General features: G+C 65.0%; 47 protein-coding genes (2 of these 47 only partly in view). 16 read left to right on the forward strand and 31 right to left on the reverse strand.

Features of this window, described 5'->3' with window-relative positions; all coding sequences use genetic code 11:
• The 5 genes from folE to dacB form a co-directional block, all read right to left on the reverse strand.
• Positions 1-173, reverse strand: partial view of a GTP cyclohydrolase I FolE gene (gene folE / locus HMPREF2791_RS04895; RefSeq protein ID WP_070474724.1) — the beginning only. The gene continues 403 nt to the left of window position 1, outside the view; the window shows 173 of its 576 coding nt (coding positions 1-173); its start codon is at positions 171-173; the stop codon falls past the left edge of the window.
• The gene (gene ftsH, locus HMPREF2791_RS04900; protein WP_070474726.1) at positions 166-2,496 is read right to left on the reverse strand and encodes an ATP-dependent zinc metalloprotease FtsH; all 2,331 of its coding nucleotides are present in this window, start codon (positions 2,494-2,496) and stop codon (positions 166-168) included. The genes folE and ftsH overlap by 8 nt, the downstream gene beginning before the upstream one ends.
• Positions 2,497-2,507: 11 nt before the next feature.
• Positions 2,508-3,107 carry a hypoxanthine phosphoribosyltransferase gene (hpt, locus tag HMPREF2791_RS04905; protein WP_070474728.1) on the reverse strand — a complete coding sequence of 200 codons (600 nt, stop codon included), beginning with the start codon at positions 3,105-3,107 and terminating at the stop codon, positions 2,508-2,510.
• 113 nt (positions 3,108-3,220) lie between these two features.
• Entirely contained in the window at positions 3,221-4,105 is an 885-nt protein-coding gene (gene tilS, locus HMPREF2791_RS04910; RefSeq protein ID WP_070844604.1) for a tRNA lysidine(34) synthetase TilS, read from the reverse strand.
• Positions 4,105-5,358, reverse strand: a complete 1,254-nt coding sequence (gene dacB, locus HMPREF2791_RS04915) for a D-alanyl-D-alanine carboxypeptidase/D-alanyl-D-alanine endopeptidase (RefSeq protein ID WP_070844605.1) — start codon at positions 5,356-5,358, stop codon at positions 4,105-4,107. Before dacB ends, tilS begins: the two co-directional genes overlap by 1 nt.
• A 74-nt stretch (positions 5,359-5,432) precedes the next feature.
• Between dacB and HMPREF2791_RS04920 the strand changes: the two genes are divergently transcribed.
• Positions 5,433-5,966 carry an inorganic diphosphatase gene (locus HMPREF2791_RS04920; protein ID WP_070474734.1) on the forward strand — a complete coding sequence of 178 codons (534 nt, stop codon included), beginning with the start codon at positions 5,433-5,435 and terminating at the stop codon, positions 5,964-5,966.
• A gap of 65 nt (positions 5,967-6,031) precedes the next feature.
• Here HMPREF2791_RS04920 and HMPREF2791_RS04925 read toward each other — a convergent pair whose 3' ends face one another.
• The 4 genes from HMPREF2791_RS04925 to HMPREF2791_RS04940 all read right to left on the reverse strand — a co-directional run bounded on the left by HMPREF2791_RS04925 (position 6,032) and on the right by HMPREF2791_RS04940 (position 9,759).
• The gene (locus HMPREF2791_RS04925; RefSeq protein ID WP_141764920.1) at positions 6,032-6,964 is read right to left on the reverse strand and encodes a zinc metalloprotease; all 933 of its coding nucleotides are present in this window, start codon (positions 6,962-6,964) and stop codon (positions 6,032-6,034) included.
• Positions 6,965-7,008: 44 nt separating this feature from the next.
• On the reverse strand, positions 7,009-7,845 hold the full coding sequence (locus tag HMPREF2791_RS04930; RefSeq protein ID WP_070844607.1) for a hypothetical protein: 837 nt from the start codon (positions 7,843-7,845) through the stop codon (positions 7,009-7,011).
• 188 nt (positions 7,846-8,033) lie between these two features.
• On the reverse strand, positions 8,034-8,912 hold the full coding sequence (locus HMPREF2791_RS04935; RefSeq protein ID WP_070844608.1) for a hypothetical protein: 879 nt from the start codon (positions 8,910-8,912) through the stop codon (positions 8,034-8,036).
• A 151-nt stretch (positions 8,913-9,063) separates the two neighbouring features.
• Complete coding sequence (locus tag HMPREF2791_RS04940; RefSeq protein ID WP_246825434.1) at positions 9,064-9,759, reverse strand: hypothetical protein; 696 nt, start codon at positions 9,757-9,759, stop codon at positions 9,064-9,066.
• A gap of 19 nt (positions 9,760-9,778) precedes the next feature.
• On the opposite strand from HMPREF2791_RS04940, the gene HMPREF2791_RS04945 reads away from it, so the two are divergent.
• Both HMPREF2791_RS04945 and HMPREF2791_RS04950 read left to right on the forward strand, forming a co-directional pair.
• Positions 9,779-10,075 carry a rhodanese-like domain-containing protein gene (locus HMPREF2791_RS04945; RefSeq protein ID WP_070844609.1) on the forward strand — a complete coding sequence of 99 codons (297 nt, stop codon included), beginning with the start codon at positions 9,779-9,781 and terminating at the stop codon, positions 10,073-10,075.
• A gap of 56 nt (positions 10,076-10,131) precedes the next feature.
• On the forward strand, positions 10,132-10,569 hold the full coding sequence (locus tag HMPREF2791_RS04950) for a MarR family winged helix-turn-helix transcriptional regulator (protein ID WP_070474739.1): 438 nt from the start codon (positions 10,132-10,134) through the stop codon (positions 10,567-10,569).
• 169 nt (positions 10,570-10,738) lie between these two features.
• Here the strand turns inward: HMPREF2791_RS04950 and HMPREF2791_RS04955 are convergent, their stop codons facing one another.
• Positions 10,739-11,683 (reverse strand): PDDEXK family nuclease, encoded by a 945-nt coding sequence (locus HMPREF2791_RS04955; RefSeq protein WP_070844610.1) that lies wholly within the window; start codon positions 11,681-11,683, stop codon positions 10,739-10,741.
• A 259-nt stretch (positions 11,684-11,942) separates the two neighbouring features.
• On the opposite strand from HMPREF2791_RS04955, the gene HMPREF2791_RS04960 reads away from it, so the two are divergent.
• Positions 11,943-15,752: a Pls/PosA family non-ribosomal peptide synthetase gene (locus HMPREF2791_RS04960; RefSeq protein WP_070844611.1), complete on the forward strand. Its 3,810-nt coding sequence runs from the start codon at positions 11,943-11,945 to the stop codon at positions 15,750-15,752.
• Positions 15,753-15,756: 4 nt separating this feature from the next.
• Here the strand turns inward: HMPREF2791_RS04960 and HMPREF2791_RS04965 are convergent, their stop codons facing one another.
• From HMPREF2791_RS04965 to groL, 15 genes are all read right to left on the reverse strand, one after another.
• Complete coding sequence (locus HMPREF2791_RS04965; RefSeq protein WP_070844612.1) at positions 15,757-16,269, reverse strand: GNAT family N-acetyltransferase; 513 nt, start codon at positions 16,267-16,269, stop codon at positions 15,757-15,759.
• Positions 16,259-16,543 carry a type II toxin-antitoxin system TacA family antitoxin gene (locus tag HMPREF2791_RS04970; protein ID WP_070844613.1) on the reverse strand — a complete coding sequence of 95 codons (285 nt, stop codon included), beginning with the start codon at positions 16,541-16,543 and terminating at the stop codon, positions 16,259-16,261. The genes HMPREF2791_RS04965 and HMPREF2791_RS04970 overlap by 11 nt, the downstream gene beginning before the upstream one ends.
• A gap of 123 nt (positions 16,544-16,666) precedes the next feature.
• Positions 16,667-18,427 (reverse strand): metallophosphoesterase family protein, encoded by a 1,761-nt coding sequence (locus tag HMPREF2791_RS04975; RefSeq protein ID WP_070844614.1) that lies wholly within the window; start codon positions 18,425-18,427, stop codon positions 16,667-16,669.
• Between the two features lie 151 nt (positions 18,428-18,578).
• Positions 18,579-21,704: an LPXTG cell wall anchor domain-containing protein gene (locus HMPREF2791_RS04980; protein ID WP_070844615.1), complete on the reverse strand. Its 3,126-nt coding sequence runs from the start codon at positions 21,702-21,704 to the stop codon at positions 18,579-18,581.
• Positions 21,705-21,728: 24 nt separating this feature from the next.
• Positions 21,729-22,652 (reverse strand): SpaA isopeptide-forming pilin-related protein, encoded by a 924-nt coding sequence (locus tag HMPREF2791_RS04985; protein ID WP_070844616.1) that lies wholly within the window; start codon positions 22,650-22,652, stop codon positions 21,729-21,731.
• Positions 22,652-23,560, reverse strand: coding sequence for a class C sortase (locus HMPREF2791_RS04990; protein ID WP_070844617.1), 909 nt, complete (start codon positions 23,558-23,560; stop codon positions 22,652-22,654). Before HMPREF2791_RS04990 ends, HMPREF2791_RS04985 begins: the two co-directional genes overlap by 1 nt.
• A 171-nt stretch (positions 23,561-23,731) precedes the next feature.
• A complete protein-coding gene (locus tag HMPREF2791_RS04995; protein WP_070844618.1) occupies positions 23,732-25,453 on the reverse strand; it encodes a SpaH/EbpB family LPXTG-anchored major pilin in 1,722 nt (573 codons plus the stop codon).
• Between the two features lie 463 nt (positions 25,454-25,916).
• On the reverse strand, positions 25,917-26,786 hold the full coding sequence (locus HMPREF2791_RS05000) for a class C sortase (RefSeq protein ID WP_070844619.1): 870 nt from the start codon (positions 26,784-26,786) through the stop codon (positions 25,917-25,919).
• Positions 26,767-28,188 carry a hypothetical protein gene (locus HMPREF2791_RS05005; RefSeq protein WP_070844620.1) on the reverse strand — a complete coding sequence of 474 codons (1,422 nt, stop codon included), beginning with the start codon at positions 28,186-28,188 and terminating at the stop codon, positions 26,767-26,769. Before HMPREF2791_RS05005 ends, HMPREF2791_RS05000 begins: the two co-directional genes overlap by 20 nt.
• Before the next feature lie 109 nt (positions 28,189-28,297).
• A complete protein-coding gene (locus HMPREF2791_RS05010) occupies positions 28,298-29,818 on the reverse strand; it encodes a SpaH/EbpB family LPXTG-anchored major pilin (protein ID WP_070844621.1) in 1,521 nt (506 codons plus the stop codon).
• A gap of 106 nt (positions 29,819-29,924) precedes the next feature.
• On the reverse strand, positions 29,925-35,699 hold the full coding sequence (locus tag HMPREF2791_RS05015) for a DUF5979 domain-containing protein (protein WP_070844622.1): 5,775 nt from the start codon (positions 35,697-35,699) through the stop codon (positions 29,925-29,927).
• A 415-nt stretch (positions 35,700-36,114) separates the two neighbouring features.
• Positions 36,115-37,014 (reverse strand): polyphosphate kinase 2, encoded by a 900-nt coding sequence (gene ppk2, locus HMPREF2791_RS05020; protein ID WP_070474746.1) that lies wholly within the window; start codon positions 37,012-37,014, stop codon positions 36,115-36,117.
• A 106-nt stretch (positions 37,015-37,120) separates the two neighbouring features.
• On the reverse strand, positions 37,121-37,267 hold the full coding sequence (locus tag HMPREF2791_RS12030) for a hypothetical protein (protein ID WP_168160607.1): 147 nt from the start codon (positions 37,265-37,267) through the stop codon (positions 37,121-37,123).
• A gap of 45 nt (positions 37,268-37,312) precedes the next feature.
• A complete protein-coding gene (locus HMPREF2791_RS12320; RefSeq protein WP_256365529.1) occupies positions 37,313-37,441 on the reverse strand; it encodes a hypothetical protein in 129 nt (42 codons plus the stop codon).
• Positions 37,442-37,849: 408 nt separating this feature from the next.
• Complete coding sequence (gene groL, locus HMPREF2791_RS05025; RefSeq protein WP_070844623.1) at positions 37,850-39,487, reverse strand: chaperonin GroEL; 1,638 nt, start codon at positions 39,485-39,487, stop codon at positions 37,850-37,852.
• 450 nt (positions 39,488-39,937) lie between these two features.
• Here groL and HMPREF2791_RS05030 point away from each other — a divergent pair, with 450 nt between their 5' ends.
• The 7 genes from HMPREF2791_RS05030 (at position 39,938) to HMPREF2791_RS05060 (ending at position 47,883) form a co-directional block, all read left to right on the forward strand.
• Positions 39,938-41,281 (forward strand): dipeptidase, encoded by a 1,344-nt coding sequence (locus tag HMPREF2791_RS05030; protein ID WP_070474748.1) that lies wholly within the window; start codon positions 39,938-39,940, stop codon positions 41,279-41,281.
• Between the two features lie 167 nt (positions 41,282-41,448).
• Positions 41,449-44,433 carry a Na+/H+ antiporter subunit A gene (locus HMPREF2791_RS05035; protein WP_070474749.1) on the forward strand — a complete coding sequence of 995 codons (2,985 nt, stop codon included), beginning with the start codon at positions 41,449-41,451 and terminating at the stop codon, positions 44,431-44,433.
• A complete protein-coding gene (locus HMPREF2791_RS05040) occupies positions 44,434-44,928 on the forward strand; it encodes a Na(+)/H(+) antiporter subunit C (protein WP_070474750.1) in 495 nt (164 codons plus the stop codon). It begins immediately after the preceding gene.
• Positions 44,918-46,714, forward strand: coding sequence for a Na+/H+ antiporter subunit D (locus HMPREF2791_RS05045; protein WP_070474751.1), 1,797 nt, complete (start codon positions 44,918-44,920; stop codon positions 46,712-46,714). The genes HMPREF2791_RS05040 and HMPREF2791_RS05045 overlap by 11 nt, the downstream gene beginning before the upstream one ends.
• On the forward strand, positions 46,714-47,226 hold the full coding sequence (locus HMPREF2791_RS05050) for a Na+/H+ antiporter subunit E (RefSeq protein ID WP_070474752.1): 513 nt from the start codon (positions 46,714-46,716) through the stop codon (positions 47,224-47,226). The genes HMPREF2791_RS05045 and HMPREF2791_RS05050 overlap by 1 nt, the downstream gene beginning before the upstream one ends.
• A gap of 1 nt (position 47,227) precedes the next feature.
• Positions 47,228-47,506, forward strand: coding sequence for a monovalent cation/H+ antiporter complex subunit F (locus HMPREF2791_RS05055; RefSeq protein ID WP_070474753.1), 279 nt, complete (start codon positions 47,228-47,230; stop codon positions 47,504-47,506).
• Positions 47,503-47,883, forward strand: a complete 381-nt coding sequence (locus HMPREF2791_RS05060; protein WP_070474754.1) for a monovalent cation/H(+) antiporter subunit G — start codon at positions 47,503-47,505, stop codon at positions 47,881-47,883. Before HMPREF2791_RS05055 ends, HMPREF2791_RS05060 begins: the two co-directional genes overlap by 4 nt.
• Here the strand turns inward: HMPREF2791_RS05060 and HMPREF2791_RS05065 are convergent.
• The 3 genes from HMPREF2791_RS05065 to HMPREF2791_RS05075 all read right to left on the reverse strand — a co-directional run bounded on the left by HMPREF2791_RS05065 (position 47,873) and on the right by HMPREF2791_RS05075 (position 50,618).
• Positions 47,873-49,003 (reverse strand): glutamate--cysteine ligase, encoded by a 1,131-nt coding sequence (locus HMPREF2791_RS05065; RefSeq protein WP_070474755.1) that lies wholly within the window; start codon positions 49,001-49,003, stop codon positions 47,873-47,875. The two genes, HMPREF2791_RS05060 and HMPREF2791_RS05065, sit on opposite strands and share 11 nt — an antisense overlap.
• 231 nt (positions 49,004-49,234) lie before the next feature.
• On the reverse strand, positions 49,235-50,335 hold the full coding sequence (locus HMPREF2791_RS05070) for a LytR C-terminal domain-containing protein (protein WP_070844624.1): 1,101 nt from the start codon (positions 50,333-50,335) through the stop codon (positions 49,235-49,237).
• Between the two features lie 58 nt (positions 50,336-50,393).
• Positions 50,394-50,618 (reverse strand): DUF3263 domain-containing protein, encoded by a 225-nt coding sequence (locus HMPREF2791_RS05075; protein WP_070474757.1) that lies wholly within the window; start codon positions 50,616-50,618, stop codon positions 50,394-50,396.
• A 15-nt stretch (positions 50,619-50,633) separates the two neighbouring features.
• Here HMPREF2791_RS05075 and HMPREF2791_RS05080 point away from each other — a divergent pair, with 15 nt between their 5' ends.
• From HMPREF2791_RS05080 to HMPREF2791_RS05100, 5 genes are read left to right on the forward strand one after another with little or no spacing between them, the layout of a single operon-like run.
• Positions 50,634-51,212 (forward strand): peptide deformylase, encoded by a 579-nt coding sequence (locus HMPREF2791_RS05080; RefSeq protein WP_070474758.1) that lies wholly within the window; start codon positions 50,634-50,636, stop codon positions 51,210-51,212.
• An 18-nt stretch (positions 51,213-51,230) separates the two neighbouring features.
• Positions 51,231-52,325, forward strand: coding sequence for a hypothetical protein (locus HMPREF2791_RS05085; protein ID WP_141764921.1), 1,095 nt, complete (start codon positions 51,231-51,233; stop codon positions 52,323-52,325).
• A gap of 2 nt (positions 52,326-52,327) precedes the next feature.
• Positions 52,328-52,924 (forward strand): GNAT family N-acetyltransferase, cg3035/Rv0428c family, encoded by a 597-nt coding sequence (locus tag HMPREF2791_RS05090; protein WP_070474760.1) that lies wholly within the window; start codon positions 52,328-52,330, stop codon positions 52,922-52,924.
• A 5-nt stretch (positions 52,925-52,929) separates the two neighbouring features.
• Positions 52,930-53,721: an exodeoxyribonuclease III gene (locus tag HMPREF2791_RS05095; protein ID WP_070844626.1), complete on the forward strand. Its 792-nt coding sequence runs from the start codon at positions 52,930-52,932 to the stop codon at positions 53,719-53,721.
• Positions 53,718-55,187 carry a phospholipase D-like domain-containing protein gene (locus HMPREF2791_RS05100; protein WP_070844627.1) on the forward strand — a complete coding sequence of 490 codons (1,470 nt, stop codon included), beginning with the start codon at positions 53,718-53,720 and terminating at the stop codon, positions 55,185-55,187. Before HMPREF2791_RS05095 ends, HMPREF2791_RS05100 begins: the two co-directional genes overlap by 4 nt.
• A gap of 194 nt (positions 55,188-55,381) precedes the next feature.
• On the opposite strand, the gene HMPREF2791_RS05105 is transcribed toward HMPREF2791_RS05100, so the two are convergent.
• The 3 genes from HMPREF2791_RS05105 to HMPREF2791_RS05115 form a co-directional block, all read right to left on the reverse strand.
• Positions 55,382-56,293, reverse strand: coding sequence for an endonuclease domain-containing protein (locus tag HMPREF2791_RS05105; protein ID WP_168160608.1), 912 nt, complete (start codon positions 56,291-56,293; stop codon positions 55,382-55,384).
• A 247-nt stretch (positions 56,294-56,540) separates the two neighbouring features.
• A complete protein-coding gene (locus tag HMPREF2791_RS05110; protein ID WP_070844628.1) occupies positions 56,541-57,272 on the reverse strand; it encodes a hypothetical protein in 732 nt (243 codons plus the stop codon).
• On the reverse strand, positions 57,265-57,671 hold the 3' end of the coding sequence (locus tag HMPREF2791_RS05115; RefSeq protein WP_070474765.1) for an ABC transporter ATP-binding protein. Its footprint extends 535 nt past the window's final position; only the last 407 of its 942 coding nucleotides appear in the window; its start codon lies beyond the right edge, outside the window — the gene reads right to left on this strand; its stop codon occupies positions 57,265-57,267. The genes HMPREF2791_RS05110 and HMPREF2791_RS05115 overlap by 8 nt, the downstream gene beginning before the upstream one ends.

Genomic DNA, 57,671 nt, shown 5'->3' on the forward strand with positions numbered 1-57,671 from the left:
TCCAGGTGCACCTTCGGGTCCTCGTGCAAGCCCGCGAAGACCTCCTCGTAGGCGCGCGCGACGCGGGCCGGGGTTTCCACCAGGCCTTCCCGGTCCGGGTCCTCGCCGACCGCGATGAGCAGCTCGCGCACGGCGGCCTCTGCGCGCTCCCGGTCGAAGTTCGCGTTAGTCATCGTCCCTCCTGTGCTTCGGCGCGCGCTCCTCGCGCGGCAACTGGGCGGTCTCCGCATCCGGCGTCGTCTCCGGCTCCGGGCCGCGAGAGGCGTGGTCCGGGCGCTCGTTCTCCGGCAGACGGAATCCGATCTGCTCTGTGTTTTCCGTCGGGTAGTTGCGGGCGCCCGGGTGCTGCTGAGGCTGCTCTTGTTTCGGCGCAGGTGCTCCCTTGTACGTCCAGCCCTCCGGGGGCTTCGGGCCGCCGTACTGCGGCTCGTTGTGTTTCGGCTGCTGCCAGCGGGTGGAACCCTTCTTCGGCGGCTGGTTCTGCTCTGTCTCGCGCTCCTTCCGGCGGCGCTCGCGGGTGGCCTTGGACGCCTCCAGGATGGAGAAACGCTTCGGCGGCTCCTCGCCGCGCTCCTTCGCAATCTCAACCGGGGTCTTCACCGGCTCGCGGTCCGCCTGGCGTCCGAAGCGCACGTCGTGCGCCGGCAGTGCGGGGCGGGTCGGCTCGACGGTGTCGAAGATGGCCTCCAGGTCGCCGCGGCGCAGCGTCTCCTTCTCCAGGAGTTTCGACGCCAGGGTGTCCAGCTCGTCGCGGTAGCGCTCCAGGGTGGCGTAGGCGACCTGGTGCGCTTCGTCGAGAAGCATCTGCATCTCCTCGTCGATCTTCGCGGCCACCGCCGGCGAGTACTCCAGCGAGCCGCCCGAGCCGCGGCCGGAGAAGGGATCGCCCTGCTCCTGGCCGTACTTCACAGGGCCGAGTGCGGAGGTCATGCCGTACTCGGTGACCATCGCGCGGGCGATCTTGGTGGCCTGCTCGATGTCGTTGGACGCGCCCGTGGTCGGCGCGCCGAAGACCAGTTCCTCGGCGGAGCGGCCGCCCATGGCAAAGACCATGCGGGCGAACAGCTCGTCGCGGGTGTACATGCCCTTGTCGTCCTCGTCGGCGGTCATGGCAAACCCGCCGGTGCGGCCGCGGGCGAGGATGGTCACCTTGTACACGCGCTCGATGTCCTTGAGCGCCCAGGCGGCGAGCGTGTGGCCGCCCTCGTGGTAGGCGGTGACCTTCTTCTCGTGCTCGGAGATGACCTTGCTGGAGCGGCGCGGGCCGCCGATGACGCGGTCCGTCGCCTCCTCCAGCGCGTCCGCGGTGATGACGTTGCCGCCGATGCGGGCGGTCAGCAGCGCGGCCTCGTTGAGCACGTTGGCCAAATCTGCGCCGGACATGCCGGCGGTGCGCTTGGCCAAAGCGTCGAGCGAGACGTCGTCCGCAAGCGGCTTGTTCTTGGCGTGCACCTTGAGAATCTGCGCTCGGCCAGCGATGTCCGGGTTGGTCACCGGGATCTGGCGGTCGAAGCGGCCCGGGCGCAGGAGCGCCGGGTCCAGGATGTCCGGGCGGTTCGTCGCCGCAATGAGGATGACGCCCTCGCGGCCGGAGAAGCCGTCCATCTCCACCAGCAGCTGGTTCAGGGTCTGCTCGCGCTCGTCGTGGCCGCCGCCCATGCCGGAGCCGCGCTGGCGGCCCACCGCGTCAATCTCGTCGACGAAGATGATGCACGGGCTGTTCTCGCGCGCCTGCTTGAACAGGTCGCGCACACGCGAGGCGCCCACACCGACGAACATCTCCACGAAGTCGGAACCGGAGATGGTGTAGAACGGCACACCCGCCTCGCCGGCCACGGCGCGGGCGAGCAGCGTCTTACCGGTGCCGGGCGGGCCGTAGAGCAGCACGCCGCGCGGAATCTTCGCGCCGAGCTCCTCGTACACGGTCGGGTCGGTGAGGAAGTCCACCACCTCGTGCAGCTCGTCCACCGCCTCGTCGGCGCCGGCGACGTCCGCGAACGTATTGGTCGGGTTGTCCTTGGTCAGCTGCTTCGCCTTCGAGCCGCCGATGCCGAACGGCCCACCGCCGCCCGCCTGCATGCGGTACATGAAGTAGAAGATCAGGCCGAACACCAGGATCATCGGCAGCATGAAGCCGAGCATGGACATCAGGAAGGATTCCTGCGTCACGTTCGTCTCGTACTTGTCCGCGCCGGACTCGCGCACCGCGCCGAAGATCTCCGGGGTCGTGCGTGCCGGGTACTGCGAGGAGATTGCCTCGACGCCCTCGCGCTCGTCCACGGTGATCGGCTCGCGCAGGTCGATGCGCACGCGCTGCTCGCGGTCGTCGATCTGCACTTCTTCCGCGTTGTGGTTCTGCAGCTGCTCAATGGCAACAGAGGTATCCACACGCTGGTAGGCGCGAGAATCGTCCCCGATCAGCGTGAGCAGATACAGGACGATCAGCGCGATGGCGCCAATGATGCCCCACCGCAAAACCTTTTTATTTTTGCTCATAAACCTTTGTTCTAGTCAGCGTCTGAGTACACGCGCGGGTGCAGCGTGCCCACATACGGCAGGTCCCTGTAACGCTCCGCGTAATCCAGGCCGTAGCCGATGACAAACTCGTTGGGGATGTCGAAGCCGATGTCCAGTAGGTCAATCTTGGCCGTCTGCACCTCCGGCTTGCGCAGAAGAGTAACGACTTCGAGGCTCTTCGGGTTCCGGTTACGCAGATTGCGCAGCAGCCAGGACAGGGTCAGGCCAGAATCGATGATGTCTTCCACCACGAGCACGTCGCGGCCGGCGATCTCCTTGTCCAGGTCCTTCAAGATGCGCACCACGCCGGAGCTGGTGGTGGAGTTGCCGTAGGAAGACACGGCCATGAACTCCATCTCCGCCGGGATGGTCAGCTTGCGCGCGAAGTCGGTGAGGAAGAACACCGCGCCCTTGAGCACGCACACCAGGATCAGGTCCTCTTCCGAGTCGCGGTACTTCTCCGAGACCATGTCCGCCAGCTCCTGGATGCGTTCCTGGAGTACGTCTTCCGGGATGAGAATCGCCTCGACGTCATCGCCGTAGCGGTTCGCTGGGACGTTGAAGTCCTTGGTGTCGTGCAACTCGGTCATGGGCTGGCCCTTCCCTTTCGCGGTTCTAGCGCTTCAGTTTGCGTTTACGTGCGCGTAACTTCCACATCTTGCCACCTGCCAGGCTGTAGGTACAACCATCTGCGGGGTTCGGGTCAGTGCATAGCCAGCTGTCCACCCTCGCGCACCACCGCACGCCCGCCCGCGACAGCCACGGGCCCTTGCCCGTGCCAATCGACAACCAAGGCTTCCACCGCGTCGAGCTGGTCCCCTTGCAGCGGCACGCCTTGTCCCAGAAGCCACGCTGCTAATCGACGCCTCCGGACCGGCCCCGCATCGTCTGCCAACTCCGCACAGGAGGTCGTCGGCGCGAGGTCGGTCAGCGACGCAATGAGGGCTTGGTCCGCCGCGATCCGGTCTGCCGTTGCCGCGAGCGCGGGGACGGCGTCGCCGCCGAGCAGCTCGCTGAGCAGGGGCAGCACCTGATTGCGCATTGCCACGCGGCGGAAGGCCGGGTCGGCGTTCATGGGGTCGTGCCACGGATCGAGACGGAGCTCCTCGCAAGCCCCGACGGTGTCCGCGCGGCGGATGCCCAGAAACGGCCGGACGATGCGACCGTTGCGCGGAGCCATGCCGGACGGGTTGCCGCGCAGCGCACCGAGCAGGAGCGTTTCCGCCTGGTCGTCGGCGGTGTGGCCGACCCAGACGTCGGCCCCGTATGCCAGCAGGGCCTCGTACCTGGCGCTTCGTGCGGCCGCCTCCAGGTTGCCCCCGTCAACCTCGACGCGGACGACTTCGGCTGCGAGGCCGAAGGCTTTGACTGTCTGTATCGCCCGCTCGGCCACCTCCGCCGACCCGTCCTGGATCCCGTGGTCCACCACCACGCAGCGCACGTCCTTCTTCTCTGCCGCTGCCGCGGCGGCTAAGGCGAGCGAGTCGGGCCCGCCGGACAGGCCGATGATGGCGGGGGCGCCGAAGGGGCGGAGTGCTCGTCGACAGGCAAGGAAGTGCGGCGAGCGGCGCGGCCAGAACGGCTCCATCAGAATTCGCGCAGGGCGGAGGTGAACTCGTCCATGGCGCGGCGCGCGGCGAGGACGTCGGCGTCGTTGCAGATCAGGGCGAACGTGTAGACATTGCCGTTCACGCTGGTCACAGTGCCGGCAAGCGACGCGGTACCGTCGAGCGTGCCCGTTTTCGCGCGCACCCAGCCGCGGCCGGCGAGGTCGCCGTAGCGGTCCAGGAGCGTGCCTTCGCCGGCAGCCACGGGCAGCGTGGCAAGCAGGGGGCGCAGCGCGGGCTGGGCGGTGGCGTCGTACAGCAACGCGTCCAAAAGCTTCGGCGCGATGAGGTTGTCCGCGGACAGCCCGGAGTTGTCGCGCAGCACGAGCCCGGCGGTGTTGAAGCCGCGCTCCTCCAGCACGCTCAGGGTCGCGCCCGGCGCGTCCGTGGTGCCACGCGCCAGTGCCACCTCGCGGCCGATGGCCTCGGCGTAGACGTTGTCGGAGTTTTTCATCATCAGCTCGAGCCGCTCCACCAGCGTCGGCGATTCCACCGCGGCGACAACCTCGCCGTCGCCGTGGCCTTCACCGACGTTCTGCGCGCCGACGCGGTTCGCCAGCGCTTGCGCCACCTCGAGCGCCGGGGTGTGGGAGCGGGCCACGTCGCCGGAAGTTTCGCCGTTTATGCGCCCGCCGGAAAGCATCGCCGGCTGCAGCGGCGCGACGAACCCGCCGTCGATGTCCAGCGGATCCCAGCCCGGCATCAGCTCCGGCATGCCGTCCCACGCGGAGGTGTCGATGAGCACCGTGTCGGCCTGGCCCACCTGCTCTGCGAGCTCGTCGAGTGCTTCGGCATCCAGCCACACGTCGCCGGCGGCCTTGATCACCACTTCCCCCGGGTTTGCCCCGCGCACCACCTCGGTGGTGATACGGTCCTGCGCGCCCAGGCTGAGCAGCGCCGCCGACGCGGTGAGCACCTTCGTCACACTCGCCGGCTTCAGTGCCTCGTCGGAGGCGCGGTCGAACACCGCGTCGCCGCTGCTGGACTGCGTGACGTGGCCGTGGAACACGCCCAGGTCAGGGTTGTCGGCAAGTGTTGCCAGGGTGGTTCGCAGCGAAGCGTCGTCGATAGGCGAAGGCACCGCCGGCTCCAACGCGGACGGGGCCGACTGCAGCTGGTACGGCGGCGCGTGCGTGATCTCCGAGAGCTGCTCGTGCGCCGCGATGCCGAAGCCTGCGACACCGCCGACCGCAGCGAGCGCGACGGCGCCTGCGACCCAAGTCCATACCTTCATCGGCCAAAATGGTAGCCGAAGTATGATGGCGTGCGGACATTCACCAATTTCAGGCACCGAACAAAGGAGAAGTAATGGCTATCGAGGTCATCATCGAGATCCCCAAGGGCTCCCGCAACAAGTACGAGGTCGACCACGAGACCGGCAAGGTCTTCCTGGACCGCTACCTGTTCACCCCGATGGCGTACCCGGCGGACTACGGCTTCATCGACAACACGCTCGCGGACGACGGCGACCCGCTCGACGCGCTTGTGATCACCCCGGAGCCCGTCTTCCCGGGCGTCACCGTGATCGCGCGCCCGATCGGCGTGTTCAAGATGACCGACGAGGCCGGCGGCGACGACAAGCTGCTCTGCGTCATCGACGACGTGCGCTACGAGTCCTACCAGGACATCTCCGACGTCTCCGACTTTGTCAAGGACGAGATCGAGCACTTCTTCGTGCACTACAAGGACCTCGAGCCGAACAAGGAAGTCACCGGTTCCGGCTGGGGCGACAAGGCCGAGGCGGAGAAGATTCTTCAGGCCGCGCTCGACGAGTTCGAGCGCGTCGGCGACAACTCCCGCAAGAGCCTCGAGGAAGAGAAGGAAGCCAAGACCGCCAACTAATTTGCTTATCGACGGCTAAAGCCGGGCCCGCATTCGTGCGCTGGCCCGGCTTCTGTTTTGCGCTGCTAGAACCAGCTGCGCATGAACGCGAACCCGAGGCCGATTGCGGAGATCGCGGCCGCGGCCACCGGCAGGATGAGCGCCAGCGGCGAGACGTGCTTCGGACGCTCGGGGGTGGGCTCCGGCGCGATCGTGGTGTCGATCACGGTCGTGCGCCGCTCGGTGGGTGTTTCGCTTGTCGACGGCTGCGCTTCCGGCTCCCTCGTCACCGTCGTCCGGATCGGTGTCGGGGCAACCTCGATGGTCGTGGAGTTGCGCTCGCCGACCCACTCGTAGACGTTGCCGTTGTTCGCCGGGGTTGGCGTCGGGGTGGAGGTGGCGGAGCTCGTCGATAGGCGAACTGCTCGCAGGTTGTTCGCCTGGATGAGCACCTGCGTATCCAGCGGCTGCGGGGTCTTGGCCACCTTACCGCGGTTAGAGCCGTCCTTCATCAGCGCGCCGTCGCAGGAGTGTGCCAGGCCCATGGCGTGGCCGAGTTCGTGCGCGATGGTCATGACCAGGCTCTCGTAGTAGCCGTTGCGCAGAATGTCCGGGTTGAGCAGCAGCTCCATGTTGTTCACGTTGCCCTGCACGCGACCAACCACGTAACCGCCGAGGTTCGCTTCGCGCACCGTGACCACCTTGTAGCCCGGGTGATCCACGTACTCGAAGCGCATCAAGCCGCCGGTGGCGCTGGCCCACTGGTCGGTTGCCTGAGTGATGTACGGCTTGTACTTCGCCGGCGCGAAGATGCGCAGCACGCCGTTGTCGACGGCGTTTTCGTTGCTACTCAGCAGATAGTTGCCGATGTTCGGGATCGGCTGGCCCATGTTCGCCGCTGCGGTGGCGGCGCGGCACTCCCGGCCGACTGGGTCAACTGCGGCCTGGGCCGGGGTGGCGACGGTGCCTGCCACGACGGCGGCGGCACAGCACGCTGCAATCAGATGTCTATAATTCACCAACCCAGAGAACACCATTCTCCAAGCTGGCGCAAACCTGCGGGCTAAATCAGGCGGCGGCGCGCGAAAGCGAAGAAGCTGGCACCCAGTGCGCTAGCCAGCGCGAGCGCGAACAGCGCACGGACGACAGTGTTGGAGCCGGTCTCCGCCCCCAGGCCGCGGGCAGGCGCGGCGTACGGCGCCGCGACCTGGTTATCAGCTACAGCTTCGACAGCCTCGCCCGCAGCACGCGCCGCCTCGAGCCCCTGGCGTCCAATCTCACCCGCATTGGCCCGGACCATCGCCTCGGAGTCGGCGGTTTCCTCCGGGGTGACATCCGCATTGACTCGGGTGATGTCGGCAACGAAGGTGTGGCCGTCCTTGTTCAGGAAGAACGTCTCGCCGTTCAGCGTGAGCACCGGCGGGAACTTCACCAGACCGTGGGCAACCGGATCCTCGCTGGCAGGGTTCACATCCTCAGCCCCGAGCGGCTCTTCCGCCGCGTCATCGGGGGACGGAGCCGGGACGGCGGGGGCCTCTGCGGAAGTTGCGACAGACGTCTCGGCGGCGTCGGCGACCTCCGGATCGGTCGGCACCGGCTCGCCGGTCGGCTGATCTGCGGGCTGGCCCTGGATCACGCCCGACTCGATCAGCCCGGCGACTGCGGCATCTGCAACAGCGACCGCACGCTCCTGCTGGCCGCTGTCCAGCTGCGCGAACGGCTGCGCCGCCTCCTGGAGCGTGCGCACGTAGTGGGACCCTTCCTCATTGAGGAAGTACTGCCCACCGCGTACGTCAGCGGTTTCAGTCGGCAGGTCCTGCGCAGTCGCGGCAACCGGAACTGCGAGCAGGGCTGCGGCTGCGGCGGTAGCGACGGCGGCGGCGCGGGTGGTGCGGTGCATGACGGTCTCCTAAGAGGCTCGGGGAAGCTCGAGGAGTAGAACCTCAAGCATTGGTTGAGAGTTTACACACGTTGCCCTCAATTTTCACTCCAGCAACACGGGTTTCTTACCGGTAGATGCAGGTGAGGCCCGGCTACGATCCAGCAACCGGGCCTCTGGGGGGCAGACTAAGTTGCCCAGACCGAAATCTAGACCAGGAAGCGGCGGCCGGCCGCGAAGACAGCTGCACCCAGAACAGATGCAATCACCAGTGCAAACAGGGCGCGTGCGACAGTGTTCGAGCCAGTCTCAGCCTCGACACCACGGTTCGCGGCCGCGGCAACCTGCTGCGCGGCGATCTCGTCAGCGTGCTCAGCGCGGAGCTGGTCAGACTTCGCCTTCTCCTCCGGAGTCGGCTGCTGGTTCACGCGATCCGAGGACCCAACGAGAGTCTCGCCATCCCGGTTCAGGAAGTAGGTCACGCCAGCAATAACGACCGGGACGCCGATCGCAGCGGCAGCGATGCCCGCGATCGCACCCGGGGAAAGCTCAGTCTGCACCTCGCCGCCAGCCTCGACGTCACCTTCGACGTCAGCGCCGGCGCCGGCCTCGCCCTCAACGTCAGCCTCGCCCTCCGGCTGCGGCTCGGCCACCACGGTGCCACCAACCTCGTCGGCCGGTTCCACCGTGAGGGTTTTGCCCGGGCCCTGCGGCTGCTCCGGAGCCGGAACCTCGACAGTGCCCTCAACCGCGCCGTCGACGCCGTCGACGAGCGAGATCACGACGTCGTCCTTGGAACCATCCGGGTAGCTGATCTTCAGCTCCCCCTTTTCGGTAGCACTGACCACCGGCACGTTGTCAGCGCCAGCCGGCAGCTCGGTCTGGATGATCTCGCCGTTGACCAGCTGGAAGTAGTTGCCGTTACCGTCGGTGAACACCTTCGGCATCTCGGACTCCAAAACCTTGGTCAGCTGCTTGTACACAGCAGTGGTGTCGGTTTCGGTCTGGGCGCCGGCGGCCGGGGTCACGGAAATTGCGATCGCGCCGGCCATTGCGGCTGCGGCCAGCGTACGGATGGTGCGCTTCATTGGGGCTCCTATCGGAAAGTCTAAACCTCAGGTCGAAGGTTACGCCACAACAGTAAACGCATTTCACACAAGCCTCAAGTAAAACTTTAGACTTTTTGGAAAGCAACTGTAAATGCGCAGTCCAACGCCAATAAAAACGCAAAAATCTTGGCTACCGCGGCTCGAAGGCCATCTCAACTTCGTCGCCGGTCGCCGTTCCGGCCAGCTGCCACCCCACCACCGCGTTGCGCACACTGTCCGCCAGCAGGTTCGCCGGCTGGATGCAGGAAATGGTCAGCAGCCGTCCCGGCATCGGCCCCGTGCCCCAGATTTCCGCGTTGCCCGCCAGCGCACCTTTGTCCGGGTCGTGCAGGTCGGTCGCGGTGTACTTCAACCAGTCGTCGCCCGATGCCTCCGTGCGGACGAACAGCGTGTCGCCCGTGGCTACGGTGTGGCGTTCGGCTTTACCGTCGTAAAGCTTGTTAAACACAGCATCCACCCCCGCACCTGTATGCCCCGCCACGACCACGATGTCGCCAGCATCCGTGCCCGGCAGCTCGTACGGGTAGTCCTCCCCCGTCAACGCGCAGGCTTTATCCATGCTCTTCGGGTCGATCTTGCCGTCCACCACGCGACAATCCCCCTGCTCAAACCCGGCGCGCAGCCCCAGCACCGGCACCACCATTTCCACCGGGCGCCCCTGCGCGATCGAGGCAGCAGCTTGTCGACGAGGCTCCGCCGACACCGACGTCTCCTGCTCTGGCGCTGGGGAGTCCGAAGGTTCGTCGTGAAGCAATGCCTTGAAACCTGCGCGCACCACAAGGAACAGAATCAGCAGGGCGGCAATGCGGCGGACGTGGTACTTCACGGCAGTTATCATACGAGCCATGAAGGAAGTTTCCGTAGATAAAGTCCCCGCAGGCGCGCAGCTCATCGATGTCCGCGAGCCCGACGAGTACAGCGCCGTGCGCGCCGAAGGTGCCATGAACATCCCCCTGTCCGAGTTCGTCGCACGCACCGACGAAATCGACCCGGAGCGCGACATCTACCTGATCTGCAAATCCGGCGGCCGCAGCGCGCAGGCCGGCGAATACCTGGAGCAGGCCCGCGGCTGGGACAACGTCATCAACGTCGCCGGCGGCACCACCGCCTGGGTCGAACAAGGGCTGCCCCACCAGAATTAGTGCAGTAATTAGGCGTTCCCAATCGTTGGGCGCGGAAACGTAGTTATGATGAGGGCATGTCCGCCCTCCCCGAACTGCCATCCGCACTGGTCAAGTCCCCCCACTTCCAGGTCGAACGCGTGCGCAGACACACCAAAGACGAGGTGGAGCGCACCCTGGCCAAACACACCGCCACCATGCGTGAGTACTGGATCCTCACGTGCGTGAACGGCGAACCGATGAGCCAGCGTCAGCTGTCCGAACTGCTCGGCATCGACGCCTCCGACATGGTCCGCCTCATCGACAACCTGGAAAACAACAACTGGGTCACCCGCGAACGCGACCCGAAGGACCGCCGCCGCCAGATCGTCGCCGCCACCAAAAAGGGCACAAAGGCGCTGGCCAAACTCGCCGCAGACGTGGCCGAGGCGGAAGACCGCGCACTCGAGGCGTCTTCCGACAAGCAGTTGAAGAGCCTGCGCAAGCTCTCCCAGGCCCTCGCGGCGGAGGAATAGGGCGCGGGATCGCGTTTCCGCCGCTTCTTTTCCGCCACTCCCGCCGCTCGTTTTCCGCGGATCCAGCTAGTAGGACCCAGCTATCTCGCTCTGAGAAGCGATTAGCTGGGTCCTACTAGCTGGATTTGGCGCGCGGGCCGGGCGGGCTCCCGGCGCGCTGGCCGTGCGGTCACGCGCGCGGCCGGTACGGCGTCGCCGGCACCGAAACCGCGCCGCGCATGTCCGCTCTCGCCTTGGCCGCGTAGAGGCGGCGGATGCACCCGGCTTCGTCGAAGATGATCTCGATGGGAAACAGGTGCAGCACCTCGTAGCCCTGCTCTTTCAGCCAGTTTTCCCGCCTGGTCATCTTCATCACCTCTTCGTGCGGCATGTCCTCGAACTTCATGTACCCGTCGATCTCGATGATGAGGGTGCCCCACAGCAGGTCAACCCGGAAACGCCTGCTCACCCACATCTGCTCCTGCGGCTGAATCCCCAGCTCGATGAGGATGACTCGGAACAGCGACTCGTACGCCGATTCCGACTTCATCGAGCTGAGCTCGAGCGCCCGGCGCGCCAGCCCCACCCCTTTCTTCCCCGCCAACCGGTTGATCGTGGCCGCCAGCTCGAGCTGAATCGACTCCTGACCAAACGGCGTCTGCTCGCGATACAGGCTGTCCATCGCCGCAACCGCGTCGCGCACTCCGTGGAACCGGGCGATGTCGACGGCGGTGCGATGTGCCGTCGTCAGGCGAATGCTCCCGTCGCCACCTGCGGGATCGAAGGCTTCGTGCTCGAGGATGTCAATGTCTGGGACCGGGATGTTGCGGTAGATCACCCCGTCGGGCCATTGGCTTTTCGACGGCGGCCGGCCCCCTCGCTGCGCCAACTCCACAATCTCCGGGTTCTGGATCAGCACCCCGAGGCCGAGCGCCCTCGCCGCGGACCGGCCGATCAGCACGGCCTTGTGCGCGCTCACGCCGATTGCGTAGCACCGCAGGAATTCCTGCTCGTAGCGCTTCAGCCCTGCCCACTTGGTGGCAGGGACAAACTTTGTCGCAGAAAGCTGCACGCACTCTTGGTGTTCGGCGTCCCCGCGCGCCACAAGCAACGCGGCCAATTTCGCTTGATCCATCAGTCCCCCATTTTCTTGTTGTCTCCCCCGAGACCGGCCTTGACAGTAGCAGCGAGTGCGAAACCGCGCAGCGCTTCCGCGGATCCAGCTACAAGGATCCGGCTAATCGGCCCCTGGGGGCGAAAAACGAGGTGCGACTAGCTGGATCCGGCCGGGGGGGCAGCCGCCGGGAACCGCAACACCAACAACGTGGGCGAACGCAAATAGTTGGTATTTCCCATGATTTGCGGATTTATAGCGCGCTATTAGCCTTATCCGCATGTCTCAGGCCGACAATCCGCTTCTCCGCAGCCACCTCGCCCCGCCCGAACGCACACTTATCGACGTCCTGACGGCCACCGCCGCCGAGTACCCCGATGCCGCCGCCATCGATGACGGCGGCGCCAACTCCGCGGACGACGGTGTGCTCACCTACGCCGAATTGGTGGAGGAAATCGAGCGCCGTGCCGCCGAGATGCGCACAATGGGCGTGCGTGATGGGGGTCGCGTGGGGATCCGGATGACGTCGGGAAGCAGGGAGCTCTACCTTGCGATCCTGTCCACGATGCGCGCGGGCTGCGCGTACGTGCCGGTGGACGCGGACGACCCGGACGAGCGCGCGGAGACCGTCTTCGGCGAGGCGGACGTGGACGCGATCTGGACCGACGACGGCCTGCGGGTACTCAAGCCTGCGCAGCCGACCCCGCTCGGCGAGGTCACCCCGGACCACGACTGCTGGATCATTTTCACCTCCGGCTCCACCGGAAAACCAAAGGGTGTGGCGGTGACGCACCGTTCTGCGGCCGCGTTCGTGGACGCGGAGGCGCGCCTGTTCTGCCAGGACAACCCGCTCGGCCCGGACGACCGCGTGCTGGCTGGCCTGTCAGTGGCCTTCGACGCGTCGTGCGAGGAGATGTGGCTGGCCTGGGGCCACGGCGCGTGCCTGGTGCCGGCGCCGCGCGCGCTGGTGCGTTCGGGCCAAGACTTGGGCCCGTGGCTGATCCGCCGCGACATCACGGTCGTGTCCACCGTGCCGACCCTGGCCGGACTGTGGCCGAAGGAGGCGCTGGACAACATCCGCCTGCTCATCGTGGGCGGCGAGGCCTGCTCGCAGGAGTTGACCGACCGCCTGGCTGCCGGCCGCGAGATGTGGAACACCTACGGCCCCACCGAGGCGACCGTGGTGGCCAGCGCGAAGCAGCTGTTCCCGGGCGAGGCGGTGACCATCGGTTGGCCGCTGGACGGCTGGGATCTCGCCATCGCAAGCGACGGCGAGGGTGAACAGGGAGAGCTCATCATCGGCGGCGTTGGCCTGGCGCGCTACCTAGATCCGGAGAAGGACGCGGAGAAGTACGCGCCCATGGGCGACTGGGAGCGCGCCTACCGCACCGGCGACCACGTCAAGCTCACCGATAACGGCCTGGCGTTCATCGGCCGCGCCGACGACCAGGTCAAAATCGGCGGGCGCCGCATCGAGCTGGGCGAGGTGGAGGCCAACGTCGCAGCACTCGAGGGCGTGTACAACTCGGCCGTGGCGGTGCAGACCCTGCCGTCGGGCGACAAGGTGCTGGTGGGCTACGTCTCCCCCAACGAGGGCACTGAGCTGGACGTGCCGCAGATGCGCGAGCGTCTCGCCGAGGCCATGCCGGCAGCACTGGTGCCGCGCCTGCACGTGATGGATGAGCTGCCGATCCGCACCTCCGGCAAGGTGGACAAGAAGGCCCTGCCGTGGCCGCTGCCCGCCAGCGTGGACGCGGTCGGGCTGACCGAGACGGAAGCCTGGGTGGCCCAGCAGTGGGTCGAGGTCCTCGGCCTGGACGTGCCGGGCCGTGACGCGGACTTCTTCGAGCTCGGCGGCTCCTCGCTCGCGGCCGCCGCGCTGATCACGCGCCTGCGCGAGCGCGTGCCCACGATCGCGGTGCGCGACCTCTACGACCACCCCAGGTTGGAGACGCTTGCGTCGCTTATCGACGAGCTCACGCTCTCCAACCGCACCGCCAAGCGCGAACGCGAGGTGGAGCCCGTCGGCGCCGGCACCCGCGTGGCGCAGACTGCGCTGATGGTGCCGGTGATGACATTGAAGGCCGCCACGGCGGTGACCTGGGTAGCCATCGCTGCGAACCTGCTGGGCTTGACCGAGCTGAGCTGGTCCTGGCTGGCTGCGGCGTTTGTGGTGCTGTGCACCCCGTTCGGGCGCATCCCCGTCGGCGCGCTGGGTGCCCGCCTGATCCGCGGCCGTATTAAGCCCGGCGTGTACGCACGCGGCGGCGCGCAGCACGTGCGGCTGTGGGCGGCCGAGCGGTGGCTGGCCGCCTCGGGCGCGTTGAACATCTCCAGCGCGAACGCGGCGAAGGTCACCGCGCGCATGTTGGGCGCAACGATCGGCAAAGGTGTGGACATGCACGCCTTCGCGCCGGTGACGGGCCTGCTTTCCATCGGCGAAGGCTCCGCAATCGAGCCAGAGGTGGACCTGTCGGGCGTGTGGCTCGACGGCGACGAACTGCATGTCGGCGAGGTCCGCATCGGCGCGGAGGCACGCGTGGGCGCGCGCTCCACGCTCATGCCCGGCACCGAGATCCGCAACGGCGCGCACGTGGAGGCCGGTTCCACCGTCACCGGCCGCAAGCCGGTGAAGAAGCGCTCGCGCTGGGCGGGCTCGCCGGCCCGCAAGGTGGGTCGTTCCAAGCACCGCTTCCCCGAGAAGCGCCCGCCGCGCCGCCCGCTGTGGGCGCTTGGTTACGGCTTGACCTCGCTGTTCCTCGCACTGCTGCCGGCTTTGGCCGCTGTCGCCGGTGCCGCCGCGACGGTGGGGCTGGCGCGCTTGGCCAACACCTCGTCGGTGTGGGGCCTGCTCGTATTCGCCCCGGTCGGCGGTCTGGTCTACATCGGAGCTGGTTTGGGGTTGACGTGGCTGGCCGTGAGGGTGGCGTCGATAGGCGTGAAGCCCGGCGTCTTCCCGGTACGCAGCGTGCATGGCTGGGCGCTGTGGACCGTGACCAGGCTTATGGACGACGCCCGCACCCGCTACTTCCCCATCTACGCGGGCCTGGCTACCCCGGTGTGGCTGCGCTCGCTGGGCGCGCAGATCGGCGAGCGTGCCGAGGTGTCCACCGCCGTGATGGTGCCGAAGCTGACCGAGGTACGCGACGGGGCATTCCTTGCCGACGACACCATGGTCGGCACCTACGAACTCGGCGACGGCTGGATCCGCACCGACCACACCGTGGTGGGCAAACGTTCCTTCGTGGGCAACTCCGGCATGGTCGCACCCGGCCGCAAGTTGGCGAAACAGTCGCTGGTGGCCGTGCTGTCCGCGTCCCCGAAGAAGTCCAAGGCGGGCTCCAACTGGTGGGGCTCGCCACCGGAGCGCATGCGCCGCGTCGAGGTCGAGGCCGCCGGCGAGGCAACCTACAAGCCGTCCGCGTCGCTGATGCGCAAGCGCGGCGTGGTGGAGACGCTGCGCCTGCTCGCGCCCATGACCCAGGCCGTGCTGGCTGCAGTATTCGCCGCGGGAGTGGTCACGCTGCTGGAGCGCTTCGGCTTCTGGACGTACCTCCTCGGCGGCCTGGTCTGGATGGCCGTGGGTGTGCTGGCCGTGCTGTCCGCCGTGGTGGCGAAGTGGGTGCTAGTCGGGCGCCACAAGGCTGGCGAGCACCCGCTGTACTCCTGGTTCGTGTGGCTCAACGAGCTGCAGGACCAGTTTGTCGAGGTCGTCGCCGCGCCCTGGTTCTTCAACTGGGCCTCCGGTTCCGGCGAGATGAACCTGGTGCTGCGCGCGCTGGGCGTGCGCGTGGGCCGCGGCGCGTGGATCGAGTCCTACTGGTTCCCGGAGACCGACCTGTGCGTAGTCGGCCGCGGCGCGTCGGTCGGCCCGGGCACAGTGGTGCAGACGCACCTGTTCCAAGACCGCGTGATGTCCCTGGACACGGTGTCCATCCAGGATTCGGCCACCTTGGCCGCGCACTCGGTGTCCCTGCCGGGGTCCGCGATCGGCGCCGGCGCGACGGTGGGCCCGGGCTCGCTGGTCATGCGTGGCGACGAGGTGCCGGCCATGACCGTGTGGCAGGGCAACCCCGTGGAGCCGCAGTAGGGGTTTACGGCGCTACGATCTGTGCAATCCCCTTCATTGGGAGTAGCAGATGCAGCGGCTCCCCCGGTATTTCGTGAAAATCGGCGTGGCGGAGGTAGAAATCCTTCGCCTGTTGATCCAACGCGTGGACCACGACCGCCGCCGCCCCAACCGCCGCGGCAGCCGTGAAACATCGCGCTAAAGCATCGCGCAGCAACGCTCTGCCAACGCCTTTGCCCTGCGCATTCACGTCCACAGCCAGTCGAGCAAGAATTATCACAGGAATCGGATCCGGCCGGCCTTTTGCGAAGTTTCCCGGCGCGGCCTCCTTTTCCAATCCCCCGGTGCAGATCGCGTAGTATCCGGCGACCCGCTCGTTCCACGTCGACACATAGACAGCGCAGTTTTTCACACGCTGGTTTTGTAGTGCATACCGGTGAAACCACAAGTCCAAAGAAGCGGTTCCACACCGAAACGACGCCCGATCATCGCTTTTCACCAATTGCCGTGGTGGCTGAAGGACACGGTCAGCCGCCAAAGCTGAATTCCTTCCCGAATGGGCTTTCCCCCGCAAACAGCTCAGCCAATTTCCTAAAGTCTGCTGGCCGCTCTAGAAGTTTCTCTACGTGCGAGAAGTTCTCTTCACTCAGAACGAACCAGCGCTGATCAGCGAGCACCATTTCAGCTCGCTCAACCGCGCTCTCCAACACAAACTCCGAAACGGACTTATTGGTCGCCTCTGCGGCCTGCCTGAGCCGATCGTCTTGCAGTGCCGTGGTCCGAAGGTTCAATCGGCGATCTTTCACAGTCACTTTAACTCCCCTCTCAATAGCGTACGCACATTGTACATACGCCAAGCCTCCACGCAACCGTCTCGGCTTTTCACGAGCAACCGGTCATCATCGTCCAACGCAGATGCGACTCGTAGGTCAGCGCTACCGGAGTCCCGCGATCGAGGCCGGAAGCAATCCGCGCAGCTGGTCGCCGAACTGAGAGGCGATGAACGCGAAGGCCCCGCCAAGCGCCGCGACGATGCCGATGACCAAGGCGGCTGTCGCGCCAGCAGAGGAACCCTCCATGGGCTCTGCCGGGGGCTGCACCGGAGGCGTCGATAGGCGGTGCTGCTTGGCAAAGTCCTGGTACTTGATCATCTTCGCCTCGCCGTCTGGGTTGGCCAGGCCGTGGCCGTCCTTGAAGTCCCAGGCCTCTACACGGATGCGGTCGTCGTAGACCTTCACGCGCAGGCCGGTGGCGGCGTCCTCATCCACAATCTCCTCGTCGTGGTCGCCGTCCGGCAGGTATTCGTTCAGGATCGCGCCCGTGTTGACGACGGGGAAGCCGATGGCGCCTTGCGGGGTGCCGTCGTAACGCCTAGTGCCCCACCAGTTGTTCTGCTTCAGCGAAGAGTGCGAGTGGCTGGTAAACGCCACCACGTCGTTGTACTTGGACAGCACGTCCGAGATGGCCTGCTCGTCCTCGAAATCGTTCTGGTACCAGGCGGAATGGCTCATGGATACCGTCCCCGGCAGCAGCGGGTGCGTGAACACCAGCGCGGTCACGCCCTGCTTATCCCAGTGCGCGAGGCGCTCGTCCAACCACTGCAGCTGCTCGGCGGAGATGCGCTGGAACGGCTCCTTGCCGCCGCGGTCGACGTCCGAGTAGTACTCCGTGTTGATGGAGATCAGCGGAGTGCCGTCCACCACCACCTCGTTCCACGGCCTCTCCTGCCCGGAGTATTTGAGGAAGCGCTGCATGTGCACCTCCGAGGTTTCCTCGCCGTACATCTCGTGGTTGCCGATGGTCCACAGCTCCACGCCCGAATCATGCGGCGCCTCCTTGCGCGCGGCGAGGAACTTGTCCCATTGTTCCTGGCTACCGTTGTCCACCAGGTCGCCGTTGATCACCAGCGCGCTGGCTTTCTCCGGCATGGCGTTGAGGCGGCGGATGGCCAGCTTGTAATCCTCCGGATCGTCCTGCGGATCGGAGATCACGTCAATGACGGTGTTCGGCTCCTCCGCTACCTGGGTAAACGGCGCGCGCACCGCGACGTTGTCCACGGCCCACCAGTAGTCGTCGTTGCCGCCGAGGTAGCTAAACGCCACCTGCATTGTTGTCGCGCCTTCCGGCACGTCGAGCTCGAAGTACTCGTGGGAGGAGTAGCGGTCGCTCGTTAGCTTATCGACGACCTCCGGTTCCCCACCATCGAATCCCACCGCAACCAGTGCGGTTTGGCCCTTCTTGCCCTGCCGGTAGTGCTGGTCGAACTCGAGGGCGACTTTGCTCTGGCCGCTCACGTCGATCGGCTCGGTGGTCATGCGCGCGTCCATGGAGTCACGCTCGGAAAGACGCTGCTGCTTCGAATCGATGATGGCGAACTGGTCGTGCCCCTGGGTGAAAAAGTGGCGCTCGTCGGTACCGGAGGCCCAAGTCCAATGGCGCAAATCCGAGATGGTCCACCCGTTCCAGCGGGCCTCGCCCGAGGTCACGCCATCGACGTGTTGCGACCAGCCCTCCGGCAGGTCGTGCGTGAAGTGGGCCGGGTTGTCCACCCCGTCGAAGCTCTGGAAGTACAGGTACGGACGGGAGGATTCGGGGAACGCCTCCGGTTGGGCGGCGATAGCGGGAACGGCTGTGGTGGCGGCTGTGGCGGTGACAACGGCAGCAGTGGTGGCGGCGAGTGCGCGGCGGGACATCATGCGTCAAAAATTAGCGCCGCCTGAGAGATCCCGCAGCGCGAGCTCGGGACGGGCCGGTGCTGAATGCGGTCTAACACGTAAAATGGCCCGGCTCAATCGGTGACGATCGAGCCGGGCCCTTCTGGCGTGCGGTTAGAGCGCGGTCTGGTGCTTAGGCTGCGACCTTGCGCCTGCCCATCAACGCACCCGCCGCGATGAGGGTTCCGCCGAGCAAGATCGGGAGCTGAACACCCGCGCCACCAGTCTTCGGCATGTTGCCCTGGCGGACGTTGGCGACCTCGAGATATGCCGTCTGTTTATCGGAGACTACGTTCCACACGCCCTGGGTCGATATATCCGAGACCCATTTCCCGTTCGATTGGTACTCAACCGCGACGCCCTGATCCTGAATTGATCCTCGGAACCGAACAGGCGCAGTGAGCAGCGAGTACACAACGCCATCCTGGGTCGGTGCCTTCACCTCGACCAGGTCGTACTCCTTGCCCGGCTCGAGCACTGTCTCAAGGGTGTACGTGCCGGTGTCGGTGCCGGTTTCGAGGGTCCACGTCTGCGGGGCTTCGCCTTCGACCGCGGTAACCTCACGGACCTCAAACTCCGCTTCCGACAGCGTGATGTCGCGATTTTCCAAGTCGACCTTCTTCACCTCGAGACCGAAGTTCGGCTGATCGGCCTTCGTATTGGCAACCACACACACGACGGTTGCAACGTGGGAACCACTGGTATTCACCGGAACCCTGAAGCCAGTCGCACCCGTATTCTGAACCTCCAGCTGAGATTCTTTACCGTTGAGGTTTTGAGTACACACGGCGTTTTTCTCATCTCGCTGATACAGCTTGTACCCCTCTTGCTGGTGCTCTGTGATCGTGGCCGTCGCCGGCCTATCTGTGACTAGGTTCCACGAAGCCTGCGGCTTGTCTGCTCCTTCCTCCGTGGCGGTGGTCTTGGAGTCTGCATAGACCAAGTCACCGTTTCCAGTGTCGATGATCCGGTTATTCGCCATGACCGAGAACTCCCAGCCATCAGCACCGTCGGTCAGCACACCACCGTTGGCGTCAACGATCTGCTTTTGGACGATGATCTTGCCTTCGCAGAACTGGTTGATTTCGCTCGCGATCTGCTTGAGCTGATCAGCGAGTTGAGAATACTGCTCGACTCGGACGGTGTCTCCCGGCCCGGAGATATCCTCACCCATTTGTTTTACCGTACGGGTACCGTAGGTCCACAGTGATTTATCGTTCGTCACTGTCTTGCGGCTGGTACTGACAATGTCGATCAGACGGTTATTAGATTTGACATTGTTTTTATAGTACGCATTCACTGCTTCTTCGAGATTGACGATTAAGTCCCACGAATCAGAACTCTGAGTCTTTCGATAAGCCGCGCGCTGCCAGTTTGGGTAATCGGTGTATACACTTTTAAGCTCGATGAGATAGTTACCGTGCCTTCCGCCTTGCTCATAAGCACGGGTGCTCAACAGATTTTTTAGCACGTATTCCTGGGTGACTACATTGCCCTTAGCCAGCGTTAGATCGACCATGATTGGTACAACCCTGGTTCCCTTTTTCTTCAACTCGTTCGCGGCGAGAATTGCCTGGTTCAGAGACCTCTCCTGAACAAACGCTCCAGAGTTTCTCAGCGGGGCACCCGTTGGACTGCCACCCATGTTCTGCCACCCCGTGTCGTCGTACGTGGGCATACCGTCTGTGATGAAGTAAACGATGTCGTAGCCTTGATTCTGGACTTGCTTCAAGCCGGCTTCCCAGTTTGTCGCATTGCCAGCATTGCTTGTGGTCCACTCGTTAATTGCGTTAGTGATCTGCGGGTTCACTACACCATTCACTGATACATCCACAGCTTGCTTCGTGGTTCCTTTAGCGCCGGCCCTTGATGCAAAGTTGTAGATACCGACTTTCGTCCCAGGGGCACCAACAAGAGCTTTAACCATCTCATTCGCTGCGTTGCGGCTCGCTTCAAAACCATCAACATCGGCGTTCTGCAATGAGCGGGATTGGTCCGCCACGATGGCAATCTTCAAACCACACTTCTTAGGCATCTCAGGGTTCGGGTACTGTTTCTCAACCCAGTCCGCACCATCAGGCGGGGACACCTTTACCGGCTCCTTAGGCTCAACCAGGGAGGTACCGTAAATCGTCGCGACTGCATCGACGCTCGGCGGATTGTCACTGAAGCCGGAAGTCATGGTGAACTTCGCGCCGTCCGGCACCTGAACCGAATCGACTCGCTGCCCGTTCTTAACCGGGTAGACCTCAAACTCGACGTAGTCACGCGAGATGCTCACAACGCGGCGCTCGAACGAAACACCCGTTTCAGTTTTGTCGAGGTGAAAGCTGTATGCCTCGGAAGCCAGGATGCTGTTCGGTGCGCTGATACGCACGACTGCCTTGGAGAACGTCGAGTTCCCATCCACTGTTGCCGTGGTCTCGTACGGCGACTCGCCGGTAGTCGTGGCGGGGTTCAGACGGATACCGCCGCGGCCCTCCATGTCGAAACGCTTGGTCTCGTCGTCAAGTGGCACCGATGACGTCGAAGCCGGAGGCTGCTCGTTCGTCGTCGGGCCCGCCGGGGACGAAGGCTCTGCCGGGTCATCCGTCGGTACAGCTGTTGGATCCGTCGGTTCAGTGGTACCGTCCGCCGGCTCGGTGGGGTCGGTCGTCGGGATCGACGCTTCGGAAGTCGGCTCCTCCTCGCAAGATACTGCCTCTACGTCAGCGGTGACCGTGTAGTACTTCGCGTTGGACTGTGTGGTCGGCAAAACGAGATCAACATCGCCCGAGCTAGTGCCAACCGCAATCGGATTGCCGAGGTCGTAGGTCACATCGGTCTTGGTCACCGTTTTGGTAGTTGCGAGTTCGGAGTAGTTCGGGAACGGAGATTCCGCGAAGGTAGTCAGCTTTTTAGTGCCCTTGTCCTGGAGCGGCGCAGCGGAATCTGCTCGATTCGGGTCAAAGCTACCGCTGGACAGGTTCGCTGAAAAACTGTGAACTTTCTCGCCGGAATTCAAACCAGAAACTGTAATGCGCATGTGCCTCGTGGCGTAGCTTGTCGGCTTTCCCTCCACCGTGAGGGTCCGCGTCTCAATCGACGTCGTGCACTGCTCAGCTGATGCCGTCGGAGCCCCAGTCTCCAGCGCGTCCACCGGGTACGAGCCCAGACCCGCGGCAAGTGCCACCGAGGCAACCACGGCAGCGACGCCACGGACGGAGCGACGCGCGCGCGAGCTAGCAGTTCGCGCTGCAGGCTTCAAAATGTTTCGCATAATCGTTTTCCTCAATCCGCTGTCTTACCGTGATTGCTCTTCGTCTTTGCTGCGTCGAGCCATGAAGAACCCGACCAGAATCAGTAGGCCGCCCAGGCCCGCCGCCCACAGGACATTCGCGCCGGTGTAGGCCAGGTCGCCGCTGCGTTCCTTATCCGCCGGCGGCTGCGTCACCGTGGTGACGGAACCGTTCGGCTGGGTGGTCACGTACGTCGAGGGCCGCGTGGTGATCACCGTGGTCGAGCCGTTCGGCATGGTGGAGGTGGTCGTGGACTCGACCGGGGTGGATTCCGTGGTGCGCTCTGTGGAGGTCTCGGTGGTTTTCTCCGTGGTGTTCTCGGTCGTGCGCTCAGTCGTCGTCGACGTCGATGGCGACGGTGTCGGGGTAGAGGATGGCGGCTCGCCGCCCTCGCTGCCGTCCCACTTGGTCACCACCACGTTCTCGTACTTGAACTGGGTGCCACGCACGTCACCGAGCGGGAGGATGATCAGCTGCGGGCTGGACACGTGATATTCGTGCCCGTCGTTCGGGGCGTTTTCCTCCAGCAGGTAAAGCCCGGGCTTCAGGTTGTCGAAGCCGGCTTCGCCCTTCTCGCTCGTCTGCGCGGTGGCGATGCTCGTGAGGCCTTTGGCTTTAACATCGTCAAGCGATAGTTGCTTGGCACCCGCGCGCCCTTCATCGGTGGTGACATCCACGCCCTTGACCAACGACAACTTGAACGTCGCGCCGGCGATGGCCGGCGGCTTCTCCCCTGCCGGGACATCGTCGTACGGGTTCGTCGCCGCTTTCTTCACCATCAACGAGATCGGCTGGGTGGTGTCCACGCTCGCCGCCGGGATGTCGCGGTCGTTGCCGCTGATCACCTTCGCATCCGCAGCAGGGCCGAAAAACCCGCACGCGAGGACTGACGCCGCACCGAGCGCCGCCACAAACTTCGAAGTGCGCATTAGGACAGAACCTCTCTAGTTATGGCGTCCTTGCGGTCGCTTTTCTTCTTCTCGCGGATGATCCACCAGATCAGCGCCAGCAGGACAATGAGCGCCACGGCGCCAAGCACCCACATCCACCACTGGATGGTGGATGTGGACTCGTCGAGCACCTTGGCCTCGTCTTCATCCAGCGGCACGCGCTCCGCGTGCACCAGCAGACGGTGGGTGTTAATGCCGTACGGGGTGCAGGTCACCAGCGTGAGCAGGTCACGGCCGGCCTCCGCGCGTAGGCTGTCGGTCTCATCCGGCAGCACGACCTGCGTCTCGTACACCTGGTACTTCAGGCGCTTGCCAAAGGTGGAGATGTAGATGGCGTCGCCTTCCTTGACGTCCACGAGGTCGTCGAAAAGCGTCGCGGTGGTAAGCCCGGTGTGGCCGGTGATCACCGAGTGGAACCCCTCGCCGCCCGTGGGCAGCGCGGAGCCGTACAGGTGGCCGAGGCCCTTTTGCAGTGTGTTGTCGCTGGTGCCGTGGAAGACCGGCAGGCGAACGTCGATGGACGGAATCGCTAACTGCGACATCGCGGACACACCCGCGAGGTGACGCTCGTACTCCTTGTACTCCGCGTTGTCCTCGCTGATGCGCGCCAGCCACGGATCCAGGATCGGGCCATCGGTGTGCGTGCGGTTGTACTCCACCGCCGCGTCGTGCGCGCGGTTCACCTGCTCCGGCGGCACAACCTGCAGTTTCTCTTCATACTGTTTGGCCACCTGCTCCTGCACATGGTTGTTCCACTGCGTGGAAATCACCGGGTACATCAGCACCAGCAGCCCAACGAGAATGATGAGGACCGGCAGGCCGACGCGCTGGAAAAAAGACTTCTGCGCCGGCTGTTGCCGGTGCTTCGCCTTCACTGCAGTAGTCACCTGTCGTGTCCTCTCTTTGGGGCCATCGCCTATCGACGACCTCCGGTTTCAAACTGGGGCAGGAACTTTTCGCCCTCCTGCCGGCGGGCGTGCGCGCCCCGGCTGTTTCGTCGAGGCGCCTCCCGGCCTAGCGCTTGTTAGCAGCCACTAGACCAAGGTCCGCGCTTTCGCTTATGCGGACTGGGAGTTGCGACGTGCCGCGTAGACACCGCCGCCGATGATGGCCAGACCAGCCAAGGCCATGATCAGCACACCCATGCCACCGGTGTTCGGCAGGAACGGGACGCTGTTCTTGAGGTTGTTCACCGCAACGCCGTTCGCAATCTTGTCGCCAGCAGCCTCGAAGTTTGCGGACTTCGCGTTGGTGGTGGTGAGGAAGTTCGCCGGCTGACCGCCGTTCTTCGTCTCGCGCGTCAGCTCGAGCGGGTAGACAGCATCCTTGTCGAAGGTGTATCCGGCCGGTGCGGCGGTCTCACGCAGGCAGTACTTGCCCGGGTCCTCGACCACAGCGTCGTCGGCGTAGTCAGTAACGTGGAGGCCCTCGAAGGTGAGGGTGCCGTTCTCGTCGGTTTCGCCATTGGCGATTGCGTCGCCGTCAATTGCGGTGCCTTCAGCGTTGCACTTGCCCACCTCGAACTTCGCTCCCTCGAGCGCGGTGCGCTTGCCGTCTTCCTCACCGGTCTTGAACACCTGGATGTTGCCGAAGTAGGAAACGACCTTGTCGTTCGGGGTCTCGTTCGGCGGGGTGTCGCCCGGCGGGGTGTTCGGCGGGGTCTCCGGCGGAACCTCGGAGAAGTTGCTGTCGTCGGTGGAGTGACGGAAGTACTCGCGAACAGAGTTCTCCACTTCCTGGTCGGTGTTCGCACCTTCGAGCAGGTCGGCGGTCACCGTGGCGATCACGCGGTCACCCGGCTTGAGCACGGACGGCTTCACGCCGACGAAGAAGCCAGCATTCGCGCCAGCGGCGAGGTTGCCGGCGACGGAGTTGTAGCCCTCATCCGCGCCAACAGCGAAATCGGTGCCCTTGGTCAGGTCCTTCTCGGCACCGTCGACGCTGATGACCTTAACGGTCAGGTTCTCGTAGTCCGGCTTGATCTCGGTGTTGTTGTACGCATCGCGCAGGCCGAACCAGTCGAGCTTCTTGCCCTCCTGGGCGGACGGAACGATACCGGTGAGGGTGTAGGTAACCTGATCCTCATTGAGGACGTGCTTGTCCTCGTCTTCAACAGCCTTCTCAACGCGCGCGAAGGAGTTCTTCGGGTACACATTGACGTTGGAGATCCAGCCGTCACCAGCCGGGTTGGTCATCGGCAGGAACACGATGAACGGGTCGGCCGGGACGAGAGTCTCGGTACCGTTCGACTCGTAGCCAGCCTCGGCCGGGCGTGCATTCTCCCACTCGGTCTCGGTGACGAGGTATGCGCCAGCAGGCAGGTTAGAGAAGGTTGCCTGGCCGTTGCCGTCGGTAGCGATCTCCTGAGCGGGGAACTCGCCGTCCTTGGTGATCTCCGGCTTTTCAGCGACGCCAGCCTTGTTGTACTCCTGGGTCAGCTTCGCCAGACGGTTAAACTCCGCCTGATCGCGGATGTTGCCCTCGAGCTTCTCCACCTTAAACTTCGCACCCTCAAGCGCTTCGCCGGAAACCGCACCATCTTCTTCACCGGTGCCGATACGCAGCTCGGTCGGGTTGTAGCGCTTGTTCACAACCAAGGAGAAGTTGTCACCCTCCGGGATGGTGCTGGATGCGGCAAGCTGCTCGGCAGCACGCGGCGTCGGCGCAGCGGTGTTAGTGGTCTGCGCCAGCGCGTCCTGCGCGGCGATGCCGGCGGAGCCGGCGAAGGTGAGGCCGGCGGCGATTGCAATCGCGGCGGTCTTCTTGATGGCAATTGCCATGGGAAATCCTTTCGGAAGTTCGGAGTTCGCTGGGCCCGTTTTTGGTCAGCGAGAAGAGGATTTTCAGTGGCCGGGAGGGCTTTACGCCCCCGTTGAATAGCCTCTGGGCCCAGCTTGGGCGCCACTGGTAAAAATATCGACAATCGCAAGTCTTGTAAAGTGCTTTTGCCCGCGGTTTCCCAGGTTCTCAGCAGGCTATTAGCGTTTTTCATCCAGCCGAGGCCAGTTTATTCACTTCAATCCCGTGGAAAATGTCCATGACCAGCGGTCACGCAGTTTTAATTAGTTGCCATTTATACGGCGTGTGTTTCTGGCCACTTTTCGTCACACCCCTCTTGCGGTGTTCTCAGCAAAAGGTTCATCTCCGCTGGGTTCCGACATCGAACCAGGTCAAAGTGGAAATCGTCCGGGTGCCCCCGACGGGCGCGCGGCTAGCCGGAGGTGCGTCGTAAAGCAAAGGCTCCTAGTCGGCGACCATCACATCCGCCTCGCGGCGTCGCTTCTTCCGCCGGTCCCGCCAGCGTTTCCACAGGATCAGCAGGAGCACCAGCAGGATCAGCACGAGCACCGCGATCATCCACCAGGACCACACGAAGGCATCCACGGCCGGCTCCGGGGTGTCCGGGTCCAGGGGCGCGCGCTCGGCGTGCACCAGCAGACGGTCCGTGTTCAGCCCGTACGGGGTGCAGGTGATCAGCGTGATCTTGTCTTTGCCGGGCTCGTAGGTCACGGCGTCGTAATCGTCGGGCTTGACCACCTCGCGCGAGGTCATGCGGTAGCGCAGGCGCTGCCCCATCACGTCGATGAAGATGTCGTCGCCGGGCTTGAGCATGGGCAGCTGATCGAACATCGCCGCGTTGACCATGCCAGTGTGCGCGGAAATCACCGCGTTCGTGCCGTTGCCGCCGACGGGCAGGGTGGAGCCGTACATGTGGCCGGCGCCGTCGTAAAGCACGTCCGGCCTGGTGGTGTGGTACACGGGCAGGTCCACGTTGATGCGGGGGATGCGCACGCGCGCCATCACGTGGTAGCTCTCCGGCAGGGTCAGCTGGGACATGTAGTCGTCGAAGCCCGGGTCGTCGTCGCGCGGTACACGTGCGTGCGGCCCCTTCGCCAACAAACGCTGGTTGTACTGGTGTGCCAGTTCCAGCTGCTGCGCCTTGGCGTCGTCGCTAAGCTCCTGCACCGCCCCCGCATATTCCTCGTTTTGCTGGATCTGCCGGTACTGCGCGGACAGCGTGGACGCGATCGGGTACAGCAGCAGCAGCGCCCCCAGGATCAGCACGATCCAAGAGACGGCGTTGCTGCGGCGCTTACTCCTCTTCGTTGTCATTGCGCCTACGCAAGAAGAGTCCGAGGAGGATCAGCAGCACGGCGAGCCCGGTGATGCCGATGACGCTCGCGCCGGTGGACGCGAGGTCGCCGACGCGCTCGCCTATCGACGGTGTCCCGTCCCCCTCACCTCTTTTCACCACTGTCTCAGTCACAGTGGCCGGGGAACCGTCCGCCCGCGTGGTCTCGCGGGTGACCACCTCGGTGACGGAGGCGTCGGACGGCATGGCACTGGTTGGGGTTCGGGTCTCGGTTTCGGTCTCGGTGCTTCGCTGGTCGTCGTCGGTGACGGTGGTGGTTGCCGCGGCAGCGTCGAAGCACTTTCTTCGCTCCACCACGTTGATGTGGTTGACGTGCTCGACCGTGACGGGCGCGCGGGTGGCGTCCATGCCGTCTGCAGTCAACGTGGCGGTGGTGGCGAGGTCCCCGAGCGTGGCATCACGCACCGGGCCGCTGCCCCAGGGCTTCTTATCGTTCGCCTTCGCCGGCACCCAGGTTTCCACCGTGGTGGCGGGGTCCGCCGACTTCGCGCGGGCGAGCTTAGCCAGGCCCGCGCTGGTGAGCGTGAAGGTCGCCTCGTCGTTGCCCTGCTGCTGCTCGTCGTAATCCTCGCCGCGTTTCAGCTCGGTGCTCTTGCCCGCGCCGTGGATGGTCAGGCGCGGGGCTTGGAGCTTGTTTACCGGCTGCTCCTTGCGCGCCGTGCCCGGCACCTGCTTGGAGGGTGTCGCCGCCGCTGCATCGAAGCGCAGCACCTGGTCGCCCTGCGCCACCACGCTGCGGGGGCCGCCGTTGTCCCACTGCACGGTGTGGCCCCGCGAGAACTCCAAGGTCAGCACGTACTGGTTCAGCGTGCCGTCCGTGGAGAGGTTGGGCACGGTGGAGACAAAGTCGTACTCCACATACGTCCCAGGCGCTGCGGCTTCCTTCCATTCCAGCGTGTTGCACGCCGTCAGCGGGTCCACGCTGATCCCCAGCTCCTGCGCCTTCGGTGCCACCACCTGCGCCGGCTTGTCCGGGGTCACCGCCACCACGAACGGGGCGTAGGACACGCGCGCGTCCTGCGTGTCCGGGTTGTCCGCCACCCGCACTAGGTACACGCCGGTGCTGAGGCCCGTGAAGGTGGCGGTGCCTTCCTTCGACGCTTTGGTGTCCACCTTGCGCAGGCGGTCGGGGTGGTCGCGTGTGATCGCCGGGATGTCCAGGGATTGGAGGTTGTCGGGGGTGGGCCGAAGGTCGTCGATAAGCAACAGCTCCACATCGCGGTCCCCGATGCGCGCGAACCAGTCCGCGCCGACGCTTTCGCGGAGATCGACCCGCAGGTCGGCGGCGGAAGCGGTGGGCGCGCAAGCAAGGAAGGCAGCGGCGAGCGCGGCGGCGAGCCTGGGTGCCGTGCGTGAGTGCATGGTGTCCTTCCTTGTCATAGTGAGAGCTTGTACGGATGGTGAATGGCGGATGGTGAAAATGCGCCACTTTGGGGCATCTTCACCATTTGCGATTCACCATCTGCGCGCCTTAGGCGTTGCGGCGGCTCAGCTGGTACGCAGCGCCGCCGCCGAACAGCACGAGACCCAGCGCCAGGATGTAGAGCATGGTGCGCTCACCGGTCGCAGGCAGGCGGCCCCAGATGTTGTCCTTCACGTCGTTGACCGCGACGGTGTACACGGGGCGGGTGGTGTCGGTGCCCTCCGTGGTGCGGGTGAGCAGCTGCGGGTCCGGGTTGAGCAGGTAGCCGGCCGGGGCCTTGGTCTCAACTGCGCAGTACTGCACGGTCGGGTTGAGCTGCATGCCAAAGCCGGACGCCACGGCGGCCTTCGCGGAGGCAACGTCGCCGCCCTGGGCGGTGAAGGAGGTCTCGATCTTGGTGCCGTCTGCGGTTGCGGTGCCCTTGATCGCCGTGGCGTCCTTGGCCACCTTGTAGCCGTCGCCCTCCGGTGCGCAGGGGTAGATCTCGAACTCGGCGCCGTTGCCGGTCTTTTCGTCCTCCACCGCATTGCCGTTGAGGGTCTTGGTCACCTCGACGTTGGCGTACTGCGTGGTGGTGTCGTTGGTGTCCTGGTCGCCGTCCTTGGTGGTCTCCGGCTTGGTCGAAATCGGCTCGTCGCGGTTGGGCACGTAGACGTTGGCGGTGTTGTTGATCTTGCCGTTTGCCGGGATCGCGTTGACCTTGGCCTTGAACACCACCTGGGCAGTCAGGCCCGGGTTCTCGCCGCGCAGGGTCTCCAGGCGCTGCAGGCCGGCCTCGGTGAACTCGACGGTGAGGTTCTGGCCGTCGTTGGTGATGGTGTAGTCGCCGGACTGCAGGGCAGCGTCCACCCCGTCCTTGGCGCCGATGAGGGAAACGGCAGCAGAGTCGGCGACGTAGGTCAGTTCTTTCTGCAGGTCATCGGTGATTCGGAAGCGGCTGATGGTGCGGGTGCCGTCCTGCAGCACATCGCCGGCCGGGACCGGTGCCTTGACGGTGTAGGTGATTTCGTCGCCGACGTTTGCGTTCGCGTCGTCAGCGGCCTTGGTCGGGTCCAGCTTCTGGTTCTTCGGGGAGATGGTCGGGGTGTAGGTGAGGGAACCGTCCTCCTGCGTCAGCGGCAGGGTGACCAGGAAGGGGGCGGCGACGGTGTAGTTGCCGTTGGTCTTTTCGGTGACCTTGTAGATGCCCACCTTGAGGTTGTCGAACTTGGCGATGCCGTCAGCACCGGTCTTTTTGTTCTGGGCGGTGAACGTGTCGTCCAGCGTCGCTTCATCGGCGCCTGCGTTGACGATATCGCCGGCTTCCTTCCAGCCGGCGGCGGTGTTCAGCCCGTTTTTCATCTGCACGCGCTCGATGGTGAATTCGGTGCCCGCGACATCGCCGGTGGCGTTACCCGGGTCGCCTTCCTGCTTGTGGATGGTCAGGCTCGCCGTCTTGTTCACGTCAACGGCCTGGTTGTTCTGGGCGACCGCGACAGGCGCGAGGTCCGGGGCGACGGCGAGCGGGGTGGCGGTTGCGAACGCGGCCGCGGCTGCGAGCGCGAAGGTCTTCTTTGTCAGGTTCGACATGGTTGCAGTTCCTTTTCTGGAGGGGTGTGTGTGGAGTTGGTTTTGGGAATTACATGTGCCGGTTTAGGAGAGCCCGTACACCGTCCGCTTGTAGCGGGCGAATTTTCTACATCTCAACGAGCTCACCGCCTTCCGCGCGCTCGTCGCGGCGGCTCACCCGCCAGGCGCCCCAGCCGAACAGCGCCAGGCCGAGCAGCAGGAACAGGACGAGGGTCTGCTCACCGGTTTCGGGGAGCAACATGCTTATCGACGCCGAAGGTTTCAACGCCCCCTGCGCATCGTTCGCCGTCACCGTCTGGGTCGCCCCGCCGGCGTTCGCGGTGGCGGAGACCGTCACGGCGGCGTCGCCTTCAGACGGGTAGCGCCACGTCTCGTTGGCGCCCGCCGGGATGGAAACGTTGAAGGTGCACGAGAACTCTTCGCCGGCGGCCAGCTCGGTGGTCGGGCAGATGCTTGGCGGGACGACACCGTCGTCGCCGATGCGCACGACCGACGTGCCGCGGGTGACGTCGAGGCCGGCGAGCGAGGGGTCCGTCACCGTGAAGTCCTTCAGCGGGAATTCGCCGGTGTTGGTCACGGTGTAGGTCATCCGCATGGACGCCGCGTCGTGGCGCAGCAGCGTGGTGCCGAAGGCGTCGCCGGTCAGCTGGCCGAGCGGGGTGCCGTCGATACGCTTCTGTGCTCTCAGGCCTGGGAAGGTGTTCTTCGCGGTGAGCGACCAACGGTCGCCGGAGCGGGCGAGGTCCTTCGGGTCGGAGACCGGCTGTGCGGTGAACACCACCGAGTCGGTGTCGCCTTCAAGCGGGGTGACCAATTCACCGTTGGACACCACCTGGAACACCGATGCTGCGTCCGGGTTGCCGTCGTCGAGCTCGTCCACGGCGCAGTCGCTGTCGACCGGAACGTCCGCGATGGTGTGGGTTTCGCCGGCGCGCAGCTGGAACTTTTCGCCGTGACCCGAGCACGACTGGTGGAACGTGAACGTGCCGGAGTTCGGCCCGGCGGCGGTCTTGGTGAACGCGACGTCGTAGTGGGCGCGCGGATGGTAGATGTCCGCGCCGACGGTCAGGACGGTCTCCGCGGACGGCAAGTTCGCTGCGGTGGCGAAGGTGTGCGAGTACACCTTGTCCGAGTCGCTCACCTCGTCCGCGGCGAGGTTGGACAGGGATCCGGTTGGCAACGAGGGCGAGCCGCTCCCCCACGTGGCGTACTGCGCCAGCGGGGTACGCGCACCATTTGTCACCTCGAGCTCGCCGCGTGCGGCGAGCGCCGGGCTGCCGGTGAGGTCGAGCGTGCAGTTCGCGCCCACTGGCAGGTCCACGACCTGTCCGCCCGCCGGGGCTTCAAAGGTGCGGGGCATCTCCGAGCCTGACAGGGCGGTCAGCGGGAACTGACTGGTCACCGAGGTCTTCGCGGGGTCGTCGCAACGCAGCTGCGCGGTGTAGCCCGCCTCATCCGCGCCGGCGAAGTAACCGGAATTGAACACCGCCAGGCGCACCGGGGTGGTGCGTCGCTCCACCTTGTTCACAAAGTGGAGGTCCGCCGGTGCGGTCTCGCCCGGATTGGGGGCGTAGCCGCGCACAATCTTCTGCTCCGGGGCGATGGTCAGCGCCTCCGGCACGTTTTCCGCATCCTGCTCGTTGAACGTGCACAGCGACCCGGCGGGCACCTTCGCCTCGCCGGAGACAAACGCGCCGTCGGTGAAGTCACCCTTGCGGATGCTCGCCGGGATGACGTAGCCGTCTTCCGGGCGCAGCTTCTCCGGGATGAAGGAGGTCTCGCCCACCGAGCTGGTCTGATAGCCGATCGCCTTGCACTGCAGCGTGAAGTTGAAGGTGTAGTCCTCTGGGATTTCGTCGAGGTTGCCCGCCGCGCCGGCGAGGTCCTTGCTCAGACGCACCGCGGAGGTTTCGTACTCGTAGTGGTTGTCCAGGCGGACATGGTTGTTGGCCGGGTCGTCCACGGTGAGGAATACCGGCGAGGTGGTCGTGCCGTTGTCCAGCTTCTGGTCCGGGTACGCGTTGCCGCCTTCGCGGTCCACAACCCAGTCCACAAAGGCCGGGCGCAGGAACGCCTTCAGGTCGTCCTGGCCGTCGTTCATCGCTAGGGCGAGGGAGCCGAACTTATCGCCGGTGAGTTGGCAGTCGGCGCCGACCGGGACGCCGTCGAAAAGCGCAGTGCCCTCACCCTTGATGGACTTCTGCTGCTCTTGCAGCACCGCGGTGTCGCCCGTCTCGGGGTCGCGGCACACGAGGGTGAACGCGTGGTTGTACAGCGCGTCCTGCAGGTCCTTCCCGGCATTCGCGTACTGGGTGCGGATGCTGTCGGTGGGAAGGATCGCTTCCTTGTCCAGCTGGATCTGGGTGACTCGGCGGGAGTATGTGTTGATGAACAGCAGCGTCGTGCCGCCGTCGCCGACGACGAAGTCGGCCGTGCGGCCGGCCACCGGCGCGCCGTCCACAGTCACGGACTTGTCCAACGTGATGCCCACCGCGGTGGAGGTTTCCCCTTCGGTGGCGGTGCAGCTGGAACCGACCGCAGCCTTCGTGCCGCCGGGCTCTTGGCCCTGCTGCACCGTGGTGGACAGACGCGGGCCTTCGGTGCCGTCCGGGTTGGTGCACGTCAACGTCACGGGGAACACGCGGTTGGTCTTGATGTCGCGGCGGGGCTTGGAGATCAGGTTGTCCGGGTCGTTGAACCGCACTTCCTTGGTCCCCTGCACCGGTGCCTGGATCAGGTCGTACTCGTGGTGCACATCCATGGTGGACTGCTTGCCGATGGTGAACTGCCCGTTGGCGCCCACGTCCTTGCTCCCGCCAGTGTCAGCGGCATACAGGTACTCGGAGGTGTTGCTGATCGGGTACTGCCGCCCGTCCTTCGTGGTGCGGGTCGCGCTGTCGCCGCGTTCCGCGAGCGTGCATTGCGTGCCCTGCGGCACCTGCCCGGCGGTGAACTCGGCGCTTCCGCCGGGGGCAAGGTCGAAGGTGTCGCTGAAGCCGTTGTCGCAGGTGAGCTCATAGCTTAACGACGATGGCGCCAGCGTCGCCCGACCACCAGTGCGCAAATTGACCGTCAGTCCATTGCCCGCCGGCGTGAACGTGTTGGTCACCGTGGCGGTGGTGGTGTCCTGGGAAATCGTTGGAGTGACGTTCTGCACGTCCGTGCTGAACAGGATGCCGCCCGCGACCTGCGGGGTGTCCTCCGTGAAGGTGCAGGTGTTGCCGTATGGCACGCCCATGTTGCCGCCGAGGTCGTTTGCCGCGGCGTCGTCCGCCTGGAGCGTGACGGTGCCGTTCGCCGCGACGGTTGCGCGGCCGGTGAGCTCGACGGAACGGGACTGCCCAGCCACACCGGTGGCCACGTTGCGCGTCCCGCAGCGGAACGAGAACGCGTACGTGCTGGGAAGTCTGCCGGTGACGGTGGAGTTGACCACCTTGTTCAACTGCACCTTGCCCAGCTTCGGGTCGAAGGTGTTGATCACCGTGACCAGGTTGCGGTCTGTGCCGGAGACCTGCCGGATGGTGTGGACCGCCTTGTCTTTCGCTTGCGCGTTGGTCAGCGTGGTCACTTGGTCGCTGGCGCTGGACGCGCTGACCTGCGCACCGATGAACTTGGTGTTCGCGGTTCCGCCCGGTTCGTCTTCCCACACCTTGCACGCGGCGTTGGCCGGCACGCCCTCGACAACCGCTTCACCGTCGGAGCCGGTTAGTGTGACGGTCCCCTCCTTCGCGGGGCGGCCAGCAACCTCGCACTTGTAGTGCACCGTGTAGGACAGCTTGGACACATCCGCATCGCCAGCGGCGAGACCGTTGACCTGGTTCCGGATGTGCAGGGGGAACGTGAGGTAGGCGTAGCTCGTGGTGAAGTGAAGCTCAGGCGTGACGTCCTCGTGGAGCGTGAAGTAGTACTCCGCGCCCGACGGGTTCAGCGGCGCGCCGGCGAGCTGGGCATCGCGGCCGGTGAACTCGATGGTCTTTCGCTGCTCCTCGGTGAGGTCCGTCAGCGGCGTGATCGAGCAATCCCGCTCCACCGGGATGTTGTCCAGGGTGACGGAGTTGGACGGCTTCGCCTGGGTCAGATCCAGCGTGAATTCTCGGCTGATGTTGGTCCCGGCGCACGTCAGGTTGAAGCGGTAGGTCCCGCCAACCTTGCCGTCTGTGACCGGGTCTCCGACGATCGTCTTGCTGAAGACGAGCTTGCCCGGCGTGTACGTGTAGGAGTTGTTGGCGTTTGCCGAGCCGATAGCCGTGGGAGCAGCCGCCGTGGTTGGCAGCTGGACCGTCACCGGTGCCGAAGCGGACGGCGCAGCCGTGCCGTTCCACGACAGGGTGAGTTTCGTTCCGGCAGGCGGCGCCGGGACCTTCTCCGTGATGGTGCAGGTGCTGCCCTGGGGCAGGTTGTCCACGCTGGCGGAGCGCCCCTTTTCCACAACAACGTCGTCTTCGAGCTTGACGTCGGGGTAGGCAGCTTTGAACCCTTCGGGCACGGTGCACTTGTAGTGCAGCGTGTACTTCTGCAAGCTGTTTTCCGCGAAGTTCGCGGCGTTGCCATCCACCGTCTTTGCCAGGTTGAGCTTGGCGGGTTTGAACCTGGATTCCCAAGTGACCGAGCAGTTAGGGACACGGGTTTCGGCCGCGGGGATCAGCAGCGTCGACGTGCCGGTCTGGGCGTTTTCCGTCAGCGTGTAGCCCGTAGGCACCGCCCCCTTGCGGATGTGGTAGGTTTCGCTGTTCGTTCCGCCCGAGGTGAGGGTGCACTTCCACACTGGGTCGTAGCGGACGAACGCGCGGTCCGCCGGGTTAAGCGTGGAGGTGTAGCCCAGCTGGTCCAGCGGAACGCCGTTGGAGCCGATGCGGCGAAGCGCCGTGGTGGAGCCGCCCGCCGGGGTCGACAGCGTCGTCCGGTTGGAGCCGTCCTGCAGAAACGCCGAGTAGCTGGCGGTCCGTTCCGTGGGGTCCGCCACCTTCTCAAACGCATCCTGCACCTTGGCGGAGCCGTCTTTGTCGAAGGCGATGCGGCTCAGCGCGATGCCGATAGCCACGCCCTGCGTTCCGGCACTGTTGGAACCCATGCTGACCTGCAGCGTCTTCGGGTTGTCCACGCTCACCACCCACGTGCCGTAGGTGCCGGTGGCCTGGGAGAAACAGACAAAACCGCGGTCGCGACCGTCGGACATACTGCCCCAGTTTTGTGGTTCTGGTCCAGGACCGAACTGCGAGTTTCTGCCGCCGGTGCACGCATCCTTCGCGTTCAGCGGGGTGAGACGGATCGGCTGGCCCACGGTCCCGCCGTCGACGCTGATCATTTCGCCGACACCGCCGGCACCGGTGGACTCGCCGTCCACCACCGCAAAGCGATACGACGCGAGCGGATCGACAACACCGTTTCGCTTCACCACAATGTTCGACAAAGTGAAACGGGCAAAGGGGCTACCCGACCCTTCCATCTGCAAGATGTCCTGCGACGTCGAGCTCGGATAACGCTCAAAGAAACCCGTGCCGGCTTTCGCAAATGCTGTGCCAGACCAGCTGGGGTTGGAATTCGCGGTGAACTGGGTGCTGGTGTTTCTCGTTTCAATGCCGAGGTTGAAGGTGATGGTGTAATCGCCCACCCTCTTCGTCTTTGCGCCCGGTGTGGTCAAGTCCGACACATCCAGCCAGCACATTTGGTTGGCCCATGTCTCGGCAACTCCCGTGCCTCTGCGGAACGAGCAGTCCCCGAAGTTCACGCCGTCGCTCGACGCAGTTTGCGCTTCTGCCTGCTGCACTCCCGGGGACACGACGCCCGCGACAAGCAAGATCGCGGCGAGGAACAGCGCTGCCCACACAGCCGCGGCGCCATGCTGGCGGCGGCTGGAAGCGGGGTGGCCAGTCTGAGACATGCATCCTCGGATCATTGTGAACTTTTCAATAACGCCATGGATGCTACGCGGGAAACGTGAAGATGAAAACACGGAGAAATCAGCATTTTAAAAGTTGGACACGCCGGCTCTTCACAGCCCTCTCCCAGCCCCTCGGCTGGGCAGCTCATTTCCGCACGTTAAGAGATTATGCAACTCACGTCAGAGCTCTGCCTTGAGGGGACGACCCCCTTCGCACGCGTCCCATCGCCCACGTGTTTTCCGTCACCACCCGCTGAACACCCCAAAGATTTCGAGTTCCACCTTTCGAAGATCAGCCCAATTTCCATGGTTTTCGAAATCCGCTCTTCGAAACCTTTGGGCAGCCGCCCCCCACGGATAGACAGCAAAACGCCCGGCTGACGGAATCAGCCGAGCGTCGAAAAGCGATAAGCCCCTAGTCCCCGATCTGGTCGCGGCCACGCTTCACAATCAGCGGATCCGGCTCGCCAACGACGTCGTGGTCCTTGTTCGTGTATTCGAACTTGGACAAGATGTAGCGCATCGCATTGAGGCGGGCGCGCTTCTTGTCGTTGGACTTAATGGTGATCCACGGCGACTCGTCCGTATCCGTGTAGCGGAACTGCTCTTCCTTGGCGCGGGTGTAGTCCTCCCACTTATCCAGGGACGCTAGGTCCATCGGCGAGAGCTTCCACTGGCGCACCGGGTCCACCTGACGGATAGCGAAGCGGGTGCGCTGCTCCTTCTGGGTCACGGAGAACCAGAACTTGGTCAAGGAGATGCCGGAGCCGAGGATCATGTTCTCCAGCATCGGCACCTCGCGCAGGAACTCGGCGTGCTGGGATTCGGTGCAGAAGCCCATGACGCGCTCGACGCCAGAGCGGTTGTACCAAGAGCGGTCAAAGAAGACGATCTCGCCGGCCGACGGGAAGTGCTGGATGTAGCGCTGGAAGTACCAAGAGGTGGACTCGCGCGGCGACGGTTTCTCCAGCGCCACGGTGCGCGCACCACGCGGGTTGAGGTGCTCATTAAAGCGCTTGATGGTGCCGCCCTTGCCGGCTGCGTCGCGGCCCTCGAAGAGGATGATGTGTCGCTGGCCGGTGTCCTTGGTCCAGTTCTGCCACTTCAGCAGCTCAATCTGCAGGGCGCGCTTTTCCTTCTCGTAATCGTCGCGGGACAGACGCTCGTCGTAGGGGTAGTTCTCGCGCCACGTCTGGATGGCGGTGCCGTCCGGCATGAGCAGGACCGGATCGTCCTCGTCGGTGTCGTCCACTACCCAGCCCTCGGTCTGGGCGAGGTCGATCATCGGCAGTTCGTCGTCTTTATTGTCAGCCATGTCTTCCAGTCTATTCGGCGCGGGCACGGTATGCCGGAGAAGTATCCGGATATGCAAAAAAGGCCCCGCCGCTTTGCGACGAGACCTTCGGCTATGCGCGTTACAGTTACGCGATCAGGCCGATCAGCTCAGCGATGTTGCCAGCAAGGCCACCGAGGTTCTTGAGCAGGTCGAGCAGAGCGCCCGGAACCTGGGTGACACCGTTGTCGCCGTTACCGGAGGAAAGTGCAACCCAGTTGTTCAATGCTTCCATGATGATTCTCCTTTAAAGAAAGTTTGTGTCGAGTGAGGTGAAGGCTTACTTGGAGACCTTGTCAGCGAAGTCCTTGATGGTCTTCGGGGTCTTCTGGAACAGGTCCACCAGGTTGGTGGAGAAGGTCTTGAAGGTCTTCAGCTGCTTCTGGATGGCCTTGAGATCGAAAGGCATTGATTTCCCCTTTTCGATAGGTGCCAGTGTGTGTCTGGCAAAACTTGACAGGTACTGACACCCAACGGGCGTCACAGGAGGAATTTTGCCACATCAACCAGCTACGTCAAGCGCTTTCTGAAAACTAGATTTGCGCCACACAGGAAGCTTCAAGCTGGCAGACGTTCACCGAAACGTAACCTTTTCGCGACTGAGCCGATAACCTGCTTCGACCGAAAATCGAAAGTTAACACCAATTGAATATCCCGCCGAACGTGTAACTCAACCGGTTTCACGGACGATCTGTACACGCCAAAAATTCCTCCCCTCCGTGACTTTTTACACCATTCCGGGGGTGCGCCAGAGGGGCGTCGATAGGCAAGAAAAAAGCGCGCCCCGAAGGACGCGCTTTCACACCTTAAGGCTGATTTACATCATGCCCATGGCTTCCGGGTCCATGCCCGGGTTCGCACCAGCCGGCTCCGGCTTGTCGGCCACGACAGCCTCGGTGGTGAGGAACAGCGCGGCGATGGACGCGGCGTTCTGGAGCGCAGAACGGGTCACCTTGGCCGGGTCGGCGATGCCGCTGGCCAGCATGTCCACGTACTCGCCGGTGGCGGCGTTGAGGCCCTCACCGTCCGGGAGGTTGGCAACCTTGTCGGCCACCACACCCGGCTCCAGGCCAGCGTTCAGCGCGATCTGCTTCAGCGGGGCGGACAGGGCCTCGCGGACGATCTTCACGCCGGTGGCCTCGTCGCCTTCCAGACCGAGGTCGTCGGTGAGCTCGTTGGCGGCCTGCAGCAGGGCCACGCCGCCGCCGGCGACGATGCCCTCCTCAACAGCAGCCTTCGCGTTGCGCACAGCATCCTCGATGCGCAGCTTCTGCTCCTTCAGCTCCACCTCGGTGGCGGCGCCGACCTTGATCACCGCAACGCCGCCGGCCAGCTTGGCCAGGCGCTCCTGCAGCTTCTCGCGGTCGTACTCGGAGTCGGAGTTGTCGATCTCGGCGCGGATCTGCTTCACGCGGCCGTCGATCTGCGCCTGCTCGCCAGCACCCTGGACGATGGTGGTCTCGTCCTTGGTCACGACAACCTTGCGGGCCTGGCCGAGCAGCTCGATGCCGGCGGTCTCCAGCGACAGGCCGACCTCCTCGGAGATGACCTGGCCGCCGGTGAGGATGGCAAGGTCCTGCAGCATCGCCTTACGACGGTCACCGAAGCCCGGCGCCTTCACAGCCACAGACTTGAAGGTGCCGCGGATCTTGTTCACCACGAGGGTGGACAGGGCCTCGCCCTCAACGTCCTCGGCGATGATCAGCAGCGGCTTGCCGGACTGCATGACCTGCTCCAGCACCGGCACGAGCTCCTTGACGTTGGAGATCTTGCCGGAGACCAGCAGGATGTACGGATCCTCCAGCACAGCCTCGCCGCGCTCCATGTCGGTGGCGAAGTATGCGGAGATGAAGCCCTTGTCAAAGCGCATGCCCTCGGTGACCTCGAGGTCCACGCCGAAGGTGTTGGACTCCTCAACCGTGATCACGGATTCCTTGTTCACGGCACCGTTGCCCACGGCGTACATCGCCTCGGCAATCTTCTTGCCGATCTCCGGGTCGGACGCGGAGATACCGGCGGTGGAAGCGATCTCCTCCTGGGTCTCAACTTCCTTGGCCTGGTCCAGCAGGTACTTCGACACCTTGTCGGTGGCGGCCTGGATGCCGCGCTTGATGCCCATCGGGTTGGAGCCAGCCGCAACGTTGCGCAGGCCCTCGCGCACGAGCGCCTGAGCGAGCACGGTAGCGGTGGTGGTGCCGTCGCCAGCGACGTCGTCAGTCTTCTTCGCAACTTCCTTGACCAGCTCGGCGCCGATCTTCTCGTACGGGTCCTCGAGGTCGATCTCCTTGGCGATGGTCACGCCGTCGTTGGTGATCGTCGGGGCACCCCAAGACTTCTCCAGCACCACGTTGCGGCCCTTCGGGCCCAGCGTGACCTTCACGGCGTCAGCCAGGGTGTTCAGGCCGTTTTCGAGGCTGCGGCGCGCTTCCTCGTCGAATGCAATCATCTTTGCCATGCGAGTGTGTCACTCCTTATATATAGGCGTTCATGGACGATCACTCAGGTCGTCGGTGCAAGCAGGCGCCCGCGACGGCACGGCTGACGAGTGGTCTCAGCCTCACCCGCTCTGTTCGATTTATCTGGCACTCGGTTTGCGTGAGTGCCAGCCATATTTTTAGCACTCGACGGGGGTGAGTGCAAGGAACGCAAGGGCGCGTGGTTGTGCCGGGGCGAGGATGCTTACCGGTTCGAGGATGCTTACCGGTTCCAGGATGCTTACTGCAGGATGCTTACTTCTCGAGTAGCGCGGGCTGGCACGCCGAGGGTTACTCGAACAATAAGCATCCTGGGGTAAGCATCTAGCCGGGTAAGCATCCTGCAGCCGAAGTCCGGCCAAACACCGCCCCCCCCAACACCGCCCCCAATACCGCCAAACCGGCCCCGCCAACGCTGCTAGCGTGGTGCCATGACTACGCAGAACTACACACCCCAACGCGACCGCATCTTCAACGACCTGTCCAAGCTCGTCTCTTTCAACTCGGTGCACTCCACGCCTGAGCTGGCGGACCAGCACGAGGACGCTTGCGCCTGGACGGTCAAGGCCCTGGAGGATCTGGGGCTGGACGTGACTCGCTACCCCACTGTGGATGACGCGGACACGATCGTCGCAAAGCGTGAGCCCAAAAACGGCGCGCCGACGGTGCTGTTGTACTCCCACTACGATGTCGTCCCCGCGAACAACCCGGACGCCTGGACGAACAGCCCGTTCGAGCTGACCGAGCGAAACGGACGCTGGTACGGCCGCGGCGCCGCAGACTGCAAGGGCAACCTGGCCATGCACCTGGAGGCGCTGCGCCTGCTGGAGGAAAACGGCGGCACTGACCTAGGCCTGAAGGTTGTGGTCGAGGGCTCCGAGGAGCTCGGCGGCAAGGACGGCCTGGGCAAGCTCATCGTGGAAAAGCCGGAGGTCTTCGAGGCGGACGCGATCCTCATCGCCGACTCCGGCAACGTGGCAGTGGGCGTGCCCACGCTGACCACCTCGCTGCGCGGCGGCGCGCAGGTGAAGGTCACGGTGGAGACGCTGGCGAACCAGGTCCACTCCGGCAGCTACGGCGGCGGCGCCCCGGACGCCGCGCACGCGCTCGTGGTCATTGCGAACTCGCTTTTCGACGAACACGGCCGCACCACGATCGACGGCGTGGACACCACCACGAAGTGGGACGGCGACGCATACGACCGCGAGTCCTTCCGCAAGGACGCCACCGTGCTCGAGGGCGTGCAGCTGCTCGGCACCGCGGACGATGAGCCGGCCGACCTGGTGTGGGCCCGCCCGGCAGTGACCATGATCGGGTTCACCTCCACCCCGGTTGCTGAGGCGATGAACGCGGTGAACGCCCGCGCGGAGGCCCAGTTCAACCTGCGCGTGCCGGCCGGCCAGAGCGCCGCCGAGATCGCGCAGAAGATGGAGGAGCACATCAAGTCCCACACCCCGTGGGGTGCCAAGGTCGAGGTTGAGGTCAGCGGCGTCAACGAGCCCTTTGCGACGGATCCGTCGGCAGGTGCTGTGGCCGCACTCGGTGAGTGCCTCAAGGAGGCCTACGGCGCAGACAAGCTGTCTGTGGTCGGCTCCGGCGGCTCGATCCCGCTGACCATCACGCTGCAGAACACCTTCCCGGATGCGGAGATCGCGCTCTACGGCGTGGAGGAGCCGATGTGCGGCATCCACGGCGTGGACGAATCCGTGGATCCGACGGAGATCGAGCGCATCGCGGTGGCGGAGGCCGCTTTCTTGCAGCGTTTCGGCAAGTAGCACTAAAAATCGCTACAGTTAATTGCCAACGGCCGCGCCACCGGTGTTGACGCGTAGATACCCAGTTACGGCTGGAGTGAGTATTTTCTGTGTGAACTCAATGAGCTCCCCCGCTTAAGGCGCGGTGTGCCCTGCACGCACACGACCAGAGGAGGGCTGCGCACCTCGTGCTGATATTGCTCATCGCGCTCACCGCCGCCACGCTGGCCGCCCCTGTGCTCATCCGCACGGTGGGCCGCGCCGCGTTCGGGCTTCTTGCGCTCGTACCGTTGGGCGGGTTCATCTGGGTGGCGCGCCTATTCGCTACCGGTATGTTCCGCGACGGCGGCGAGGTCAAAGCGGTATTCACGTGGATGCCGTCGACGAACCTCAACCTCGAGTTCCGCCTGGACGCCCTCGCTGGCCTGTTCAGCCTGATCATCCTGGGCGTCGGCGCGTTGGTGCTGTTGTATTGCTGGGGCTACTTCGACTCCAACCCGCGGCGCCTGGCCAAGTTCGGCTTCGAGCTGACGTTCTTCGCCACGGTCATGTACGGCCTGGTCATCGCCGACAACTTCCTGCTCATGTACGTGTTCTGGGAGTTGACGTCGGTGCTGTCGTACATGCTTGTCTCCTACTACGGCGAGCGCGCATCTTCTCGACGGGCCGCCATGCAGGCGCTGATGGTGACCACCCTCGGCGGGCTGGCCATGCTGGTGGGCATCAACCTGCTCGGCTTCAAGGCGCAGATCTGGAAGCTGTCGGACATCCCCCAAATCACCGACATCGAAAACACCCCGGCGATCTCCACCGCCATCGTGCTGATCATGCTGGGCGCGCTGACCAAGTCCGCCCAGTCGCCCTGGCACTTCTGGCTGCCCGGCGCGATGGCCGCGCCCACCCCGGTGTCCGCCTACCTGCACTCCGCGGCGATGGTGAAGGCCGGTATCTACCTGGTGGCGCGTCTGGCGCCGGACCTGTCAGCGGTGAACACCTGGCACCTGGTGGTGCTGTCCACCGGCGGGTTCACCATGCTGCTAGGCGGCTGGATGGCGCTGAAGCAGCGGGACCTGAAGCTGATCTTGGCGTACGGCACAGTCAGCCAGCTGGGCTTTATCACCACCGTCATTGGCGTGGGCTCGCGCGAGGCCACCATGGCCGGGTTGGCCATCACGTTCGCGCACTCGCTGTTCAAGGCCACGCTGTTCATGATCGTCGGCGCGATCGACCACACCACCGGCACCCGCGACATCCACGAGCTGTCCGGGCTGGGCCGAAAGCAGCCGCTTTTGGCCACGCTGGCGATCATCTCCGCGGCCTCCATGGCGGGTATCCCGCCGCTGTTCGGATTCGTGGCCAAGGAAACTGCGCTGGATGCCATCCTGCACGAGGAGCTGCTCACCGGCATGCCGGGCAATATCACCCTGGTGGCGTTGGTGGCCGGCTCGATCCTCACCATGGCCTACTCGCTGTACTTCGTTTACGGCGCGTTTGCCACCAAGGGCCAGCCGTGGGCAGACGGCCTGTCCCCGGCAGTGCGCGACATGCACTCCCCCGGCCCGAAGCTGTGGCTTTCCCCTGCTGTGCTCACCGCCTGCACGGTGGGCTTCGGTGTGGTGCCGGCCGGGTTGTCGTCGCCGATCAACGAGTACCTCAACGTGCGCTTCCCGGATGTTGAAGGCTCGGAGCTTGCGCTGTGGCACGGGTTCACGGTGCCGCTGGCGCTGTCCGGCGTGATCATTTTCGCCGGCGCCATCATGTTCTGGCAACGCTCCGTGGTGGCCAAGGCGCAGTTCGAGCGTCCCGCGCTTGGCGACGCCAACGCGGTCTGGGACATCATCATGGACACGCTGCGCCGCTGGTCGCTGAAGCTGACCGCGTCCACGCAGCGCGGCTCGCTGACCATCAACCTGGCCGTCATCTTCACCTTCCTGGCCGTGGTGCCGCTGGCCGCGCTGATCCTGGGGGACTCCAACAACATCCGCATGCAGGTGTGGGACAACGTCTGGCAGGGCCTGGCCGTCACCGTCATGGCAGGGTTGGCACTGTTCGCCGCCGTGCAGCGCAACCGCCTCTCCGGAGTGATCATGGTGGGTCTGACCGGCTACTTCATGGCGCTGATCTTCGTCCTGCACGGCGCGCCAGACCTCGCGCTGACGCAGGCACTGGTGGAAACCATCGTGATGGTGGTGTTCATGCTCGTGCTGCGAAAGATGCCCACGGACACCGAGCAGCGCAACGAGGACAACCGCCTGCGTGCCTGGCTGTCCATCGGCGTCGGCGTGTCTGTGGTCACGGTGGCGATGACGGCCATGTCCGCGCGGATCGCGGACCCGATCTCCAAGTACATGCCGGAGTTGGCCTACGAGATCGGGCACGGCCGCAACACTGTCAACGTGCTGCTGGTGGACCTGCGCGCTGTTGACACCTACGGCGAGACGCTGGTGCTGGTTGTCGCTGCCACAGGTATTGCCAGCCTGATCTTCGGCACCTTCCGCTTCGACCCCGAGTCGCGCCGGCCCACTCTGTCCACCACCAAGCCGCGCTGGCTCGCATCCGGCGTGGAGACGGAGACCGCGCAGAACCGCTCCATCTTGGTGGACGTGGTCACGCGTCTGCTCTTCCCGTCGATGATGCTGCTGTCCGCCTACTTCTTCTTCTCCGGCCACAACGCCCCGGGCGGCGGCTTCGCCGGCGGCCTCGTCGCGGCACTTGCGCTGACGTTGCGGTACTTGGCCGGAGGACGTCGAGAGGCAGAAGAAACGCTCCCGGTGCACCCGGGCAAGGTGCTGGGCATCGGCATCATGTTCACCACCGCGGCCGCGGTCGCCCCGATGTTCTTCGGGATGCCGCCGCTGACCTCCTCGTACGCCGAGTTCGACGTGCCGCTCATCGGCGATGTCACGGTGCCGTCGGCGCTGATCTTCGACGCGGGCGTCTACGTCATCGTCGTCGGGCTGATCATGCACGTGCTGGCCTCCATGGGCGCCTACCTGGACCGCGAAGAGGACACCAGAAAGCAACGCGCCCGCGACCGCGCGCGCGAGCTGCAGGCCAAGAACGAACGGCGGCGCAGGCTCATGGCCAGGGACCGCAAGGCGCGTTACGACGAGCGCAGTGCGGTGATGGCCAGCGGGTCGTCGATAAGCAAACGCAGAAAGAGAGGCGAGTAAATGGAAGCGAACCTGTTCCTTCTCATCGGCTCCGGCGTGCTGATCGCGTGCGGCGTGTACCTGATGCTGGACAAATCCATGACCCGCATGATCATGGGTGTCACCCTGATCGGCAACGGCGCCAACCTGCTGCTTCTGCAGTCCGGCGGGCCCGCCGGAAGCCCACCGATCATCGGGCGCGACTCCAAAGTGGCCGCCGACAGCGCGGACCCGCTGGCGCAGGCGATGATCCTGACCGCCATCGTGATCTCCATGGCCATGGTCGGGTTCATGCTCGCGCTGGCGTACCGCCAATACCGCTACCGCACCGACGACATCGTCGAGCGAGACGAGGAGGATCGCGCAATCGCCGCGCGGCCGAAGTCCGCCTCCCCGGACCGCGACAAATCCGACGACGCGCAAACCGGCAAGGCCAGCCCCTCCGGCGACGCCTTCGGCCCCAAGCCGTTCGAGGACCCGGTGAAGGAAGTCAAGGGAGGCCACGATGCGAGCTAGCTTCATGGCCTTCGCCGACTGGGTGCTGCCCGCCATGCCGTACCTGACGGTGATGCCGATCATCCTGCCCGCGTTCGCCGCCGGGCTCATCGCACTGTTCCGCGGCGTGAACCTGCAGCGCTTCATCGCCCTGGGCACCCTGGCGGCGCTGACAGTGATCGCCGCGGTGATGATCATCGTCGCCGACACTCACGGCATCCAGACTGTGCAGATGGGCGGCTGGGAAGCACCGGTGGGCATCACCATGGTGGCGGACCGGCTGAGCTCGATCATGCTGTTCGTCTCATCCATCGTGCTGTTCGCGGTGATGTGGTACGGCATCTCGCAGGGGCTTCGCGACGGCGACGACGACGATCCCGTCGCCGTCTTCCTGCCCACCTACATGCTGTTGAGCATGGGCGTGAACCTGTCCTTCCTCGCCGGCGACCTGTTCAACCTCTACGTCGGCTTCGAAGTGTTCCTGGTGGCCTCCTACGTGCTGCTCACCCTGGGTGCGTCCCCGCAGCGCGTGCGCGCCGGCATCGGCTACGTCATGGTTTCTATGGCGTCCTCGATGGTTTTCTTGTTCGCGCTCGCGCTGGTGTACGCCTCGGTGGGCACCGTGAACATGGCGCAGGCCGGTATCCGCATGGAGGAGCTGCCGTCCGGCACCCGCGCCGCCATCTTCGCCACCTTCATCGTGGCTTTTGGCATCAAGGCCGCGATCTTCCCGCTCGACGCCTGGCTGCCGGACTCCTACCCCACCGCCGCCTCCATCGTCACCGCCGTGTTCGCGGGCCTTCTGACCAAAGTGGGCGTGTACGCCATCATCCGCGTGCGCTCCACGGTATTCACCGACGGCGCCCTGGATTCCACGCTGATGGTCATCGCGCTGCTCACCATGATTGTGGGCGTGATGGGCGCGATTGCCCAGAACGACATCAAGCGATTGATGTCCTTTACCCTGGTCAGCCACATCGGCTACATGATCTTCGGCATCGCCCTCGGCTCCGTCGCAGGTCTGTCCGGCGCCATCTTCTACGCGGTGCACCACATTCTGGTGCAGACCTCCTTGTTCCTGGTGGTGGGCCTGGTGGAACGCCAGGCGGGTTCCGCGCAGCTGCGCCGTTTGGGCTCGCTGCTCTACACCGCGCCCGTGATTGCGCTGTTGTACCTCATCCCCGCACTCAACCTGGGCGGCATCCCGCCGTTTTCCGGCTTCCTGGGCAAGGTCATGCTCATCCAGGCCGGCGCGGAGGACGGCTCCTGGCTGGCGTGGGTGCTCATCGGCGGCGCGGTGGTCACCTCGCTGTTGACCCTGTACGCCATGATGACCGTCTGGTCCAAGGGCTTCCTGCGCGACCGCGCGGACGCACCCGAAGGCGACGTCGTTCTGGCGCGCCCGGCAAACCTTGCCGCGCGCGAAGAAACGGTCGCTTCGGGCGACCGCGACGACGTCGGCCGCGTCCCCGCCGGCATGTTTTTGTCGACCGCGTTTTTGGTGCTTGCGTCGACAGGCATCACGTTTTTGGCCGGCCCGATCTCCAACATCACGGACCGCGCTGCCCAATCCGCCCAGGACCTGTCCATCTACCGAAGCGCCGTGCTTATCGACGACCCTTCGGCCCCCACCCGCGACCTTGACGCCTTCCTCGAACAGACCGGCGCCGGCGGCGGTCGGGACTCCCTGGAGCACCGGGACTCCTCCCGCCCCGCCGGGCCCACCAGCACCGGCGTGACCACCGAAATGGTGCCCGAGCCCGCGGACGCCGAGTCCAACAAGGAGCCGAATGAGGTGAGCCGCTGATGTTTACCGGTATCGCCCACCGCTTCCGCCCGCTGACCGTCGTCTGGCTGACCTTCATGTGGATCCTGCTGATGGGCCAGCTCAGCTGGGGCAACCTCATCGCGGGGCTGGGCCTAGGACTGCTCATCGTGCTAGCGCTGCCCCTGCCACCCGTTCCCCGCAGCGGCAACCGGGTGGACTGGCTGAAGCTCGTCGCCTTCATGGTGGAGTGGTTCTTCGACCTGCTGGTGGCCTCCGCGAAGGTGGCGTGGTTGTCCCTGCGCCGCGCGCCGCAGCCTCGAAACGCCGTGCTGCGGGTGCCTATGCGCCTGAGCAACGAACTGGTGCTGTACCTAGCCACCTGCGCCTACAACCTGCAGCCAGGCGGCACCGTCACCGATCTCGACCTAGCCAACCGCGAATGGACCATCCACGTCCTCGACGCCGACAACGACGCCGCCATCGAACGCGAAATCGCCAACGTGCAGAAACTGGAGCGCCAAATGATCGCCATCTTCGAAGGAGGCCGCTGACATGCACAGCACCGCCTACACCGTCTGCCTCACCGTGGCCGCCGTGTTCCTGGTGGCCGGGTTTTTCATCTTTGCCTGGCGCGCCATCGTCGGGCCCGACTCCATGGACCGCATGCTGGCCAACGACGGCATCACCGCCTCCCTCCAGTGCGCCCTGGCCCTCTACATCTGCTGGACGCTGGACACCACGGTGGTCAACGTGATGATCGTCATCGCCCTGCTCGGCTTCATCGCCACCCTGTCCGTGGCACGCTTCCGCAAGAGGGACGGTTCCCTATGATTGCCGACATCATCTCACTGCTGTTCATCCTCCCCGGCGCGTTCATGGTCTTCTCCGCCGCCGTGGGCACCGCCCGGTTCAACTCCACCCTGGCGCGCGTGCACGCGATCACCAAACCCCAGACCACCGGCCTGGTGCTCATGATCACCGGCACCATCATCCGCGTGGTCACCGCCGAAGACTTCAGCGTGCACGAACGCGGCGACATCGGCATGATGGTCCTACTCGTGCTGTTCGCGCTGATGACCAGCCCCGTCACCGCGCAGCGTCTCGGCCGTATCGCGCGACGCGAAGGCCTGTACGGCGACGAAGAGCAGCTCACCCGCAACGACCGCCCCGCCAGCTACCACCCGCGGCGCATCAACCCTAAAGGCTGAGCTCCCACATCTCCGCGCAGGTCGCGTCCACAACGTCCTTCCAATCGCCGGTGCGCTGGTAGATCGCGCGCTGGCGCTCGTAGCCGGCGCCACGCTCGATGATCTCGCGGACCAAGTTCAGCTCGTCGACGCAGCCCAGGTCGGCGGCGACGGGCGTGAGCTCGTCGATAAGCAACTGCAACTCGGTCTTGATCCAATCCTCGTCGGTGTCGCGCGAGGTAATGACCAGCGCGTCCATGCCGTATCGGGCGCCGCGCCACTTGTTCTCCGCGACGTGCCACTGCTGCAAGCTCGGCAACTTTTCGCCGCGCTCGAGCATGCGGTCGTAGTGGACGACCAGGCAATGCGTCAGCGCCACGACGGCCGCGAGCTCGCGCAGGTTGCTCGTCGCATCCGAAATGCGCACCTCGACGGTGCCCCACTTCGCGGCCGGGCGAACGTCGAAATGCATCGAGCCCGTGTGGTTGATCACGCCCGACGTCTGCTGGTCGCGCATGAAACCGACCCACTCGTCCCAGCTCTGGAACTGATACGGCATCCCCGCGGTGGGCAGCTGCTGGTACAGCATCGTGCGGTTCGACGCGTAGGACGTGTCGATGCCGTCCCACCCCGGGCTCGACGCGCTGATGGCCAGCAGGTGCGGGTACTTCGTCATCACCGCGTTAATAATCGGCCACACCTTGTCCTCGTGGCTGATGCCCACGTGGCAGTGGATCCCCCACAGCAGCATGTGCTGGCCCCAGTACTGCGTGCGGTTAACGATCTCCTCGTACGTGTGCTTCGGACTCAGCGGATTCGTGCGGAAATCCGAAAACGGGTGACCGCCGGACGCCCAGAGTTTGAGGCCCATCTCGTCGGCGACCTCCTTGACGGCGTTGAGGTCGCGTTGGAGCGCCTGCACCGCCTCTTTGGTGTTCGCGCAGATCGGAGTGACCAACTCGATGGTGTTCTGCAGGAACTCCGGCTCGAGGTGGATGTCCGGGTAGCGGGCCTGCACCTCGTCGATGACTTCGGCGGCGCGGGGCACCAAGTCGCGGGTGACCGGGTCGACGAGGCAAATCTCCCACTCGACGCCAAGGGTGGGGCCGTCAGACCTGGCAAAGTCGCGGAATGGATCCATAGTGGACGAGCCTATCCGCTGCCGCGCTCTGGGCAGGTGCCGGAGGCGGGTTTATATGCGCGAGGCGGTTGGGCGTTGGGGCTACGCGCCACCAACGCCCCCGCCAACGCCACCCCAACCCGCCAATGCGCCGAAACCGGCTACCTAGAACCGGCTGCCAGCTTAATTTTCGCTTGGTAGCCGGTTCTAGGTAGCCGGTTTTTGGGAGGGAGCGCTCCGGGCACGCGGGAACTAGCCCGCCAGAACCACCGCCACGGCGGAGCTGTTGTTCGCGGCCTGCTCCGGGATGCTCGTCGCGCCCTCCGGCAGGTCACCCTTCGCGCGGGCGGCACCACCGACGCGGCGGGCGATGTCAGCTGCCACCTGCTCGGCGCCCGGGACGGCCGGGTCGAAGAAGACGTAGGTCTCCGGGAAGACGCCGTAGACCTGCTCCGGCATGTTCATCACCGCGGCGTCGGCGGAGTTGTTAGCCACGTTGTACTGGCCCTTCAGCTGGTCGGCGGTGCGGCTGGCCAGCTCTGGGGTGCCGGAGTTGTTGTAGACGTAGACCTGGGCCGAAGCGTTGTCGAGGCCCGCGCCCGCCGGAGCCGGAGCAGGTGCGGGCTGGCCGTTCTCGCCCTGGCCCTCGGCGCCTTCCGGACGATGCGCGTTCGGGTCCTGGGCGTTCGGGTCCTGGGCGTTGGGGTCATCTGCGCGGTCGCCCTCCTGGCCCGGCTGGCCCTCAGCGCCAGTTGCTGCGCCATCCTGATCAGCACTTTGACCAGCACCCGGCGTTGCGCCGCCCTGGCCAGCGCCGTCGCCGGCAGGCGCGGCCGGGGAGGTGCCCACCACGGTGGACGAGGTCGTCGCGGCGCCTTCGCCGTCGCCGCCCTTGTCGTCCTGCGTCATCTTCCAAATCCCCCACAGCGCCAGCAGCGCCGCAACGGCGATCAGGATCATCGCCAGGCCGCGCTTCGGCAGGCCGCCTTCCGCGGCGCCGCCTGCGGCAGCTGCCTTACGACGATCCTCCGGTTCGCCCTCGTAAGGCTCCTCATAGATGGCGTCGTCGGCGTTGCGGGTGTCGTCTGCGTAACCTGCGCCGTAATCGACGTCCTCGATGTACTCGGAGTCGTCGTCGCGGCGGTGCGCGCCACGGTACTCGGTGCCGGAACCAGCCACACCAGCGCCAGCGGCGGAGTAATCGTCGACGATTTCGGCCTCGATCGGCTCGGCGTCGTAGTCGTACGCGCCGTCAAACGAGTCGGTGTTGCCTGTGTAGCGCGTGGAGCCGGAACCCGGCTCGAACTCGGAGCCGGAGTCGGGACGGTTGTTGCCAAAGTTGTCGTTAGTCACATCGGCAACTCTAACCACACCGCCCCGGAAAGCAGGCACAACACACCGTAAAGCTGAACTAGAGGTTGGGGGACCTTTGGCCGTCGCGAAGCCTTTGCAAGCGCCGGACCAGCTGGGGCTCGGCCGCGAGCGCATCGGGCGAGTCCAGCAAGCGATTCAGATGCTGGTAGTAGCGGATGGGCTGCATGCCCAGCTCAGAGCGCACCGCGTCCTCGCGCGCGCCGATCGACCTGGGGGCGCGCGCGGCGAAGCGGAGCACGGAAAGGTCGGTCTCTGTAAGCATGCCTAATATATTGGCATGACCATCCGACCCATCGTTATCCACGGCGATCCGGTGCTGCACGAACCGACCAAAGAAGTCACGCAGCCCGTGGAGGAGCTGCAAGAGCTCATCGCCGACATGCACGAAACCATGGACGCAGCCCACGGCGTGGGCCTGGCCGCCAACCAGATCGGCGTGCCGCTGCGCATCTTCGTCTACCACTGCCCGGACGGCGACCAGATGCGCCGCGGCACCGTGATCAACCCGGTGCTGGAGACCTCCGAGATCCCCAAAACCATGCCCGCCGACACCGGCGAGGACGACGAAGGCTGCCTGTCCGTGCCCGGCTACGGCTGGCCCACCGGCCGCGCGGAATGGGCGAAGGTGACCGGCCTGGACGAGAACGGCAACGAGATCGAGGTCGAGGGCACCGGCTTTTTCGCCCGCTGCCTGCAGCACGAGACGGGCCACCTGGACGGCTTTTTGTACACCGACGTGCTCACCGGCCGCTACAAGAAGGAGGCCAAGCGCGTGATCCGCGACAACGGCTGGAAGGAAGCCGGCCACACTTGGCTTCCGGGCACGGACGAAGATCCGTTCGGCCACGACGATTAACACGCTAAGATGTTCGCCATGCGTATCCCCGCCGTTATCGCCGCCGCGTCGCTCACCCTCACCCCCGCGACGCCCGTGGAGCCAGTTGAGCAGTTGCTTGACGACGTCTCCGTCACCCACACCTCCTCCATCACCGCAATCAACAGCGCGGAGACGGACGACGAGGTCCGAGACGTGCTCATCGCGTGGCGCAAGGAGCTCATCGCAGCCTCCGACGAGCTTGCGGAGCTGCGCGAGGAAGCGGCAGAAGACGGCCTGACCGAGGAGGAAAAGGCCACCTTCGACGAGGCGTCCGCGGCGCTCAAGCGCGAGCGCGCCGGCGTGCGCCAGCTGCGCGCGGAGCTTCTGCCTGACGACGAACCCGTGGTCGTGCCCGCCCCCATCGAAGGTCTCGGCGGGCTCCTCGGCACCACCGCGTTTGACGCGTTCGAGCGCTCCGAGGCCGGCGACGCCCCGATCGTGTACGGCATCCCCGGCGCGGAACGCACACGCGATGCGGAGTCCGCCGATGAGGATGTTGCGGACGCCGAGCCGACCGTTCCGGTTACAACCAAGCCGACCGTAGTGGAGGAGCCGACCACGTCGACCACCGCCCCAACCAGCACGGCGACCAGCACGGCGACCAGCACTTCCGCCGCGTTCGGACCCGAGGTGACCCACCGCGTAGAGCGCCTCCAGGACACCGACAACGACGACGAGACCACCACCGAAACCACCTCTTCGGAGACCACGACGGACTCCACGACGACGGAGACCTCGTCCACCACCACGGGCACGGCAACCGAATCCGCCACGTCCACCACCACGGCGGCAGAGACGACCACCGGGGCCTCCACCGCGTCGTCGAGCAGCTCTGCACGTTCGGTGATGGAAAACCGCACCACGTCGGCGACCTCTAGCTCGACCACCTCTAGCTCGACCACCTCCTCCTCGACCACCACGTCCAAGACCTCCTCGACCACCACGACCGAGGACGACGACGAGCGCGACGACGACCTCGCCGACACCGGCACCCCGATGCGCGCCCTGATCGCCATCGGCATGCTCTCGCTGATGATCGGCGCGGCCCTGGTGCTCACCGGCGCGATCCGCCCGCGCGGGGCCCGCAAGTAAACGTGTCCCGGATTTTCCGCTCCGACGAGGTGGCGGTGGGCGACCGCGTCGTGGTGCGCCAGCGCCGCGGCGAGCACGCCAGCGACATCATCGGGCACGTGCTCAGCCTCGAGCCGCTGGTAATCCGCCCGCAGGAGGTCGGCGGCTTCCCTTCCTCCAAGGAGGCGATCGAGGTCACGGACCTGCACATCATCAAGAAGCTCTCCCCGCGCACGGTACGCAACTCGGAGATCCGCGGGCTGGAAAAACGCCTCGCAGACCGCCTCGACGTGCGCGAATCCGCCTGGGCCGGCGGCTGGCTCATGCGCGTCGGCGACACCGATGAGGCCAGCTCCGCGGTCCCGCTCGGCCCCTCGGCGGGCTTCGAGCCGTTGCCTCTCGACGCCATCCGGTCCTTCTACGACCAGCGGGGACTGCCGGTGCGACTGCTCATCCCCGAGCGGATCGGCAAACCGGCGTTGAAGGTGCTCGATAGCGCGTGGGAGCTCCAGGACGAGCAAATTGTCTGGGTTGCGGGGGAGTCCTTTGGTGTGGCGTCGATAGGCAATGTGCCCGAAGGGGCGCTGGAACACCACCGTAGGCGGCTGGCGCTAGGCTAGGCCGCATGCGAATCGCCACATGGAACGTCAACTCGGTGCGCACCCGCGCCGAGCGGATCGCCGCCTTCCTCGAAAGCGAGGACGTGGACGTGCTGGCGATGCAGGAAACCAAAACCGCCGACGACAAATTCCCCTACGCCACCTTCGAAGCCGCAGGCTACGAGGTCGCGCACGTGGGGGTCAACCAGTGGAACGGCGTAGCCATCGCCTCGCGCGTGGGACTGGACAACGTCCGCGACAGCTTCACCCGCCAACCCGCGTTTGCTAAAAAGGGCGACCCGTCCGTGGAGGCGCGCGCCGTGGGTGCGGTGTGCGGCGGGGTGGACGTGTGGAGCCTGTACGTGCCCAACGGCCGCGACATCGGCGACCCGCACTACGACTACAAACTGCAGTTCCTCTGGTCCCTGGCCGACCAGGTCGACCCCGGGGAGCTGCAGCTGTACATGGGCGACTTCAACGTCGCGCCCCGCGATACGGACGTGTGGGACGTGTCCTGGTTCGAAGGCAAAACGCACGTGACCGAGCCGGAGCGCGCCGCGTTCCAAATGCTGCTGGAGGCCGGACTGTACGAGGTCACGCACGAGCAGCAGTACACGTTCTGGGACTACAAGGCCATGCGCTTTCAGAAGAACGAGGGCATGCTCATCGACTTCCAGCTGGCCACCAAGCCCATGTTCGAGCGGGTCCAGCGCGCGTTCGTGGACGTGGAGGAGCGCAAAGGCAAGGGCGCGTCCGACCACGCGCCCGTGATCGTGGACTACGACACCCGCGGCCTGACCTACGACGAGGTGCGATGAGCCTGGATTTGTCCTGGTGGCAGTTCGCGGCCATGGTCGTGGACTACGCCATCAAGTTCGTGATGATCGGCGTGGTGCCCGGCGGGCGCAAGCCGTCCTCGGCCAACGCGTGGCTGCTGCTGATCCTGCTTTTGCCGGTGGTGGGCCTGCCGCTGTACCTGCTGTTCGGCTCCACGTTCGTCTCGCGCCGCCGCCACCGCATCCAAGTTGAAGCGCGGCGCGCGCTGGACGGGGCGTGGGCGGGCCCCGACGACACGAGCGCGCACCTGCCGCCCGAAACCGCCTCGCTGATCCACCTCAACCGCGAACTCACCGGCTACCCCGCCGTCCGCGGCGAGGTCCGCGCGCTGTGGGCGGACTACCGCAAGACCATGCTGCGCATTGCCAAGCTTATCGACGAAGCATCCGCCTCCATCTCCATCGAAATCTATGCCGTCGCCTGGGACGACACCACGGACGTGGTGTTCCGGGCGCTGGAGCGCGCCGTGGCGCGGGGCGTGCACGTGCGTCTGCTTTTCGACCACATCGGCTCCGCCAAATACCCCGGCTTTAGGAAACTGAAGCGGCGGCTGACCGACATCGGCGTGGACTGGCACATGATGCTGCCCCTGGCTCCCCTGCGCGGGCGCTGGCGCCGCCCCGACCTGCGCAACCACCGCAAGGTCGTGGTCATCGACTCGGAGGTGGCGTTCGTCGGCTCGTTCAACCTCATCGACCGCGGCTACCTCATGCCGGGCCACGTCCGCGCCGGCCGCCAGTGGGTCGACGCCTTCGTCGAGCTAGAGGGGCCGATCGTCGAGTCCGTCGAGTCCATGTTCGCCGTGGACTGGTACACCGAATCCGGCGAGACACTCGACATTGTGGCTGGAGCTAGGAATGAGGGGGTGGCGGAGCCGTCGACAGGCGATGTGCTCCAGCTTGTCCCCTCCGGGCCCGGCTACCTCACCGAGCCGAACCTGCGCATGTTCAACTCCATCGTCCACAACGCAAAAGAGCAGCTCACGCTGTGCTCGCCGTACTTCGTGCCCGAGGAATCGCTGCTGGAGGCCATCACCTCCGCGTGTTACCGCGGCGTGCGCGTCGACCTCTTCGTCGGCGAAAAGGCCGACCAATTCATGGTGCACCACGCACAATCCGCGTACTACGAGGCGCTGCTCGAAGCCGGGGTACGCATCTGGGAATTCCCCGCGCCGTACGTGCTGCACACCAAGTTCGTGCTGGCGGACCCGGGGCGGGAGGATTCCGTCGGCGTCCTCGGATCCTCCAACATGGACATCCGCTCCTTCTCGCTGAACTACGAATCCTCCCTGTTCGTCGCCTCCGGCGCGCTGCTTGAGGCGCTGGAACAGCTGGGCGCGAACTACCAGGCCGTCTCGCGCGAGCTGACGCTTGAGCGGTGGGCGCGCAGGCCCTGGTACCGGCGCTACGTGGACAACGTGTTGAAGCTGACGTCCGCGCTGCAGTAGGGGTTTCGGTGCGCGGTGGTGCGCGGTGGTGCCTCTGTCCCGCCGCGCCGGTCCCCGACGCCTCGCCACTCCTTGCTCGCCCCACCGCTAAACCGGCTACCTACAACCGGCCATCAGGCGTTTTAGGGCGTGGTAGCCGGTTGTAGTGAGCCGGTTGCGGGCGAAGTATGCCGCGGCGCGGGAGCGACTATGGCCTAGCGTGGACGTCGAGAGGTAGCGGAAATTCGCACCGATGGGTTGGCATCCGCCTCCGCCTTGCTGGCCAAAATGCGGCGTATGCAATCTTCAGGGTCCCTGATGATTTCGGCTGGGAAAAGACGAATCACCGTATACCCTTGTTCCCTGAGCCAGCGTTCGCGTTTCTCCTGTTTGATCACTGCCTCGAAAGGCTTGTCTTTGAACTTGAGATACCCATCGATCTCGATGACCAGCGTCCCCCACAGCAGGTCGACCCGGTAGTACCTCCCGATCCACATCTGCTCTCTCACCTTGATTCCGCGCAACGCCAACAGCACCCTCACAACGGACTCGAACGGCGACTCCGACAGTGATGAGCTCAAGGCGACAGCCTCTTTCACGCGGCCGATCCCCCGCTTGCCCCGCATGCGCTGCGCCACCGCCATAATGTCGTCGCACCACATCTGTTGCTGAAGCGGTGCCATTTCGCGGTACTGCCCGTCGATGGCCGCAGTAGCGTCCACGAGACCATGGAACCTGGCGATGTCTACGACGGTGCGGGGTGGCGTCGTCAGGCGAAGGGTTGCTCCCGCGCCCGCACGGTCGATCGGATCACGGACCACGGTGTCGATCTCGGGAACGCTGATGTGGCGGTACACCACCCCTGTCGGCCACTGCTTCTTCGGCGGAGGGTTGCCGTTGCACTGCGCCAGTTCAACCAGTTCATCCTTGTTGGGGATAACCCACATGCCGTGCATACGGGCAGCGGATCTCCCTACGAGCACCGATTTGTACGCAGCCGCCGAAACGGAATAGCAACGGAGATACTCCTGCTCGTGAGATTCAAGGCCATTCCAGTCAGCGATGGCGATGAACTTCGTTGCCGATAACTGTCGGCATTCTTGAGATTCGGCTGCTCGCTTAGACATAAGCATCCCAGCTAGGCGTGCGCGATCCATGGTCCCCCCAGATTCTGGCCATCCCCCGTTGACAGGTAAAGGCTAGCAAAGCGCACCCGCACGCGCCTGTCGATCCCCTCCCCGAAACAAGAACCGGCTACCTAGTACCGGCTGTGTGCCGGAAAAGGGCAAGGCAGCCGGTTGTAGGTAGCCGGTTTGCGCGTTGTGGTGCGGGAGGCGGGGCGGCGGCAAGGCTGGAGGGGCGGACCCAAACCCCCTACGCGTCGCGGGTCTCCAGCAGCACCACGCCAATGATCCACGCCGCGACGGCCCACACCGCGAAGATCAACAGCGACACGGGCAGCGTCCAGTCCTGGGTGGGGCTGTTGGTCATGAACGCCATGAGGTTGCCAAACGGCAGGAACTTGGCCACGTCGGCGCCGTAACGCGGGATGAAGCCGACGATGGATTCCACCAGCAGCATCATGCCCATGCCGGTGACCACTGCGCCCGAGGTGTTGCGCGTGATCCAGCCCACGCCCTGCTGGAACAGGGTGATCAGGGCCATGCCGAGGGGGATGGCCCACAGGGCGCGTCGGGAGGCGGTGTTGCTCACCCAATTCGCGGGCACGGGCGCGGTGAGATCGCCGACCATAAACGCGACGGCGAGCCCCACGAAGGTCAAAAGCGCGGCCAAAACAGCCCCGAGCACAAGCTTTGCGACGGCCACCTGCCACCGCTTCGGCGCCACCCTGAAGTTTGTCGGTGGGATGCCGAACCGGTACTCGGTGGTCACGGTCATGGAGGCCTGTACGATCACGACGATCGCGACGGTCAGGGCCATGGTCGCGGCGACGGTCAGGGGCGCATAGGGCATGCCGCCGAGTTTGGAAGCAAACCCGAACAGGGCTCCGTAGAAGGCGCCGAAGACGATGATCAGCGCGGAGGTCCACCAGAAGGAGGAGGTGGAGCGCAGTTTGGTCCACTCGGCGGGGAACAGGTTAAGCATTGGTACCTCCGGAGACGTACTGGGCGTGGCCCTCGGTGGATTGCATGTAGGCCTCTTCGAGGGAGGCGCGGCGCTCGGCAAGCTCGGACAGCGGCACCCCGGCGGCGAAGGCGACGCGGCCGACGTCATCGGAGGTGCGGTCCGGGATCTCGAACACGGCGCGGCCGTCGCCGTCGACCGCGCGCGTGAACGGCATGGCCACATCCGCGTGCTGCAGCGCCGCGGCCAGCGCGGCGGCGGCGTCTTCGGTGGGGGTGCGCACGATGGTGGTCACGCCGGAGTTTTCGCGGATGAACTCCGCCATGGACGTGTTGGCCACGAGGCGGCCGCGGCCGATGATGATCAGGTCCTCGGCGGTCTGCGCCATTTCGGCGAGCAGGTGGGAGGACACCAAAACGG

The organism is Corynebacterium sp. HMSC034A01 (genome assembly GCF_001838175.1).
Classification (GTDB): domain Bacteria; phylum Actinomycetota; class Actinomycetes; order Mycobacteriales; family Mycobacteriaceae; genus Corynebacterium.

Bases quoted from the DNA above. Each gene is read 5' to 3' on its own strand.
- hpt (WP_070474728.1), bottom strand. From the start codon at position 3,107: ATGACCGAGTTGCACGACACCAAGGACTTCAACGTCCCAGCGAACCGC.
- HMPREF2791_RS05015 (WP_070844622.1), bottom strand. From the start codon at position 35,699: ATGTCTCAGACTGGCCACCCCGCTTCCAGCCGCCGCCAGCATGGCGCC.
- HMPREF2791_RS05045 (WP_070474751.1), top strand. From the start codon at position 44,918: ATGCGAGCTAGCTTCATGGCCTTCGCCGACTGGGTGCTGCCCGCCATG.
- HMPREF2791_RS05030 (WP_070474748.1), top strand. From the start codon at position 39,938: ATGACTACGCAGAACTACACACCCCAACGCGACCGCATCTTCAACGAC.
- tilS (WP_070844604.1), bottom strand. From the start codon at position 4,105: ATGGAGCCGTTCTGGCCGCGCCGCTCGCCGCACTTCCTTGCCTGTCGA.
- ftsH (WP_070474726.1), bottom strand. From the start codon at position 2,496: ATGAGCAAAAATAAAAAGGTTTTGCGGTGGGGCATCATTGGCGCCATC.
- HMPREF2791_RS04980 (WP_070844615.1), bottom strand. From the start codon at position 21,704: ATGCGAAACATTTTGAAGCCTGCAGCGCGAACTGCTAGCTCGCGCGCG.
- HMPREF2791_RS04920 (WP_070474734.1), top strand. From the start codon at position 5,433: ATGGCTATCGAGGTCATCATCGAGATCCCCAAGGGCTCCCGCAACAAG.
- HMPREF2791_RS05050 (WP_070474752.1), top strand. From the start codon at position 46,714: ATGTTTACCGGTATCGCCCACCGCTTCCGCCCGCTGACCGTCGTCTGG.
- dacB (WP_070844605.1), bottom strand. From the start codon at position 5,358: ATGAAGGTATGGACTTGGGTCGCAGGCGCCGTCGCGCTCGCTGCGGTC.
- HMPREF2791_RS05095 (WP_070844626.1), top strand. From the start codon at position 52,930: ATGCGAATCGCCACATGGAACGTCAACTCGGTGCGCACCCGCGCCGAG.
- HMPREF2791_RS05075 (WP_070474757.1), bottom strand. From the start codon at position 50,618: ATGCTTACAGAGACCGACCTTTCCGTGCTCCGCTTCGCCGCGCGCGCC.
- HMPREF2791_RS05000 (WP_070844619.1), bottom strand. From the start codon at position 26,786: ATGACAACGAAGAGGAGTAAGCGCCGCAGCAACGCCGTCTCTTGGATC.
- HMPREF2791_RS04985 (WP_070844616.1), bottom strand. From the start codon at position 22,652: ATGCGCACTTCGAAGTTTGTGGCGGCGCTCGGTGCGGCGTCAGTCCTC.
- HMPREF2791_RS05085 (WP_141764921.1), top strand. From the start codon at position 51,231: ATGCGTATCCCCGCCGTTATCGCCGCCGCGTCGCTCACCCTCACCCCC.
- HMPREF2791_RS05100 (WP_070844627.1), top strand. From the start codon at position 53,718: ATGAGCCTGGATTTGTCCTGGTGGCAGTTCGCGGCCATGGTCGTGGAC.
- HMPREF2791_RS12030 (WP_168160607.1), bottom strand. From the start codon at position 37,267: ATGGAAGCATTGAACAACTGGGTTGCACTTTCCTCCGGTAACGGCGAC.
- HMPREF2791_RS05105 (WP_168160608.1), bottom strand. From the start codon at position 56,293: ATGTCTAAGCGAGCAGCCGAATCTCAAGAATGCCGACAGTTATCGGCA.
- HMPREF2791_RS04995 (WP_070844618.1), bottom strand. From the start codon at position 25,453: ATGGCAATTGCCATCAAGAAGACCGCCGCGATTGCAATCGCCGCCGGC.
- HMPREF2791_RS04975 (WP_070844614.1), bottom strand. From the start codon at position 18,427: ATGATGTCCCGCCGCGCACTCGCCGCCACCACTGCTGCCGTTGTCACC.
- HMPREF2791_RS05005 (WP_070844620.1), bottom strand. From the start codon at position 28,188: ATGCACTCACGCACGGCACCCAGGCTCGCCGCCGCGCTCGCCGCTGCC.
- HMPREF2791_RS05080 (WP_070474758.1), top strand. From the start codon at position 50,634: ATGACCATCCGACCCATCGTTATCCACGGCGATCCGGTGCTGCACGAA.
- HMPREF2791_RS04955 (WP_070844610.1), bottom strand. From the start codon at position 11,683: ATGGATCAAGCGAAATTGGCCGCGTTGCTTGTGGCGCGCGGGGACGCC.
- HMPREF2791_RS05110 (WP_070844628.1), bottom strand. From the start codon at position 57,272: ATGCTTAACCTGTTCCCCGCCGAGTGGACCAAACTGCGCTCCACCTCC.
- groL (WP_070844623.1), bottom strand. From the start codon at position 39,487: ATGGCAAAGATGATTGCATTCGACGAGGAAGCGCGCCGCAGCCTCGAA.
- HMPREF2791_RS04950 (WP_070474739.1), top strand. From the start codon at position 10,132: ATGTCCGCCCTCCCCGAACTGCCATCCGCACTGGTCAAGTCCCCCCAC.
- HMPREF2791_RS05055 (WP_070474753.1), top strand. From the start codon at position 47,228: ATGCACAGCACCGCCTACACCGTCTGCCTCACCGTGGCCGCCGTGTTC.
- HMPREF2791_RS04960 (WP_070844611.1), top strand. From the start codon at position 11,943: ATGTCTCAGGCCGACAATCCGCTTCTCCGCAGCCACCTCGCCCCGCCC.
- HMPREF2791_RS04945 (WP_070844609.1), top strand. From the start codon at position 9,779: ATGAAGGAAGTTTCCGTAGATAAAGTCCCCGCAGGCGCGCAGCTCATC.
- HMPREF2791_RS04935 (WP_070844608.1), bottom strand. From the start codon at position 8,912: ATGAAGCGCACCATCCGTACGCTGGCCGCAGCCGCAATGGCCGGCGCG.
- HMPREF2791_RS05060 (WP_070474754.1), top strand. From the start codon at position 47,503: ATGATTGCCGACATCATCTCACTGCTGTTCATCCTCCCCGGCGCGTTC.
- HMPREF2791_RS05040 (WP_070474750.1), top strand. From the start codon at position 44,434: ATGGAAGCGAACCTGTTCCTTCTCATCGGCTCCGGCGTGCTGATCGCG.
- HMPREF2791_RS05065 (WP_070474755.1), bottom strand. From the start codon at position 49,003: ATGGATCCATTCCGCGACTTTGCCAGGTCTGACGGCCCCACCCTTGGC.
- HMPREF2791_RS12320 (WP_256365529.1), bottom strand. From the start codon at position 37,441: ATGCCTTTCGATCTCAAGGCCATCCAGAAGCAGCTGAAGACCTTCAAG.
- HMPREF2791_RS05010 (WP_070844621.1), bottom strand. From the start codon at position 29,818: ATGTCGAACCTGACAAAGAAGACCTTCGCGCTCGCAGCCGCGGCCGCG.
- ppk2 (WP_070474746.1), bottom strand. From the start codon at position 37,014: ATGGCTGACAATAAAGACGACGAACTGCCGATGATCGACCTCGCCCAG.
- HMPREF2791_RS04930 (WP_070844607.1), bottom strand. From the start codon at position 7,845: ATGCACCGCACCACCCGCGCCGCCGCCGTCGCTACCGCCGCAGCCGCA.